Raw genomic sequence first — 57671 nt, 5'->3', positions numbered from 1 at the left:
ATTTTCAAATAAATCTACATAATGTTTCCAAGAAAAACCTTCGAAATCAATCATTGTCTTACCTGAGTTAAACGAGTAGTATGCTAGGTAAATTAGAGGTATATATAATATTGCAAAGATAACCCCTAAATATATTTTTGAAGTTAATTTCATTATTTTCTACCTCCAAAATTAGTTTTGTCTTTAGTATTTGTAAGAACCATTATGACTCCCATTACTACTATTAAGAATACTGCGATTGTTGAACCAATCCCCCAGTTTTGAGTAACTAAGAAATGCTCTTCAATAGCTGTACCTAAGTTTATAATTTTGTTTCCAGCAACAAGTCGTGTAATCATGAATAATGATAGAGCTGGAATAAATGTTACCTGAATACCAGTTTTAACACCATTAATACTTAATGGTAAAATAATTTTTAAGAACGTAGTTTTAAAGTCAGCACCTAAATCATATGATGCTTCAATTAAGTTTTTATTCATACCAGAAACTGAGTTATAAATAGGTAATAACATAAATGGTAAGAATATGTAACTTGATACAAAAATAAAACTAAATGAATTAAATAGTAAACTTTGAGAACCTATGCCAATGTATTCTAGAAAACTATTAATTGTTCCATATTCACCAAATAATCCTAAAAACGCATAAGTTTTTAATAAGATATTAATCCATGTTGGTAAAATAATTAATAGAAGCAACAGTTCTTTATACTTACTTTTATTAATAGCAAATGCTAATGGATAGCTAATTACCAAACATATAAGTGTAATTAGAAATGCATACCAGAAACTATATAATGTCATTAATACATATGTGCTACTAAAGAATATCTTATAGTTTTCGAATGTGAAGTTTCCATCGATATCTCTAAAAGAATAATATACTATTAGTAATATTGGAAATACTACGAAAAGTAACATCCACATTACATACGGAATCATAAAAAATGAGCGTGTTTTTTTATTGAACATTCTTTATTCCTCCTCTTCATATGATTCAAGACGAGCATCAAATTCTTCTTCAGTTTCTCCAGGCACCATGATATGTATTGCTTCAGGATCAAAGTTTAAACTTACAGCTGCTCCTGGTTTTGCTTGTTTTGTTGAATGAACAATCCATTCATTATATTGATCATCTAAACAACAGATTTCATAGTGAACTCCTCTAAATAACTGAGTATCTACTACTACACTGATTTTACCTTTATCTGCACTTGTAATCTCTAAGTCCTCTGGACGAATAACTACTTCTACACGTTTATTTTTATCTAAACCAGCATCAACACATTCATATTGTTTACCGTAGATTTCTACTAAATAGTCATCTAACATAACAGCATTAACAATATTAGATTCACCAATGAAATCAGCAACAAAACGGTTTACCGGCTCATCATAAATATCAGTTGGTGTACCACTTTGTTCAATTTTCCCATGATTCATTACGAAGATATAATCACTCATCGCTAGCGCTTCCTCTTGGTCGTGAGTTACATAGATAAATGTAATTCCTGTTTGTTGTTGAAGTTCACGAAGTTCATATTGCATCTCTTGACGAAGTTTTAAATCAAGTGCTGATAGTGATTCATCTAGTAGGATAATTTCAGGTTCATTAACAATTGCACGAGCTATAGCAACACGTTGTTTTTGTCCACCACTCATCTCGCTTATATCACGATTTTCAAAACCAGCTAAGTTAACTTGTTTAAGAGCTTTTTTTACTTTCTTATTAATTACTTCTTTCTTTTCATTTTTAATTTTCAATCCAAAAGCAACATTTTCAAATACATTCATATGCGGGAATAATGCATAGTCCTGGAACACAGTATTTACATGTCTCTTATTCGCAGGTAGATCATTAACTACTTTGTCATCAAGTAGTACATCACCTGATGTTGGACTTAAAAATCCACCAATTAATTTTAAAATTGTACTTTTACCACATCCACTTGGTCCTAGTAATGTATAGAATTTTCCTTTTTCTATTTCTAAATCAATATTCTTTAATACATGTGTATTACCAAAAGACATTGATACATTTTTAAATTCAACAATATTTGCCATTATTTTCTCCTTATAAATACGAATTAGTCGCTACAATTAACACTTCACATTCTTCATCAAATGGATTTGATATTCTATGTTCTGACGTAGCTAAAAAATAAAAACTTTCATTAGTAGAAGCAATAAACTCCTCATCACCTAATCTCAATTTGCATTTCCCCTTCAGCACATAACATAATGTTTCTGATTCAGAAGGATCAAATGTTTTATAATTACAATTTTTATCTAGTTTTAATATAAGAGATTCCATCTCTTTCTCATTTGATTCTGGAACCAACCATGTAAGTTTATATCCTTCATCAGTTTCTTCATAACTAGTCTGATCTTCTAATGAATAATATACTTTCTGACTAGTACTCTCCTTATCAAAGAAATCTTTAGGAGCACATCCAAGAACTTGGAGTATATTAAAAAAAGTTTCCATTGATGGTGACGCTAAATCACGCTCAACTTGAGATATATACCCTTTACTAAGGTCTGTACGTTCCCCTAACTCTTCTTGGGTGAGGTTTTTTTGAATTCGTAATCTCTTTAATCTTTCACCTATAGAATACATAACTTCTCCTTTCTATAGTTAATAAGTTAATTTGTTTAACAATACATAACTTTTAGTTAATTTTGTTTATTATTATCTAACTTAACGTTATTATTGTTTACCATTAGTAAACTTATCGTCATTTAAGTTTAACATTAGTAAACTATATGTTTAGTCTTGTTAAATCACAAATTATATGATACTATATTTTTAAGTTAAAATCAAGTTAAAATTACATTATTTTTCAACTTTTTAATAATTATAATTTTTTTAAATAAAGCCTAATATTCTTTATTATCTTAATGTTTTAGTATATAATGGTAATATTAATATAAGAAAGAAATCAAGGTACCATAATGAAATTTAAAATACTACAACCCTTTCAATCAGTTGAGGTTTATTTAAGTCAATTTTTAAAAGTGTCAAAAAAAAATATACATACTATTAGAATGCAAAGTCATCATGATAAACAAACAATTAAAATTAATGGGAAAGAAGCAGATTTAACATCAAGTTTATCTACAAATGATTCACTAGAATTAAATATAGTTCTAGCAACATCTAAGTACTTATCAAATACAGCCGCTAGAATAAAAAAAGAATACGAGGATGATTATATTCTTGTCGTATCAAAACCATTCGGTATAAAAACTCATCCTAATGACATAGAAACTGAAAATGATACGCTAGTTAACTATTTAATAGCGGACTATAGCTATCTTGAACCTATTCACAGACTTGATATAGATACTTGCGGTCTAGTGATTCTAGCAAAAACTCCTTTAATCAAAGCTAAGCTAGATCAAATGCTTGAACAAAGAGCAATTAAACGTTACTATACAGCATTAATAAAAAACAATATTAAACCACAAACTATTAATACTAATATAGGAAGAGATAGTAAAGAAAAAAACAAAATGGCAGTGACAAGAAACGGGAAGAATGCTATTACTAATATACTTGAGTGCAGTAAGTTAGATCAAAATAGATTTTCAGTTCTTATCTCACTTGAAACAGGTAGAACCCATCAAATAAGAGTACATTTAGCTTCTATAGGAGTCTCAATAATTGGGGATAAATTATATTCAAAAGATGGCTATAAATACGATAAAATGTATTTAGGAGCACTTAAAGTAAATTTCCAACACCCTGTTACAGGAAATACTTTAGAAATTAAATCGTCAATTGAAAAAGATTTTATATAATAAATTTTATACAATAAATAATGACCACCCCTGAAAAGGGGTGGTTTTCTCTTCGGGTATAACCCTTTGTTACTAACACGCACCTCAAGGCGCTGGCTTTCACATTCGTTCAAGCCCTATTGTATTTTAACGCCCGATACCCGTTAAACGGGTTTATCTATTTTTTCTTATTTCCAAATGGATTTGTATATTCTTTTGTTGTCAGTTTGTCTATCGCAATGTCATGCGATTCTTGTTCTCTGATATATTTTCTTATTGTACTTTCATTCAATCCTACAGTACTTACATAGTATCCTTCTGCCCAAAACTTTCTATTTCCGTATCTGTATTTCAAGTTTGAATGCATATCAAATATCATTAATGAACTTTTCCCTTTCAGATATCCCATAAAACTTGATACACTATATTTTGGTGGTATTGATAATAGCAAATGTATATGATCTGGCATTATATGTCCTTCTATTATTTCTACTCCTTTATACTTACATAACCTTTTTATTATATCTACTATATCTCGTTTGTATTGATTAAATTCTATTTTTCGTCTATACTTAGGTGTAAATACAATATGGTATTTACATAACCACTTTGTATGCGATAAACTATTATGTTTATTTGCCATAATTAAAATCATCCTTTCTTTATTTTAGAGCTTGAACTACTCTTATTTTATCAAGAAAGGATGATTTTTCAATTGTTTAACTCTTATCTCGCACCCGCATAGCGGGTGGTTTTTTGTTTCGGAGACTTTGCCTCCTCAACTGGCTAAAGCCTTTAAAAAAAACAGATGTGCAAAATTATTACACATCTGTTTCTTATTATTATTTTTTCATTTGTTTTTGAGCTTGTTTTTGCGCTTTTTGCATGTTGCTCATAACTTGATTGATTTTTTTACGAGATGGCTTTTGTCCCATTTGACTCATCATACTCATAACCATATCTTCGTTAATTTGAGGATTTTTTTCCATGTAGTTCATGAAATTACGTCTTGCTAGATAGAAACCTCCAACAACACCGATAAGTAAACAAATTGCTCCAACTAAAATTGTAACTGCAGTTTCACTCATTGTTAATTTCCTTTCTTCTTAGGAGTTATATCTTCTCCATTTTCATTAATTACTTTAGTATTATCTAATATGTTTCTCATATTAGCTTTAAAATTTTGTAAATATAATTGTCTATATTTAGCTAATTCTTCTGATTCCTCAGTAGTTAATTCACGCTCTCTTTTTGTAGCATTAAGTGAATTAATTTTAGCAATAACTTCATTCATTTCCATATTATTATACACTCATTAACTCTTCTTGTTTTTCTTTAGTAACTTTGTCGATTTCAGCAACAAATTTATCAGTTACTTTTTGAATATCATCAGAATATCCTTTTAAATCGTCTTCAGTAATTTGAGAAGATTTTTCTAATTTTTTCATAGCATCCATTGCATCACGACGAACATTACGTACAGCAACTTTAGCACCTTCAGATTCTTTACCTACTAATTTAGCAAGTTCTTTACGACGTTCCTCAGTTAAAGCTGGGAATACGATACGAATCACTGTTCCATCATTAGCTGGATTTAATCCTAAATCTGATGCTTGAATAGCTTTTTCAATATCTCCTAATAAAGTTTTTTCGTATGGAGAAATTACAAGCATTTTAGGTTCTGGTACAGAAACCCCTGCAACTTGATTAATCGGAGTTGGTACACCATAGTAATCAACTGTTAATCTATCTAAAACAGCTGCACTAGCCTTACCAGCTCTAATAGATGCTAATTCACGACGTAAACTAGCAATCGCTTTTTCCATTCTTTCGTTTAAATTATTCATTATTTGTTCAGGCATAATTGTAAACTCCTAATATAAATTTTATTCAATTGTTGTTCCTAGATTAGAATCAGAAACAACTTTAACAATATTTTCTGCATCATCTATTGAAAAGACAATAATTGGCAGGTGATTATCCATACAGAATGTAATTGCTGTAGAATCCATTATTGTTAACCCTTTGTTCATAATATCCATGTATGATAACTTATCATATTTAGTTGCTGTACTGTCAAGTTTTGGATCAGCAGAGTAAACTCCATCAACACCATTTTTTCCCATTAAGATAGCTTCAGCACCGATTTCTTTAGCACGTAATGCTGCTGTTGTATCTGTTGAGAAATATGGATTTCCAATTCCAGCTGCAAATATAGCAACACGACCTTTTTCTAAGTGTCTTATTGCACGTCTTCTAATGTATGGCTCAGCCATTTCTTTCATTTCAACTGATGTTAATACACGTGTATCCACACCTTTTTGTTCTAAAGCATCTTGTAATGCTAATGAGTTCATAACTGTAGCTAACATACCCATTGAGTCAGCCGTAGCACGTTCCATTCCTAGTTCTTCACCAGTTTTTCCACGCCAGATATTTCCTCCACCAACAACGATAGCAACTTCTACCCCTTGTTTTACTACCTCTACGATTTGAGAAGTTATTTTTGTAACAACTTCAGAATCAATACCGAATCCTTTTCCACCTGCTAGTGCTTCACCACTTAACTTATATAAAACTCTTTTATATTTAGTAGCCATTTCTATCCTCCTAATAAATTACAGACATTATTGTTTCTACTATACTAATTTTTTAAAAAAGCACACACAAGAAGTGTGTGCTTAACCTCTTTTAATAAAATATATTAAATAGAGAATTATTATTTGCTAGCGTTAACTTGGCTCATTACTTCTTCAGCAAAGTTATCTTCTTTTTTCTCGATACCTTCACCAACTTCGTAACGTACGAATTTAGCAAGTTTTCCACCTTTTGATGCTAAGAATTTTTCAACAGTGAAACTATCGTCTTTAACGAATTTTTGATTAACAACTGTGATTTCTTCTAAGAATTTGTTAATTCTACCAACGATCATTTTTTCAACGATGTTAGCAGGTTTTCCTTCGTTTAATGCTTGCTCAGTTAATACTTTTTTCTCGTGCTCAAGTACATCAGCTGGTACTTCGCTTTCGTCTAAGTATTTAGGAGCTAAAGCAGCGATGTGCATTGCAACATCTTTAGCTGCTTCTTCGTCAGTGCTTCCTTCAACAAGAGTAAGAACACCAATTCTTCCTCCCATGTGAGAGTATGCACCGAATGCATCAGCGTCAGATTTAGTTACAACTTCAAATCTTCTTAGTGAAAGTTTTTCACCAATTGTAGCAATACCTTCGTTAATTACTGCTTCAACAGTTCCACCTTGAGCTTCTACTTGAAGAGCTTCTTCTAAAGTTGCTGGTTCAGCTGCTAAGATAGCTTCTGCAACATTTTTTACTAAAGCAACGAATTTTTCGTTTTTAGCAACGAAGTCAGTTTCTGAGTTGATTTCTAAGATAACAGCTTTGTTACCTTTAACCTCGATGTAAGAAAGACCTTCTGCAGCGATTCTGTCAGCTTTTTTAGCTGCTTTAGCGATACCATTTTCTCTTAGGTAGTCGATTGCTGCATCGATATCTCCATCAGTTTGAGTTAGTGCTTTTTTACAGTCCATCATACCAGCACCAGTACGTTCTCTTAATTCTTTTACCAAACTAGCTGTAATTTGTGCCATTTTGATTTGCCTCCGTTATTTTATTATTAATTTTTTTATTTGTTTTATAATCTAAAATTATTCTTCAGTTGCTTCTACTTCTTCAGAAACTTCTTCAGTTTCTTCGATGTTACCTTCATTGTAAGCTACAAAAGCGTCTGCCATTTTAGCTGTTAATAATTTAACTGCACGGATAGCATCATCGTTTGCAGGGATTACGTAATCAACATCATCTGGATCACAGTTTGTATCTACGATACCTACTACAGGGATTCCTAATTTTTTAGCTTCAGCAATTGCGTTGTGCTCTTTCTTAGGATCTACTACGAAGATTGCATCTGGCATACCTTTCATTTCACGAATTCCACCTAAGAATTTAACTAATTTATCGTATTCTTTTCTTAATTCGATAACTTCTTTTTTAGGTAGTACTTCGAATACTCCATCAGCTTCCATTTTTTCGATTTCAGTGATTCTGTCAATACGCCCTTTAATAGTTTTGTAGTTAGTTAAAGTTCCACCTAACCAACGGTGATTGATGTAGTATTGACCACTTCTTTCAGCTTCTTCTTTAATTGCATCTTGTGCTTGTTTTTTAGTACCTACGAATAACATTTTTCCGCCTTGATCAGCAACTGATTTTACGAATTCGTATGCTTCATCAACTTTCTTAACTGTTTTTTGTAAGTCGATAATGTAGATACCGTTTCTTTCTGTGAAGATGTATTTATCCATTTTAGGGTTCCATCTTCTTGTTTGGTGACCGAAGTGTACACCAGCTTCTAATAATTGTTTCATTGAAATAACTGCCATAGTTATTTTCCTCCTTGGTTTTTTCCTCCGACATTCTCTAAGCTTACTGCAAACATAAATGCACCGAGCAGCTACTCAAATGTCGTGTGTTATATTTTTGTTGATTTTTACTCAACTTTATTAATTATATAGCATTACCAACTAAAAATCAAGTATTTTAATAAATTTTACAGCAATAATTATCTTCTATATTAATAACTATTTTATTTATTTTTTATTACTTTTTATTTTTATGTATTATGAAAACAAATGTAAATTTTTTACATTAATCAAAATTATTTCGTTTAAGAACTTGATTTTTTTATAAAGTAGTATTATAATTTATTAGAACGTAATTATTACGAATAACGGAGGAGTATTACAAATGAATAAATTTTTAAAAATAATTTCAATTGTTGCTGCATTCGCCCTACTTTTAGTCGGATGTTCAAGCAAAACTAATTCTGGAGCTTCAAACTCTGGAAGTAAAACAAAAATCGTTACTTCTGTAAACTTTTATGCAGAAGTTGCTAAGAGTATAGCAGGAGATAAAGCAGACGTTTCTTCTATTATAACTTCTACTTCAGTAGATCCACATGATTTTGAACCAACTGCTCAAGATGCTAAAACTGTTGCTGATTCTAACATCGCAATTCTTAACGGTGGTGGATACGATTCTTGGTTCGAAAAACTTACTGCTAATAGTAAAGATATCAAAAAAATTGACGGCGCTAAACTACTAGGACTTAAAGATGGAGATAACGAACACATTTGGTACAACCCAGAAGTAATGAGTAAAGTTGCAGACGAACTTACTAAAGTCTTATCTGAAAAAGATTCTGTCAATAAAGTTTTCTATGAAAAAAATAGAGATAACTACAAAAAAGAACTTTCAAAAATTACTGATAAAATTAATTCACTAAAAGATAAAGCAAATGGTAAATCAGTACTTACAACAGAACCTGTTTTCGAATATGCAGTTGAATCTCTTGGACTAAAAACAACAGATCAAGTTAAAAAACTAGCTCAAGCAACTGAAGAAGGAAATGATCCTGCACCACAAGATTTAAAAGCTATTCAAGAGCAAATCAAATCTAAACAGATTTCATTAATCATCAACAACGTTCAAACAACTAACAAAACTATCGAAGGTTTAATTACTCTAGCTGAACAAAACAAAGTACCTGTTCTTAATGTAACAGAAACACAACCAGAAGGAAAAACTTACATCGAATGGATGTTAGATCAATATAATAAATTAGAAGAAATTCTAAATGGTGGTTCTGGTGAAAAAGCTTATCACGTAGAAGGCGCTTCTGAAGGTCATTCACATGATCACGAACACGAAGGGCACTCTCACAGTCATTCTCATGATGACAAAGATCATGATCACGATCACGAAAAAGAACATAAACATTAATACGAAGATTAAAAAATAGTCTTCACATATTATAAATATGTAGTATAATATAAAGAAGAGATTCTAAATCGTATCTCTTCTTTTTTATATTAAAAATAAAAATTTTAAATTTACTTAGGAGATTTTATGGCTGAACTTAAAATAAAAAATCTCACTTATTCAATAGGAGATAAAACAATATTAGATAATATTACGTTTTCTGTTACTTCAGGAGATGTTGTTGCTGTTGTTGGAAAAAATGGTGTTGGTAAAACAACATTATTAAACAATATTCTAGAAAAATTAAATAAAACTAGCCAGATAACACTTGTTGGAGAAAATCCAACTCTTGGATATGTACCTCAGTTCAGACAGATAGATGAAGAACTTCCCTTATCTGCTGCTGACTTTGTATCACTTCCTATTCAAAAAGGACTTTTACCATGGCTTAGTAAAAAAGAAAAATCAAGTATTAAAGAAGCACTAGAATTAACAAATTCACTAAAACTTCAAAATAAATCTATAGGTACTCTCTCAGGTGGTGAAAAACAACGTGTATTTTTAGCACAAGCACTAGTAAATAAACCAAACCTACTACTTCTTGATGAGTTTACATCAAATCTAGATAAGACTAGTGAAATTGAATGTATGACTCTGGTTAAAGAAATTACAAAGAAAGAAAATATCATAACTCTTTGTATAACACATGAACTATCACTTATCGATGAAAAATACGTTGATAAAATACTTTATCTCGAGGAAGGTTGTTTCAAATTTATTAGTATAGAAGATTACAATATAGAAAAAAATAATCTAAAGCTATGCAAACATTATGTAGGAGATAACAATTATGCTTAATTATGATTTTATGCAGAATGCCTTTATAGCTGGAACTATTGTAGCTATAATGGCAGGCTATATAGGTGTGTTTGTAATGGCTAGAAATATGTCATTTATCTCACACACACTTTCACATGTTGGGTTCGCTGGTGCAGCCTTCGCTGTTTTCTTAGGTATTAACCCAATTTACGGACTATTAATATTCACTATTACTATGTCTTATCTAGTAGGTCATCTAAGTGTAAAAGCATTTAGACGTGAAGCTACAGTAAGCGTAATGTTAGGAATATTCTTAGGTTTAGGATTATTATTCTTATCACTAACACCTAAAAGTACAAGTTATGTTAACAACATACTATTCGGTAGTGTAGTTTCAATAACTCGAGACGATGTTAAATTAATTTTCACATTAGCAGTAGCAGTTATTCTATTACTTTCAATTTTTTATAGAAAAATCAAATTCGATTCTTTCGATGCGATTGGTGCTCGTGCATTAGGATTAAATGGAAAATTTATTTCTATCTTTTTCCTAGTTTTACTATCAGTGGCAACTAGTATTACAGTTCCAGTAGTTGGTGCATTATTAATGTTCGTCCTTCTAACAGTTCCAGCTAGTGCAGCAAGATATCTTACTAATAAAGTGGGACTAATGATAGCTATATCAATATCGTTTGCACTTATTGGTACATGGGCAGGAATCACTCTTTCATATTATACTTCCCTACCTACTACTTTCTTTATAGCAACTATTGAAGCACTATTCTACTTTTCTAGTCTAGGTTACTATAATCTAAAGAGAAAATAATAAAATATAAAATCAACTACTGTTACTATAACATTTTATAGTAACAGTGCAGGCTGTTGACAAATGCAGAAAATGCATGAGTTAACAGCCTGTTTTTTATTCCCCCAAAAAAAATTTTATAACTAAAAAAACACCCTAGTTTTATTTCTAAAACTAGGGCTTCTTTATTATCTAGGTTTTACTGAATTTCTAATTCTTTCGTATGCACCTGGTTCAACTTTATCTAGTGAATTTCTAATAATTTCTAAAGTTTTGTTATAACGATACTCTCTATAATATTGTTCAGCAACTGTTAATTGTTGGTGGAATTCAACATTATCTTTTCTGTATCTGTTCGCATAACGAATAAGTTTTTCAATTAATTCAATATCAGTAAGAATGTTATTTACTTCAGATGCATAAATATCAAGTGATTCTTCAGCTTCAGCAACTGCACGTTTTAGTAAATCGATATTGATAGGTTCTTTTTTAAGTTCCTCAAGCGCATATCTATAACTATCAGTTACATCTTTATATAATACGATAAATCTATCACTGAATCCTGGAACACGTGAGTTATCTAATTTACGTTTAATAACTTCTTTTTCTTGATTAATGAAGATAAGTTTTTCACGAGCGTGACCTTCTTCTTCACGAAGACTTGTTAAGTATCTAGAATAATTTGTTTGGTCTTCTTCGATTTTTTCTAATCCTTGACCTAATAATTCTACTTTTTCTTTTAAGTCTTTGTAGTTTAGTTTTGGTTGATTATTAATATAAACATCAATATCATGTTTAACATCAAGTAAATCACTTAACTCATCATAGTAGTTAGCAACCATTTCTTCATCTTTTTGATAAATTTGGTATCTATTTTTGATTTCTTGAATATTATTATATAGAGCTTCGTTTAATTTATCTTGTAATTCAAGTTTATTAGTAATCTCTCTATAGTTTTCTTCAATGTATTTTTTATAATCAAGTTCTTTCTTAAGATCATTAGAAACTTCATCGATAACATCATAAATACCATCAAGGATGTTTTCAATTAGATCAATATCTCCAGATTTAACTTTTTCACGAGCATCGCTTAATTGCCAAACAATACTTTCAATTTTACTTGAAATTTCTAAGTGAGTAAGTTTAAATCCTTTTTTCTCCATTTCCTCAACTTTAAGTCTTAATGACTGAATTTGAGCTGGACAAGTTTTTTCAATTTCTTTTAACAGATCAGGCAGTACTTCCATTCTTTCTTTAAGATTATCAATTAATCCCTTAACAGTATTAATTTTGTCTTGTGCTTCGATGTACTTACCAGTAGATGTTAGAAGTTTGAAATCATCAAGTTGTGGAGCTATTTCTTTGATATTTTGTTCAAATTGTTCTGCGGCTGCTCCATATTGATGACGCTTAGCTAATAGTTCTCTATTAAGCTCTTTATACTCAACTACGATTTCTTCATATAGTTCTCTATTTCTAGGTTCAACTTCTGTTAATTCTTTAATTTCTCTTCTTATTCCAGCGATTCTATCTTTAATATTTGCTATTAATTCACCACTGTTCATAATTACTTCATCAGCACGTTTGAAATTAAATTTATCAATATAAGTTTCTGCACTATAAAGATCTCTGTCAAGTTCTTCAATATCGATACTTTGAATTTCGTACCATTCGCTTTCCCATTGAGCATAAAGTTTTTCAGCTTTACCAGCAATTTCCAGCGCTTTTACTTTTTTCAAATCATCAGATAGTGTTTCTCTCTCTAGCTCATCTTTCATAACTAAAAGAGGGTATAAATCTTGTTTTTTCCTATTTCTAAAGACGAATAGTGCAACTACTCCTCCAAGAACAAGGATACACACAAATAAAAATATATATGTCATATATCTTCCCCCTGAAATTTTATATTTAATTTTTTACGTTTATTTATACAATAACCTAACAAAATTATACCATTTTTATCACAAAAAACAAAGTGTTTCAATCACTTTTTTAATTTTTTTTCAAATTTTTTTTATCTAGCAAATAGTTAAATATTTTTTATTTATTATAAGTTTTCAAAGTCAATATCCAAATAATTATAAATAATAAAAGAAGTTGATCTAAAAGTCCTAAATTTTCTAAAATATATTCTTTTATATCTATAACTCTTATCACTTTATTTTTTGTTACTATTATGCGAAAATATAGTAAAGTCTTTTAAAAAAAGAGGTATTTTAATGAACATAGTAGAAAATAAAGAATTATTTATAAGTCAAGCGACTGCTTTAGTATCAGGAGAAGAAAATTTAGTTACTAATTTATCAAACCTATCAGCCTTATACAAAGAATACTTACCAAATACAAACTGGGTTGGTTTCTATTTATTAGATGAAAAAAACAACAACTTAGTTTTAGGCCCATTCCAAGGAAAAGTAGCTTGTACTCGCATACCATTTAATAAAGGTGTATGTGGACATTGCTATACAACCAGGGAAACTATTTATGTTGAAGATGTACATAAGTTTCCAGGACACATTGCATGTGATAGTGCCACTAATAGTGAATTAGTAGTTCCTATTATCCAAAACGACAAAGTAGTAGCATTACTAGATATAGATTCAATAGAATTCGATAGATTTTCCAAAGAAGAAGTAGAAGCTTTCAGCGAAGTAACTAAACAAGTTTTTGAGAAAGTAATTTTTTAATAACAATACTAAAAGGAGATATACCAAAAAGTATATCTCCTTCTTTTTATTAATCTATGATACCTTTGAATCTAAGGTAGTTTTCGTAATCCATCTCTTTGTTGATTGCACCTTCTGGTGTTAATTCAACTACTCTATTTGCTATTGTTTGAATAAATTCATAGTCATGAGATGTGAAGAATACAGAACCTTTGAAAGCAATAATACCTTCATTGACCGCTGTAATAGATTCTAAGTCAAGGTGGTTTGTAGGCTCATCTAAAAGAATAACGTTAGCTTTAGATAACATCATCTTAGATAACATACAACGCATTTTTTCTCCCCCTGATAATACGTGGGCACGTTTAAGCGCTTCTTCACCAGAGAATAACATTCTTCCTAAGAATGAACGTAAGTAAGCTTCACTTTCCTCTTCAGGAGAAGCATATTGACGAAGCCATTCAACTAATGAAAGTTTTAATCCTTCAAAGTATTCAGAGTTATCTTTTGGCATATAACTTCTAGAAGTTGTAATACCCCATTTAACTGTACCACTATCTGGTTCCATTTCACCAGCAAGAATTTTTAATAATGTAGTTTTAGCTACTTCATCCCCTAATAAAATAACTTTATCATTAGGGTTCACAGTGAAGCTAACATTACTTAATACTTCTTTTCCTTCTACAGTTTTGCTTACACCTTCAACGATAAGTAAGTCATTTCCAATTTCACGATCTGGCGTGAAACGAACGTATGGATAACGACGGCTACTTGGTTTAATATCGTCAAGAGTAATTTTATCAAGCATTTTCTTTCTACTTGTTGCTTGTTTAGATTTAGACGCATTCGCTGAGAAACGCGCGATAAACTCTTGTAATTCTTTAATTTTTTCTTCTTTTTTCTTGTTGTTGTCTTCTGCCATTCTTCTAGCAAGTTGACTAGATTGATACCAGAAGTCATAGTTACCAACGTAAAGTTGGATTTTTCCAAAGTCTAAGTCACAAATGTGAGTACAAATGTTATTTAAGAAGTGACGGTCATGGCTGACTACGATAACTGTGTTCTCAAAGTTAATTAAGAATTCTTCTAACCACTTGATCGCACTAATATCAAGACCGTTGGTAGGCTCATCCAGAAGAAGTACATCTGGGTTACCAAATAATGCTTGAGCTAAAAGAACTTTAACCTTAATAGCATTATCAAGTTCTCCCATAAGCATTTCATGAAATTCTACAGGAATACCTAGACCCTCAAGAAGTTGTGCTGCATCACTTTCTGCAGTCCAACCATCCATCTCCGCAAACTCACCTTCAAGTTCAGCAGCAATGATTCCATCTTCTTCAGTAAATGGATCTTTCATATAAATTTCATTTTTACGGTTCATAACATCCCAAAGACGTTCGTGACCCATCATTACAACATCGATAACTCTGTTTTCTTCATATGCGAAGTGGTTCTGACGAAGTACAGCAAGACGCTCACCTTTACCTAAAGAAACGTGCCCTTGTTGTGAATCTAATTCACCAGATAATAATTTTAAGAATGTTGTTTTACCTGCTCCATTAGCCCCGATTAAACCGTAGCAGTTACCATTTGTAAATTTTATATTTACATCTTCAAATAACTTTCTATCTGCAAAACGTAAACCTAAATTTGTTACTTGTAACATTGTTTTCTCCTTTAATTCTTTAATTCTATAAAACTCTGTATATTACTTTATACTTAAAAGCTTTAAACTTAAACAATCAGATAATATAGTTAATGATTAGGGATAATTCAATATGGTGATTTCGAAAAAAAAACAATTTTATCGAATCAACACATCAAATTCATTTTAAAATGCAAATAACCATATTGAGGCGACTTAATCAGAGGACATTAAGACATCACCGTAATTAAGTCGCTCTTTTATTCTAATTATTCTTCGTTATTTTCCTTTTTACTAACACTAGCTATTAGGCTTTCAATGTGTAAGGCATATTCAGCTGTAGTGTCATATTGGAAAATAAGTTCTGGAAATTTTCTAATTTTAATTTTCTTAGCAACTTCACTTTTTACGAAACCTTTAATTTTCTTAAACGCTTCTTTTGTTTTTTCTTTTTCACGTTCTCCACCTAAAACAGTGTAGAAAACTTTTGCTTGAGAATAATCTCCTGTCAAAGCAACTTCTGTTACAGTAACAAATCCTAAATCATGATTCTTAACTTTGGTAGCTAATACATATGTAATTTCTTTTTTAATTTGTTCTGCAAGTCTGTTAACTCTAAGTTCTGACATAAAGTTTGCCTCCTATTTTTTTACTTCTTCCATGATGTATACTTCGAAGACATCTCCTTCTTTAATATCATTGAAGTTTTCAACAGTCATACCACATTCATAACCGCTTTGTACTTCTTTAACATCATCTTTAAATCTTCTTAATGTATCAATTTCACCTTCGTAAATTACTACACTATCACGAATTACACGTACTTTACCGTCACGTGATACTTTACCTTCAGTTACATAAGCACCAGCAATTGTACCAATTTTAGATACTTTATACACTTGACGTACTTCTGCAAGACCTATAACTTTTTCAACGAATTCTGGATCTAATAATCCTGTCATCGCAGCTTCAATTTCTTCAATAACTTTATAAATAATGCTGTGTAGACGAATATCTACTTGCTCAGTTTGAGCCATTTGTTTTGCATTATTATCAGGACGTACGTTAAATCCAATAACTACAGCATTAGATGCTACTGCTAATGTAATATCAGATTCGTTAATCGCACCTACACCAGTATGGATAATACGTACATTAACACCTTCAACATCGATTTTAGCTAATGACATTGCTAAAGCTTCAACAGAACCTTGAACGTCTGCTTTAATAATAATATTAAGGTCTTTCATCTCACCTTGTTTCATTTGTTCGAATAATGTATCTAATGATACAGCTGAATTTGCTTGACGAGTAGTTTCAATATATTGTTGTTGACGTTTTTCCCCGATTTGACGAGCTGTTTTTTCATCACCGAATACTACGAAACGATCTCCAGCGTTAGGAACATCTTGCAAACCTGTAATCTCAACTGGTGTAGATGGTTTAGCAGTTTGAATATTTTTACTACGATCGTTAATCATAGCACGAACACGACCAAATGTATTACCTACTACAAGTGGATCTCCAACATTTAAGCTACCATTTTGTACTAATAGTGTTGCCACTGCTCCACGACCTTTATCAAGTTTGGCCTCGATAACTGTACCTAAAGCAAGACGATTTGGATTAGCTTTTAATTCTTGCATTTCAGTTACTAACAAGATATTTTCTAATAACTCATCAATACCTTCACCTTTAAGAGCTGAGATTGGTACAAAGATTGTATCTCCCCCCCACTCTTCTGAGATTAGTCCGTATTCTACTAACTCATTCATAACTCTGTCAGGGTTAGCTTGTGGTTTATCCATTTTGTTAACCGCAACGATAATTGGTACTTCAGCCGCTTTAGCGTGGTTAATAGCTTCGATTGTTTGAGGCATTACTCCATCATCTGCTGCAACTACTAAGATAGTTACGTCAGTAATTTTAGCTCCACGTGCACGCATTGTAGTGAAGGCTGCGTGCCCTGGTGTATCTAAGAATGTAATCTTTTTATCTTTAGCACGAACTTGGTAAGCACCAATGTGTTGTGTAATTCCACCTGCTTCTCCAGCAGTTACTCTTGAATTTCTGATTGTATCTAGTAATGTAGTTTTACCGTGGTCAACGTGTCCCATGATAGTTACGATTGGCGCACGCTCTTTAAGATCTTTTTCAGCATCTTCAACTTCGAAGTAAAGATCTAAGTCTTCTTTATTGATTTCAACTTCTTCTTGGATTTCTTTACCGTAATCCATAGCGATTAACTCGATTTGCTCTAAAGTAAGAGACTGGTTAATATTCGCCATAATTTTAAGTTCCATAAATAATTTTTTAATAAGTTCAGTTGAACCTACACTTAAAACTTCAGATAACTCTCCAACAGTCATTCCATCTTTAACTAAAATAGTATCTTCTGAAATTGTTTCTTCTGATGGAGCTTCAATAATTGCTGGTTGTTGTTTTTGAGTTTTTCTGTTTTTATCTTTTTTAATTTTTTTCTTTTTATTTTTCTTACCTTCACTATTTGAAGATTGATCGTTTTGTACCGCTTTTTCTTGCTTTTTGAAAACACTATCTAGCTTAGCTAACCCCTCTTCTGTTAACATTGACATGTGATTAGATACTTCAATATTAGCATCTTTTAAAACTGTAATAAGGTCTTTTGATTGTTTTCCTACTTCTTTAGCGTACTCATAAATTCTGACTTTTTTCATTACTGTTTTCCTCCTTCTTCTAATAATTGTTTGAATTTTTTTATAAATCCATCATCAGTTATTCCTACAGCAACACGATTATCTCTTCCAATCGCGATACTTATATTTTCAATCGTAGAAAATTCGATACATTTTACATTATAAAAATTAGCCTTGTCTGTTAATTTTTTTTTCGTATTGATACCGCAATCTTCTGCAATAACTAACAATTTGATTTTATTATTTTTTAAATTTTTTGTGATTAAATCTTCACCTGTAATAAGTTTACCTGCTCTTTGCATTAAACCTAATAAATTATATGCTTTTATCATTATTTTTGTGGAATTGACTTTCTATAGATTAATCTAATTACCTCATTATAGATAGGCTCCATAACTTCTGGTGATGCAGAGAAAAACTTCTCTAATTGTTTCTTTTCTTGTGCAGCTTTAATAACTTCTAAATCAGCTACTACATAAGCTCCACGTCCTGCTTTTTTCCCAGTAGGATCTACAGAAATTTCTCCTTCTTTGTTCTTAACGATTCTTAATAAATCTTTTTTAGCGAACATTTCGTTTGTTAATATACATTTTCTTGTTGGTATTTTTCTTTTTTTCACAAACAACACCTCACTATTCTGCAGCTTTTATGTCGATTTTCCAACCTGTTAATTTAGCAGCTAGACGAACGTTTTGCCCTTTTTTACCAATTGCTAAAGAAAGTTGGTCATCTTTAACTTTAACATTAGCAATTTTCTCTTCTTCATCTATGTTGATTTCTTCTACTTTAGCAGGGGCTAATGCATTTGTAATAAATTTAACTGGATCAGCATCCCAAGTAATGATATCAATTTTTTCACCATTTAGTTCTTCAACGATACGGTTAACACGTTCACCTTTGTTACCAACACAAGCACCTACAGGATCAATGTTTTTATCTTCAGCATATACAGCTAATTTAGTTCTTTCACCTGCTTCACGTGATACACTCTTAATTTCTACAGTACCACTGTATATTTCTGGTACTTCAATTTCGAATAATCTTCTGATAAATTCAGGGTGTGATCTTGAAGCTAATACGTGTGGTTTACTTCCACGAGTTGGATTATCAACTTTCGCGATGTAAACTTTAATTGGAGTTTGTGGTACATAAGTTTCACCTTTAACTCTTTCATTCTCACCTAAAATCGCTTCGATCTTACCTAATTTAACATAAACATATCTAGAATCAATTCTATCTATTGTACCTGAAAGAATTTCACCTTCATGTTCGATATATTCTTTATAAAGGATTTCTTTTTCAGCTTCACGAAGTCTTTGTAATAAAGCTTGCTTAGCAGCTTGCGCTCCAACACGTCCAAAGTCACTTGGTAAATCAACTACTTCATAAATGTCTCCAACTTCATATGCTGGATTAATTTTTAATGCATCTTCAAGAGCAAATTCAATTCTATCGTCGTAAACTTCTTCAACAACATCTTTTCTAATAATAAATTTGTAATCACCAGTTGTTCTATTAAAATCTACTCTTACATTTTTTGCAACATTAAAATTCTTTTTGTAAGCTGATAGTAAAGCTAATTCAATAGCTTCTACTAGAATATCTTCTGCAATTCCTTTTTCTTGTTCAATTAATTTTATAGCTTTAAGCAAATCCTTGCTCATCTTTCTTTCTCCTTTAATAATTAAAATTTAACAGCTAATCTAATTTTAGCGATTTTACTATAGTTAATTGTTGATTTTTTAACTCTCGCTTTATCTTTGTATTCTACGGTAATTTCTTCACCTTCAACAGCTAGGATATCACCATAAAATTCTTTTTGATTATCAATTTTTTCATATGTTTTAATATAAACATGTTTCCCAACAGAATTAGTTACTTCTTCTAAGTCTCTTAAGTCTCTTTCGATTCCTGGAGAAGAAACCTCTAAATAGTATTTATCACTAATGAAATCTTCTTTGTCAAGTTCTTCTGCTAGTTTTTCACTTAATAATACACAATCATCAAGTGTAAGTCCACCATCTTTATCGAAGTAAATACGTAAGAAATACTCAGTTCCTTCTTTTACGTATTCTACATCATAAAGAGAAAATTCCGTATTTTCTGCTTGTTTTGTTGCTATTGCTTTAACTTTTTCTACAATACTCATACAGTACACCTCTTTCTTAAGTTTTTATTGCAATATAAAAGAGCGGAGAACCTTTCAAAATTCACCACCCTTTCGGTAATTTATTTCAATGTATGTACATTATATCATATGATTATAAATAAATCAAATGATAACTATATTTTAGTACGAATTACTTCAATTTTGTAACCATCTGGATCTTTAATGAAGTAGTAACCTGGCGGGAATCCTGGTAAACCTTTAAGGTCTGTTACATCATACCCTGCCGCTTTGTGTTTTTCATGTAGTGCTTCTAAATCTTCTACAGAAATAGCTATGTGTCCATATCCATCTCCAAGTTCATATGCACCGTGATCGTAGTTATAAGTTAATTCTAACTCATAGTTTGAACCTGGTAAAGTTAAGTATACTAATGTAAACTTGTACTCAGGAAAATCTCTTTCACGACTTACTACAAAGTCGAATGCTTCAGTATAAAATTTAACTGATTCTTTTAAATCTGCTACACGGTAGCAAGTATGTGCCATTGTTTGTACCATATTTCCACCTCTTAAAATTTATTTATTATAAAATTGTCCATCCAATTGCAACTGCACCTAATCCAAGGTGTGTAGAGATAACTGGACTTATTCCGTCAACATCTACAGTTACATTAGAATAATTTTCCTCAACATATTTTTTAATTTCTTCAGCCTTGTCTAATGCATCAACATGCAGAACACACACAGTGATGTGCTCTCCTTCATGTTGTTTATAATATTCATCAAACAATTCATACATTCTTGATACAACTTTTTTATATGTACGAATTTTTTGGAAAGGTACTATCACCTTATCATCAAAATGTAGTAGCGGCTTAACTTGAAGTAAGCTTCCTACTACTGCTTGTGCTCCACTTAAACGCCCACTACGTTGTAGGTGTGATAAATCATCAGCCATAAAGTATGCATCAGAAACTTTTTTCATCTCATTTAAAGCTGAAATTATTTCACTAGAAGTTTTACCTTCCTTAATTAGTTTTGCTGCCTTAATCGCATAATATCCTTCAGGTCTACAAGAGACTTCTGAGTCGAACGGATGAACATTTAATCCATCAACCATAAGACCAGCTACAGAATATGATGTATACGTACCACTAATTCCACTTGAAAGAGCAATAGCGATTACATCAGTATACCCTTCTTCTTTTAGTTTTTCTAAGCAAGATACAACCTCACCTATAGCAGGTTGAGAAGTCGTAGGGAAGGAATTGTTTGGATTTCTTAAGTATTCATGATATTTATCAAGTGGCATATCGATAACTTCTTTATATGAATTATTATCAATAATTAGATTTAAATAAACAGTACGAATATCTAATTCTTTCTTTAAATCATCTGATAAATATGCAGTTGAATCCATAATTATTGCAATCTTTTCCACATTCTATCCGACTATCATTAAGATAGCTTTTCCTTTCTTAGAATTTTTCGATATTATAAAGTTCAAGTTCTACTTTGGTTTCTCTACCCATAAGCTCAATCATAACATCGGCTTTGTAGTTATGTAAGTCTAAGTTTACAACTTTTCCTTCCATATCAACGAATGGACCAGAGATAACACGAACATAATCTCCAACTTCAATATCAATATCTACAACATTTGATAGACCCATTTGTTGTAAAATAAAGTTAATTTCTTCTGGTAATAATGGACTAGGTTTAGAACCACCACCGTGTGATCCTACAAATCCAGTTACACCAGGTGTATTTCTAACTACAAACCATGAATCATCTGTCATTACTAACTCAACAAGTACATATCCAGGGAATGTTTTTCTATTAACTTCTTTTTTCTTTCCTGTTGGAGTTAAGATTGTCTCTTTTTCTTCTGGAACAACGATTCTGAAAATTTTGTCTTCCATACCAAGAGACTCAACTCTTTTTTCAATATTATCTTTTACTTTGTTTTCATATCCAGAATACGTATGTATTACATACCACTCTTTACTTACTGTATCGCTCATAATAACCTCTCTTATCTACTGAAGTGTCTAATTCCAGCAGTTATTCCTAAATCTACTACGTAGCTAAATAACATTAATATTCCAACTACAACTATAACAATTAGTGTTTTTCTAACAAGTTCACTAAAAGTTGGCCAACTTACTTTACGCATTTCTGTGGCTACATTTTTCAAGAATCTAATCATTTATTAACAATCCTCCACATAAATTTCTTTACTCTCTACATTTTATAAATTATAACATAGTATAATTTATAAGTCTATATCTTTAAATATATTGCATTCTTGTACAATATATTATTGTATCATTAAATCAAAAACATTTCAATTAAATAAAGGCTCAAATAATATCTAGATTTTCTTTAAATTATTTTTCTAGTAAATCATAAGTAGCCGTTAATGTATTTCTCATTAACATTGTGATTGTTAAAGGCCCTACTCCTCCAGGTACAGGAGAAATATAAGCAACTTTCTCCATAAACTCATCAAGATTTACATCTCCAACTAACTTACCATCTTTGTAGTTATTACCTACATCAATAATCGTACAAGTTGGTTTTACTTTTTCTTTTCCACTTAGGAAATGTGCAACTCCTACACAGCTTACAATAATATCAGCTTGCTCTATTAGCTCTTCTAAATCTTTAGTTCTAGAATGAGCAGTAATTACAGTTGCATTATTTTGAAGTAATAAAGTCGAAATAGGTTTACCTACAATATTACTTCTTCCAATTACTAGAGCAAGTTTCCCGGAAATTTCCTCACCAGTTGATTTTATCATTTCTAAAATCCCTAATGGTGTACAAGGAATAAGTTTAGCTTCTCCAATCACTAACTTTCCAACATTTATAGGATGGAATCCATCTACATCTTTTGATGGAGTTACAGCATTCAGAACTTTTTCTGCATCTATGTGTTTTGGCAATGGTAATTGTACTAAAATTCCGTGAACCTTATAATCACTATTTAATTTTTCGATTTCATTTAATAAATCATCAGTAGAGATTTCTTCTGGTAACTCAATTTTTATAGAATTTATATTATTTTCTATACACGCTTTATGTTTAGAATTAACATAACTTCTTGATGCTTTATTATCTCCTACTAAAACAACTGCAAGTGTAGGTTCAACACCTTTTTCTCTTAAAGCAGCTGCTTCATTTTTAATTTCTTCTCTTAACTCTTTCGCAAGTTGTGTTCCACTAATGATTTTCGTCATTCTTTTTTCCCTTTCCAATTTTTAATTTCGATTGATTTTCTGTCCCACTTATTAATCTCAGTATATTCTTTTTGTGCATATAAATAACAAAAATACACATCACTATCATAATCCACTTATCAAATCCAGTTTCAAACAGGCTAAGGTACCCAATAGCAGTTAAACTAATAAGTATGCTACCTAATGAAACATATCCTGTTAAAAATAGTGTTGAGAAGAATATAGCTAAAAGTAACAAGCTTAACATAGGATATAAGAAGATAAATACTCCTGAACCCGTAGCTACGGCTTTTCCGCCTTTGAAGTTTGCGAAGATAGGAAAAACATGACCTATCATTGCAAATGCTCCAAATATTGATAAAAAGTCTACTCTTCCTAGCATCAATGTTGGAAGAAATGTAGCGATTATCCCTTTTGATACATCACATATAAATACTGTAACTCCTGCCTTTTTTCCAAGACATCTAAAAGTATTTGTTGTACCTAAATTTCCACTTCCAAGTGTTCTAATATCTGTATTGTAAAATACTTTCCCTACTATTAATGCAAAAGGTATCGAACCAATTACATATGCTAAAACGCAAAATAATATTATTTGTGTAATCATAGACTACCTACCTAATTATAGCTCCGTACTCTGTAAGCGCAGAAAGTACTTTATCATGTACCGCTGTTACTTCTTCATCTGTTAAAGTTTTTTGTTTATCACTATATGTAATAGTTAAAGCTAGTGATTTCTTACCAACTAATAACTCAGCGCCTACATATAAGTCGAATAATTCAACTTTAGTAATTAATTTACTATTTACTGATTCAATTACATTATAGATATTTTGATATTCATCTTTAACATCAACTAACATAGCGATGTCTCTTGTAATTTCAGGATATTTAGTTACCTCTTCATACTTAGGTTTAACTTTACTTTCTGAAATAACTTCATCTAAATTAATTTCAAATACATATGTAGTATTTAATCCAAGTTTATCTGCAACTTGAGGGTGAACTTCTCCAATAAATCCAATACGTTTTTCACCTAAATATACCTCAGCGAAACGTCCTGGGTGCATACCTTCAAGTTTAGATTTTTTATATGTAACTTTTTCATCTAAGCCTAAACAATTAAAAACAACTTCTAAGTATCCTTTAGCCACGAAGAAGTCTAATGAGCTACTTTCTTTAAGCCATTTAGTCGCTCTTTCTTCTCCAGTTAGCGCAGCACTTAAGTATAGTGTTTCTTTAGGTTGGATATTATCATCTCCACTACCGAAGAATACACGTCCAATTTCAAGAAGTTTTAGATCTTTTTGTTTTCTAGCTACGTTATATTGAACAGTGTTTAATAATCCTGGAACTAAACTTTGACGTAATGTCGAGTGAGTTTCAGTCATAGGCATTAATAATCTAACTTTGTGGTGATCTTCTAAAGTATACTCCGTAGCTTCTTCTTCAGATACTAATGAATAGTTAATAGTATCGTTAAATCCTAAGCTAGCGTATACTGCGCGCAGATCACGTACCATTCTTTGTGAATAAGTTAAACCACCTTTAGTAGTTTTAGAGAATTTTGGTAATGTTGAAGCTAGATTATCATATCCATAAATTCTAATAACTTCTTCAACTAAGTCTTGTTTAATTGAGATATCAGGTCTTCTAGTAGGTACTTTAACTACTAAGTTTTCTCCTGTTACTTCTACTGAAAAACTTAATCCTTCTAAAATAGCTACAATCTCTTCAGTAGATAATGTAATTCCAAGGTAGTTGTTAATATATGAAGTAGTAATTTCTACAACTTTCTCTTCTTCTTTATTAACTACTCCAACTGAACTTTCAACTACGGCATTTGGACATAATTCTAAGATTAATTCTACTGCACGAGCAAGGGCTGCTTTTTGCATATTAGGATCAATACCTTTTTCAAATCTTGCAGAAGAATCACTTCTTAACCCATGAGCAGCTGAAGTACGACGAACTGATGTCGGATTAAAATATGCAGATTCTAAAATAATATTTTTAGTTTCTTCACTTACTTCTGTGTTTTTACCACCCATTACTCCTCCAAGAGCAATAGCGCGCGTTCCATCAGTAATTACTAAATCAGTTGTTTGTAATTTTCTCTCTTCTCCATCAAGAGTTTCTAGAACTTCACCTTCTTTAGCATCACGAACTACGATTTTATCTCCAACTAAATCTTTATCGAATGCATGCATTGGTTGACCAAATTCTAACAGTACGTAGTTTGTAATATCTACAATGTTGTTAATCGGACGAATTCCAGAATTCATAAGTCTTGTTTGTAACCATAGTGGCGAAGATTTCACTTCAACATTTTTCACTATTTGACCTACATAGTTTCTACAAGAATCACTTTCGATAGCAACTTGTAATGAAGTAGCTTCGTATTTTTCTTCTTTTTCTACATCATTAAAGTTAACTTTGTTATTGTATAAAGCTCCTAATTCATAAGTAAGACCACGCATACTTAATGCATCCGCTCTGTTAGGTGTAATTGATAAATCTAAGATATAATCATTTAAACCAAGTACTTCAACAACATCAGAACCTAACTCTTGCTCAGTCTCAAATACGTAGATACCTTCTTGATAATTTTTAGACACTACACTCTTACTTAATCCTAATTCAGCTAATGAACAAATCATACCTTGTGATTCTACACCACGAAGTTTAGCTTTTTTAATTTTAATTCCTGGTAATTTTGCTCCTACTTTAGCAACAATTACATATTGTCCAGCATCAACATTTGGTGCACCACAAACAATTTGTAGATTTTCTTCTTCACCAACGTTTACTTGACATACATTTAATTTTTCAGCATCAGGGTGTTTTTCTTTAGATACTACATATCCAACTACAACGTTAGATATTTCTTCTGCTAAATATTCAACACCTTCAACTTCAATACCACCACGTGTGATTTTTTCAGCTAATGCATTTGCATTATCTTCAACATTCGTATATTGTTTTAACCAATTATAACTTACTAACATTACTACCTCCTATTAATCGTTTCTATCACTATTGAATTGTTTTAAGAATCTTACATCATTTGTGTAGAAACTTCTAATATCGCTAATTCCATATTTTAACATCGCAACACGTTCTGGCCCCATACCAAAAGCGAATCCAGAGTATACTTCTGGATCAAAACCAGCCATTTTAAGAACGTTAGGGTGAACCATACCAGCTCCTAAAATTTCAAGCCATTTAATGTTTTCTTCATCATCTTCATTACCCCAAGATACATCAACCTCTACTGAAGGCTCAGTGAACGGGAAGAAGCTTGGACGTAGACGGATTTTTTTATTTTCTCCGAATACAGCTTTAATAAAGTGCTCTAAAGTACCTTTTAAATCACTAAATGTGATGTTTTTATCTACTACTAATCCTTCAATTTGAGTAAATTGGTGAGAGTGAGTAGCATCGTCATTATCACGACGGAATACTTTACCAGGACAAATAATCTTGATAGGTCCTTCTCCATTAGCTTTTAACATTTCACGTGCTTGAACAGGTGATGTTTGTGTTCTCATTAATAATTCATTTGTAATATAAAATGAATCTTGCATATCACGAGCTGGGTGATCTTTAGGTAAGTTTAACATCTCAAAGTTAAACTTGTCAGTTTCTACTTCAGGTCCTTCAGCAACTGAATATCCCATAGAAATAAAAATTTCTTCAATCTCTTCAATAATTTTATTTAATGGGTTAATTCCACCTAATTCAACTTTTTTACTAGGTAGAGTAACATCAATGTCCTCACTAGCTAATTTCAACTCTAATGCAGCCTTAGCTAATTCAGCTTTTCTCTCTTCTAAACTATCATTAATAAAAGTTTTAACCTCGTTAACAAGTTTCCCAAAAGTTGGTCTTTCTTCTGGCGATAAATCACGTGCACCTTTCATAACTTCCGTTAGTGCACCTTTTTTCCCTAAAAATTTAACTCTTAGGTCATAAAGTTCTTTTTCATCTTTAATTGTTTTAACTAATTCTAAATATTCTTTTCTTATATTCTCTAAAGTCATAAGTTCCTCCTTAAAAATTTAATATAAAGACATTACTATAAGTTCTATTATTTATCCAAAATAAAAAGCCCCTCAAGACTTAGTCTCAAGGGACGAATATATCGTGGTACCACCCGTATTTTAAAGCATAATCGCTTCCTTAATATAGTTGATAACGGGTACCACCCGATTGTACTCATAGTCTACTTATACAATTACTCATAAGCTGAAAATATATTCTCAGTTCATACAACTCTCTCAGTCACGGAGTTGCTCCCTGTTAAAAACATTCAATATACCGTCTTAATCATCGTTTTTTGAAAAATTCATACTTAAAATGATAATACAAATGTTCCCGAATGTCAACAGATATGGCTATTTGAATAATAAATTTCTTCCTGTTTTTGTATTTTTCACTATACAAAATTATAATTATATTATTTGGAAAACTTTACTTAGTATAAAAAAGACTTCCGATTTTCATCGAAAGTCTTATAATAATTATTTAGTATATTCTGCAACTAATGCTAATACTTCTTCAGTTGTTGAACACATAATAGCTTTATCAACTAATTCTTTCATCTTATCTAATGATAAGTTTTTGATTTGGCTACGTGCTTGAAGAATTGAAGTAGCCGACATAGAGAACTCATCTAATCCCATACCTAATAGTAATGGAATAGCTAAGCTGTCTCCAGCCATTTCTCCACACATTCCAGTCCATTTACCTTCTTTGTGAGATGCTTCAATAACATTTTTCACAAGACGTAAGATTGCTGGGTTATATGGTTGGTATAAGTATGATACTTTTTCACTCATACGGTCTGCTGCCATAGTGTATTGAACTAAGTCGTTAGTACCGATTGAGAAGAAGTCCACTTCTTTAGCAAAGATATCAGCGATAACAGCAGTTGATGGAATCTCAACCATGATACCTAATTCGATATCGTTACTTACTGAAACACCTTCCGCTACTAATTTTTCTTTTTCTTCTAAGAATAGTGCTTTAGCAGCTCTAAATTCTTGAACTGTAGCGATCATTGGGAACATTACACATAGTTTACCATAAACTGATGCACGTAATAATGCTCTAAGTTGAGTTCTGAATAAGTCTTTTTCTTCTAGGCAAAGACGAATTGCTCTAAATCCTAAGAATGGATTCATTTCTTTTGGTAAATCTAAGTATGGTAATTCTTTATCTCCACCGATGTCTAAAGTACGAACTACAACAGGTTTGTCACCCATTCCTTCTAATACAGCTTTGTAAGCTTCGAATTGTTCTTCTTCAGTTGGTAGTTGATCACGTCCCATGTACAAGAATTCTGTACGGTATAAACCTACAGCTTCTCCACCGTTGTTATTAACACCTTCTAAGTCAGCTGGTGTACCGATGTTAGCAGCTAAAATTACTTCATGACCATCTTTAGTAACAGATTTTTCTGAAACTAATTTAGCCCATTCAGCTTTTTGCTCTTCGAATTTAACGTGTTTTTCTTTTAATTCAGCTGTAGTAGCTTCATCTGGATTTACATATACAACACCATCTAATCCATCAAGAATAAGAATATCTCCATTCTTAACTTCTTCAGTAATTGTACTAGTTCCTACTACTGCAGGAATTTCTAATGATCTAGCCATGATAGCTGAGTGAGAAGTACGTCCCCCAATATTTGTAGCAAAACCTTTAACATATTGTTTGTTAAGTTGTGCAGTATCAGATGGAGTTAAGTCTTCTGCAATAACGATAACTTCTTCATCGATTAAGCTTGGGTTTGGTAAGTCTACACCTAGTAAGTGAGCTAAAATACGTTTAGAAACGTCACGAATATCAGCAGCACGTTCTTTCATGTAGTCATTATCCATTGATTCAAACATTGAAACAAACATATCTGAAGTTTCTTTTAATGCATATTCAGCGTTAATTTCTTTTGATTGAATGTCAGTTTTAACAGTTCCCATAAATTCTGGGTCTTCTAAAATTAATAAGTGAGCTTCGAAAATAGCTGCTTTATCAGCACCTAAATTTTCATGAGCTTTATCTTTAATAATTGTTAATTCTTTTTTAGAAATTTCAATCGCATCTTCAAAACGTTTAACCTCAGCAACAACATCTTGAACTTTAACTTCTTTAACTGTTAAGTTTGGTTCAACAAAAATGTATGCTTTAGCAAAAGATATCCCTTGAGAGGCTGCAATACCTTTTAGTTGTAACATTTTATGCTAATCCTTCTTTCTTCATTGTTTCTTCTAATGCTGCTAATGCTTCTGCTTCGTCAGCTCCATCAGCGTAAATTACGATATCAGCGTCTTTTCCAACTCCAAGACTCATAACACCCATAATTGATTTTAAGTTAACTTTACGTCCGTTGAATTCTAATTCAATGTTTGATTGGAATTTTGATGCAGCTTGTACTAATAAAGTAGCTGGTCTAGCGTGGATTCCTGTTTCATCGATAACTTTAAATTCTTTTTGTAACATAGTCATGTCTCCTTTTATTTAAAAAAATATTTACATTCAAATAATAACACATGAAAGCAATATTTACAAGTATTTTATACTTATTCCATAATAAGAATAGTGCTTATTCTACAACAAAGAAAACCGTTTCTTATCTATACAGTAAGCATTTACTACTCAAATTCTGAAAAAATCATGAAAACATTTTTTTCAGTAATAATTAACTTCAAAACATAAAAATAAAAAAAGTATCGATCACAAGGAAAAATAACGATACTTTTTTATATTATTTACATTAATTAATTTTAAAATTATTATGTTTTAATTTCTATATTGTAAACCTATTTATGAAAATTAAATCAATTCTCCACCAAGTTTAATTAATGATTTAAATTTCTCATAATCCTCATGATTTCTATTGAAGTCTCGAGCTTTTTTATTTACTTCTTTAAAATCAATACCTTGATCTTTAGCTGCAAATACACATCCACAGTAACATTGTCTATATATATTATAGTCATTACACATTTCTACAGATCTTTTATAACCATTATTCTTTTTAAAATCAGATGGTAGATAATATATTGAAACTTGTTCCTGAAGAACATATCCAGCTTCATTTATTACAGTAGCATTTTTTTTAGGACTAAGTGTCAAAGCAGAGGCAAAATAGTCATAACCTAGTTCCTCAGCCTTTTGGGCAGAAGAGTCTAAACGCATTTCATAACAAATATGACATCTATCTCCTCCTTCTCTATCCTCTTCATGTCCTTTTACAGCACTGATAAATTTGCTTGGTGCGTACTCATCAGCTAAGAATTTAATCTTTTTATCATTTCTTTTATTAAACTCTTCTACAAAATCTTTTTGCACTAACATACGTTTAATATATTCTTCTTTCGGATGTATGTTAGAATTTGAGAAAAATATTGTAATATCACTAATCTCAGATAAATATTCTAATACATATGTACTACAAGGAGCACAACAAGAGTGAATAAGAATTTTTGGACGAAAATTAGTCTTCTCCCATTCTTTTATAAGTTCTTTTAGTACGTTATCATAATTAATTTTTTGATTTTTGTGTCTTGTATTTATAAATTGTTTACTATCAATCATACAAATTTAATCCTTCTAATATTTCTAATATTTACTACACAAGTTTAATATACTTTAATTTATTTTACAATTAATATCATTTCTAATTAAAAGACATTATCAATAACTACTAAAAATAGGTTCCGAAATATGAAATTTTGACATTTCAAACTTAACGAAACCCATTATTTATTAATTATTCAACTTTATACGCTATTCCTAAATGCTGATATGCTTTAGATGTAGCACGACGTCCTCTAGGCGTACGTTCTATAAATCCTTCTTTTACAAGATATGGCTCATATACATCTTCTATAGTGATACTTTCTTCACCTATAGTCACAGCAATTGTTTCAAGACCTACAGCACGACCTTCATAACGCTTAATCAAACATTCAAGTATTTTATAGTCGATATTATCAAGACCTTTCGCATCTACTTGTAGTAGATCCAACGATTCAACAGCTAATTCCTTAGCTATAACACCATCATTTTTTACTTGAGCGAAGTCTCTTACACGTTTAAGAAGCCTATTCGCTATTCGAGGTGTTCCACGAGATCTCATCGCAATTTCATACGAACTCTGTTCATCAATATCACATTCAAAAATATCAGATGTTCTTTCTATAATGTTTTGCAATTCAGAAATAGTATAAAATTCCAGACGACAATGTACACCAAACCTATCTCGAAGTGGTGCAGTTAAAGCTCCAGCTCTCGTAGTTGCACCAACCAATGTGAATGGTGGTAGTTCAATCCTAATACTACGCGATTCTTCACCTTTACCAATTACAATATCAAGATAAAAATCTTCCATCGCAGAATATAGTATCTCTTCAATAGATCTACTTATTCTGTGAATTTCATCGATAAAAAGAACATCACCTGGTTCAAGACTAGTTAATATAGCAGCTAAATCTCCAGATTTTTCTATCGCAGGCCCCGAAGTATATTTTATTCCCACTTCCATCTCATTGGCAATAATTGTCGCGAGTGTTGTCTTACCTAATCCAGGAGGACCATATAGTAAGCAATGATCTAGAACCTCGCCACGAAGTTTTGCAGCCTCTATAAATATTTTCAAATTACTTTTTATCTGTTCTTGTCCTATATATTGACTAAGAAACTTCGGTCTTAAAGACTGTTCTTCTCGCTCTTCACCAAAATTTTGACTTGCAGATACCATTCTATCTTCCATAATTTCTTCCTTTCATCAATTATGCACTCATTAATAATTTTAATCCTTGTTTTACATATTCATCAACACCAGAGAAGTCGAATGCTGATAATTTTTTCTCGATTTTTGCAAGTTCTTTTTTGCTATATCCTAGAGCTTCCAATGCTAATATTGCATCACTTAGATAATTATTTACAGCAGTTGGAGCACTACTAATATTAGTCATACTAAAATCAACTTTACCTTGTAAATCAAGGATAATCTGTTGAGCAGATTTTTTCCCAATTCCCGGAAACTTCGTTAAATATGTCACATCTTGATTCTCGATAGCTCCAATAATTTCTTCACTAGTACCTCCAGCTAGTATAGCTAAAGCACTCTTAGGTCCTACACCTTTTACTTTTAATAATAGTAAAAATACTTTTTTCTGATCTTTATTAGAAAATCCATAAAGTATATTAGAATCTTCCCTTACTTGTTGGCTAATAAAAACAGTTTTTTCTTCATTCAATTGATATTCGTACGGATTAGCAACAACTATTTCATAGCCTATTCCATTGTTATCAACAACGATATTTGTCGGATTAATTTCCGAAATTTTTCCTTTAATATATGCGTACATTACATTCACACTCCTGATTGATTATTTAATTATAAAATTAATCGTAAAAAATCTCAAGTGTTTTATTTAATCAAAATATTTACTTGCTTCATAGATAAAAAAACTTGGTACATTATGTACCAAGTTCATATTTCTATTTTACTTTATCTAAATCAACATTCATAACTTTTGCAGTTGCTTCTACTTTTTTATAAGCATCTTGATCCACATCAGTAAATCCAGTGATACTAAACATCTTTGTGAATAATTCTTTCATTTTTGGATCATTTTCAACATCACGAAGAGCTTTTTCTAATTTATCCTGTAACTCTTTATCCATTTTGCTAGAAGTTGTAACCATAATACCAGGAATCATATCACTAGTTGCTAATTTTTGAATATCAGTTTTTGCCTGTGGGAAGTCTTTAGCATATCTATCTTCTACTCCATCGAATGTCGCAATTACATCAACATCTTTGTTAAGAAGTAATTGTAAACTCTTATCATGTCCACCACTAAATTGATAACTGATATCTTTATCTAAATTAAGACCAGCTTCAACTAACATAGCACCTGGATAAATATACCCTGATGAAGATGATGGATCTACAAATGCTACTTTTTTACCTTTAACATCTTGAAGTGATTTAATACCTGAATCTTTTCTTACATATAATTCAGCAGTGTATCCAGGTTTACCTGTTTTACCTTTAGAAGTTAGTATAGGTTTTGCACTACTTTGTTTTTGAGCAAGTAAAGATGAAAATGGTGGAATGATACCAAAATCAACACTTCCACTACCTAATCCCTCAACTACACCAATATAGTTACTAGCTGTAAAAGCTTCTACTTTTACCCCTAATCTTTCAGAAAGATAATCAGAGATTGGTTTAAGATCTTCAACAAGTTTTTCACTATTTTTCAGAGGAACAAATCCCATTTTAATAACTTTTTCTTCTTTTTTCGTTTCAGTCTTTGTAGTACATCCTACGATAGAGAAGACAAAAATAAAACTAAATAACGCCAATAATATTTTCTTCATATTATTTCCTCCTCGATTTTTTTTAAATAAATTTTATATAATTTTAACACAAAAAAAAAATATATCTAGCTTTTAAAAAGAAATAATAACAATTTTTAACGAGAAATTTTCACATTACTAAAATAATGTTCGGTTATTACTAATAAATGTTTGAACATTTTCATAATAATGGAAGAATAACAAAATATAAACCGTAACTTAGGTATAAAAAAAACACCTTATAAAAAGATGAGTAAAATTTGGAGGCGGCTACCGGATTTGAACCGGTGATCAAGGTTTTGCAGACCCGTGCCTTACCACTTGGCTAAGCCGCCTAAAGATATTAAATTTTTAATGGGGCGGCTGAGGGGAATCGAACCCCCGAATGTCGGAACCACAATCCGATGCGTTAACCACTTCGCCACAGCCGCCATATCAAGAACAATATTTATTATACATTTTTCATCAAATTATGTCAAGAACTTTTTTAATAATTTTCAAACAAAGAAATAATTCCCTTTAACACAATTGTTAAAGAGAATTATTTTGTAATATATTATTTAGTATTTTTTCTTTTTCTTAGTACGTATACTAAACAAATTAATGCAAGTCCTACAAAAGTTGTAGGTAAAGCTAATGTTCCTGTCTTAGCTAATAGAGAATTTGATTTTCCTACAGTTCCAAGATTTACTTGAGAATTGTTTGCTACCATTCCTTGATCTTTGGCTACATCTGCTAATCCAACACTTGCTTTATCTTTATCCTTATCTTTTTTAAATACATCGCCAAGTAATGTTGATAATTTAGATTTTCCTTTACTTACTTTTTCTGATGCTTTTTTAAGATTTTCTAATGCATTGTTTACTTCATCTTGTTTTGCATTTGCATTAGATAGTACTAAATTAGCCACTTTAAGAGCTTCTTTATATTCTTTCTTAACTACTTCATCTGCATCTTTAAAGCTATCTTGTGATGTTAGGTCTCCATTTTTCTCAACCTCAGACGCAAGTTCTTTTTTATCTACACTTGATGCTTCTGCTTTTGGTTGCTCAACTTTACCAGTATATTTTTTTGGAGCTTCTACTTTCTCTGGCCCTACCACTGCTCCAGCTTGTACTCCTGTATACTCTTTAGGACCTTCCGCTTTCTCTGGCTCTACCACTGTTCCAGCTTGCACTCCTGTGTATTCTTTAGGACCTTCCGCTTTTTCTGGTTCTACCACTGCTCCAGCTTGTACTCCTGTGTATTCTTTAGGTGCTTCTGCCTTCTCTGGTTCTACTACTGCACCAGCTTGCACTCCTGTGTATTCTTTAGGTGCATCAGCTTGCTCAGGTTCACCTTTTGCATCTTTTGGTTTAACACCAGTAAGTTTAGATATAGCTACATTTAACTCCTCAACAGCTTTATTTACTTCTTCTTGTGTTACGTGTTCATCTTCTAACAGTTGTTTAGCTTTATTAATTGCTTTGTTGTATGCCTCTTTAGCATCTAATGACGCATATTCATACTTATCACTATCAGTTGTAACTTTGAAATTATCAGAAGCTAATTTTAATTGACTCTTATCTACCTTAACCTCTTCTTTAGGTGCATTTTTCTCTATAAGAGCCACAAAATTACTAAATCCATCTACTGTGAAGACAAATTTACCGTCAACTACTGCACCGTTTACTGGCTCAATTGTTCCATCTTTTTTCTCATGACCAAATTTCGCTGGCATTTTATCTAATGATAGAGTAACTTTTCTAGTTCCATCAACTTCTACTGTTTTATTATTTCTATCTTCTAAATGGATATCATAAAATACAACATCATATTTAGTTAAATCAATCTTACTGTCAGTTAACTGTTTAATTATTTTTTCTTTACTAGTTTTTTCAACATCACTAACTACAAGTTTATAATCATTATAAAGTTTAGCTTCTCCAAACTCAACAGTTGCTGGAGTAGTTACACCTTCTGCAGTTGTAACGCTAGCTACTTTTTGAGCTACACTCAATTGTAGTTCTTTTATATTACGTCCGTTCCCTACTACAAGTTCAAAGTTATTTTCAGAAGATCTATATCCTTCAGGTAATACTACTTCAACAATATATTTACCATTGTTTAAGCGTTTTTGGAATTCTTTTTCACTATATAAACTTCTTGATAATTCTGTTTTTTCACCTTGTTCATTTGTAACAAATACTTTTGCTCCAGCAGGTATAACTTTATCAAATTTAATTATTGTCGTGTTTCTCTTTTGCTCTTCAAATGTAAATTCTACTGTTTTAGTTGAATCATCTTTAGTAATCTCAAAAGCTACTTCTTTAGGACTAGTTAATTTAAGAGCTTCATCAGTAAGAACTACTTGTACAGTATATTTACCATATGGTAGAGCTGTTAGGTTCTTCCCATTCTTCGTGAAGTCTTCTCCAACTAACTCACCTTTTTCATTTTTTATAGCATATCTTACGTTAGTAGAATAATCTCCTGTTCCATCTTTAGCTGTAGTCTTAACCTCTACAGTACCTTTTTCAGTATTTTGAACTTTTGAAATTCCAACACTATCTTTATTTCCTGCAAAGTCACCTACTTCATAAGTAAATTTATCAAGAGATACTTTTTCTGGAAGAGTAAATGTACCATCTATATTTGGTTCAACAACAACTTCATTTTCTACTGTTTTTCCATCTTTACCTTTTTTAGTGACTTTATAACTTAATTTCTTATAAAGTACTCCACTTCCGTTTTCTTTAACTGCATACGGTTTAAATGTTCTAGTTTTTTCGTCATAAACTCCGCCTGTACCAACAATTTGCGGTGCAACTCTATCAAGTGTAATGTTAAATGCTGTTTCTTGCATCTTCGCACCTGTTGCTACAGGGCTATAACTAACTACATATTGATATTCACCATCTGGCAATGGATTTCCATTTTTATCTTGTCCCTTCCAGTTTGTTTCAGTAACTAACACGGCTTTTTTATTAGTAGACTTGTTATGGAAGAAGTTCTTTTTACCAGAAACATTACCATTTTCATATAATGGATTTTTACGTTCAACATCGTCTTTGGCATAAACTGATAATTTAAGATTCTCATAGTTTCTTAAGAATGTTGCTTTAAATCCAACCTCATCATGTTGTCTATCACCATTTGGAGAAAATGCCAATTTACCAAAATAATTAGACTTAGTCTTAGGATCATTGTACTCTCCTAAAACTTTAATGTTCTTTTCTTCACCATTTACATCAACAGTAACTAATGAAGTAAAGTTATTTTTATCATCGCGCTCTGTTGTATTAGGTTTATAGTAATAGAATGGTTTTTCATTTCCTTTAAATTCATATATTGGTTTTTCAACTACTGGAAGATTTTGGAACTCACCTTTAAAACCAACGTATGGAATTCCAGCAACTGCTGTATTCGTATCTTTAGGATCAAAGAATCTTACAAATCCTTCAAGATAATAACCATTTGGCATTTGTCCTTCTAATTCATTTCTAAATTGTGTAGCATCAACAGTAATCGTAACAGATTTTTCACCTTTAGCAGGAACTACTACAGTCTCTCCTCCATTACTTTCTGATAATTGTCTTGGTTTTAGTGTTATTTGTCCATTTTCTACACCATCAGTATTTAAATAAGACTTGTAAACAAGTTCTTTAGGTTGATCTGATAAGTTATGTAATACTACATTAAACTTAAATGTATCTTGGACATTACCTAAAGAGATACTTCCATAATCATTGTCACCAGTCACATATAAATCACCAAATGCCGCTTTAGAGACATCAATAACTCCAGCTCCTTGTTGTCTAGGTGACGTAAATGCTTTTGTTTCATTATTATAGTTTGGAACCGCAGTACTCATTAATAGATGTTTTATTAATTTCTGTAATTCTTCACCTTGAAGGTCAGGATACCTTTCCTGGAATACTTGTTTCATTAATGATACAGCTCCTGCTACGTGTGGTGAAGCCATACTTGTACCACTATCTAATCCATACGTTCCATTATTGAATGATGAATAAACATCACCACCTGGTGCTGTAACATCAGGCTTGAATAGTCCGTCTCCAGTTACTCCCCAACTCGTAAAATCAGCAAGTTGATTTGCTTGTGGGTGAGGTCTCTTACTGAAATGTCCAGTAAATTTTAATTTATAATAATCTGGATAAGTTGCTAATAAATTACCGAATTTATATCCAACGAACACTACAGGAAAATCACTGTCATAATTATTTAATGCAACATTAAGTAACTCTTCTCCACCTTCTTTTGTATTATATAAAACAGCACCAGCAGCTCCTGCTTTTTTAGCAGCTGCTACTTTATCCGCGAAAGTATTTCCACCTCCACGCATCATTACTGCAATTTTACCTTTTACATCTTGGTTTTTAAAATCATTTTCTAAACCATAGCCAGCATTAAAGTATGAGTACTCAGTTTTCGGATTAAATCTTTTAGCAAATGGTCTGATTGTAGCTTCACCATTATCCCATTCTTCATTTCCTTCTAATCCAACAACAGTCATTACTTCAGTATTCATGACACTATTGTTTATAGCCGCTACAGCTATTGAATCAGGAGTTACAGATGGTGTTCCGATTAATCCGTAGTCTGGATTAGATGCATTTGGTTTACTTTGACCATTTCCAAATACATTGTCATTACCTGCTGCGACTACAACATTGACCCCAGCCTTTTTAGCAAGCGCAATCGCATCGATAGTACCTTGACCAACTTCTGTTACTGCACCTGCAGTAGCACCTAAACTCATATTAATAGAATCAGCCCCTAATTTAACAGCATCTTCTATAGCTTTAACATATAAAAATGTACTAGTTTTCGCTCCACCTTGTTTATCCGAGAAAACTCGCATAAAGATTAATTGTGATTCTGGAGCAACACCCGCAACATACTCATTATTCGGTGCTTTTTTCGTTGGATTACCAACTGAAGTTCCGACAACGTGCATACCGTGTGATTTATCTTTTTTCTCTTTTAAGTTATTATCCCAGTCGTAGTAGTTAAATGCATAAATCAGTTTATCACTATACCATTTTCCATAATCAATTCCAGCTTTTTCTCTTACAGATTCTAGTTCAGCTTTATTTTTATATTTAGCTTTACTAGCATCAGTTAGATGTAATATATCATGATTAGGATCTAAACCTGAATCAATAACTGCTACTACTCTTCCTTGTCCTTTATACCCTTTATCCCAAAGACCTTGAACACCAATAATTCTATTACTATCGATAACTGTATTTTTTAAAGCAGTATCATCTTCATCATTCTTTGTAGTAGTTTCAGGAACTTCATAATCAACACTCACTTCAACACTGTTTACAAAGTCCATCGCCTGAATTTTTTTAGCATCAGCATAAGAAGTTTCTAAAGAAAATCCATTTAAAAGTGTGTCATATTCAAATAATACTTTGTAATCAACACCTTTATCTTTAATTTCTTTTAGTGCTCTTTCACGTGGTTCTTTAGTACTTTTTTCACGTTCTTTTCTTCCTTCTTCAGTTTTCAATGAATTAGGATCTACTTTGTCCTCTTTTAAAGAAACAATAATTTTAACTTTATCCTCATCTTTAAAAGTATGTGCAGAAGTATTAGATACAGCATCAGCCTTTCCATTTTCTTCAGCATATACCCAATTCTTCTCTAAATTATTAAAATTCATTACATGTAGATTAGTTAGTAGTAATGTAGCTGTTACAAATGATACAGCGGCTTTTTTTCCAAATTGCATTATTTCTCTCCTTTTTTTAAGTATATTTTAATTATATTTCTCTATTTAAACATATATTATCTGTAAAATCAATAGATTTTTCTGTTTAATTATAAAAAAATAAAGAAGAAACTTAGTACCCTAAGTTTCTTCTTTATTTTTATTCATGTATTTCTAAAGGTAATCCATCTGGATCAAAGAAAAATGCCATTTTCCTATTATCGAAATCATCGTATCTTAATTCTCCATGAGGAATATCTAATTCATCAAATTTTTTCAGAACCGCTTCTACATCATCTACTTTAAAAGCTAAATGTCTTAATCCACTGTATTCTGGGCTTGGCATCTTAGGTCTCAATGGAGCATCTTTTTTAATAAAAATTTCTAATACTAGATTTCCTTGTTTTACATTTATAATAATATCATTCTTCTCTGGTCGATTATGTTCACTAATAATACTAAAACCCAACTTATCTACGTAAAACTCCTTTGTTTTAATATAATCTGTTCCTATAATCGCTATGTGATGTACATTTTTAAACATTTTAATACATTTCCTTATTTAATTTTTTTACTATGTTTATCGCCAAAGCTAACTCCTTAGGATTCACTTCTTCATAGTCTCCTTTGTCTGTATATCTATAAGTCACATCCACTCCAGTTGTCGTTGGATCAACTCCGTATTTTTTAAATGTTCCATGAACTTGAGTAACTCCGGTTTCTTTAATAATATATTCAATATTCTCTGTAGTTACACCCGCACCAGCAAGAATCTCAATTTTATCCCCAAACTTTTCTTGAAGCTGTTTCAAAAGTTCTACACCTTTATTAACATTTGCACCCAGTCCACTAGTTAATACTCTTGTACAACCTAATTCAATCAAGCGTTGAATATTATATTCTGGTTCATCTGAGCAATCAAACGCTCTATGAAAGACACTTTCCGCTTCAAAACTTTTACATAAGTTTATCATTTTCTCAGTATCTTCCCAGTTAATTCTTCTACTTTCATTCAAAAATCCAAATACTATTCCTTTTGCGCCGTGTTCTAGCAGTTCCCTAGCTTCTCTAAACATCTGTTCTTTTTCTAATTCCGAATAGCAAAAACCACCTCCCCTAGGTCTTACCATCGTCATTATAGGTATCTCGACTCCACTTTCAATTGCCATATCTAACACTGTCAATGTCGGTGTTAAACCACCTAGATAACTAGCACTAATTAATTCTATTCTATCTGCACCTTCATTTTGTGCTACTAAACAATCTTGTACACTATTAGCACATACTTCTATTTTAATCATCTCAAAATCTCCTTTAATATCTATAGCTTAATTATAACATAGTTCAGAATAACTCATATAACTTATACTCTAGTAAAAATTTATTTTCATCAATAATTTATAGTAAATAAGGATATGCGAACTATACTCACATATCCTTATTTATGTCTACATTGTAGATTATATTATTTTCCACCAAATATAGATGTTCTAAAATCTTTAGTTTGATCTAGATAAGCTTTAAATATTGCTTTTTTCAGTTTAAGAACTCTACTATTTGTATCAGGGTATACTTGTGCTGTGAAATCTTCAGCATCTTCTCTAACTGCTGTTTCAATCATTTTCTCAAGTACACTTATATTATTAACTGTTACATTTTTTTGTCGTCCCCATGGGCCATTAGGATCAAAGAAGCTAACTCTATTTAATTTACTGAATTGTTCTACTCTTTCTTTATACATATCCTTCTTGAATTCAACCCAAGAACCATATTTTTTATTAAATACTTTCTCAAGCACTAAGTCATCAGTAACTAAGCCTATTTCTTTACCATAAGATCTTATCTTACTTCCTCTATCTTTTGCTTCTTTTTCATATTGATTAGAAATGTAAGGTACCATACCTTCTTTATAACCTTTAGCTGCTAATAGTTCAAATGCCATACGGCGTCCCATTAAGTCACCCGGAGTTCCTATTTTACTACTTAAAGCAGAATAAATTGGTGAGAATAGATTAATTGTGTGGTATCCATTTCTTTCATACTCACCTTGGTCTATATATCCTCTTCTTGTAATAACATCATTTTCAATTAATTTATCGAATGAAGTTAAATTTTTAATTTCATCAGAAGTTAATCTACGAACAGCATTTGTTGCATAAACAGAATTACCATCTGGATCTTTCTTATATATATTCTCAATTTTTCTTAATAGATCATTTTTCTCATTATAATCTAATTTAGCTACAGCACGACCTTCTAATATTTCAAGCGTATATATTAAATCAAACATATTATGCATATAATTATGTAAGTCTTCTACATTAGTAAATCTTTGAGTTGGATCCGCTATTTGAAGTCTTGTTGAATTTTCTGAATCATCATATTTCAACACAGAGTTAATTGTTATTGTTGGATCATATGAATGGTCAGGAGCTTGTAGTAATCCTTTTGCATAAAACTCAGGCCCTAATCCGCTTCTTCTTCCATATCCTCCAAGATAGATTTCTCTATCAGAGTTATGTGTCATTTCATGAGTATATGTTACTGCACCAGATTTATCCAGCATACGATAAGCCATATAGTAGAATGCATCACCTGTTGCATATGCACCATGTTTATTATGAACAACATTATTTCCAGCAGGTCCAAAGAAGTTTTTTATAACCGGATTATTAGTTTCAAAATTCGCTTCTTGTGTCTCTTTATTTGTATCATTACCAAATCTGAATGCATCATAAACTAGGACACTTCTAAATAATTTTTCTTTATTTTCTTTATCTAGAATTTTATACCAATAATCATAATGATCTCTAAAGCGTTTAGCCGCTGCTTGTGCATTCTCTTCAACAAATCTATTTAATTTGTCTCCCTTAGGATATTCAGAACTTCTATATCTATCATAAGCACCAAATCCTATAGTTGAAATATTCGCAATCATAAATATCATTTTTTCTTCTGGTAAAGTTAATAACGGTAAGACCATACTTTGATATTTCCATGAAGGACTAGTTAATCTATCATAAACACCTATCGAATGTTCTGTTCCTTGTTTTGATTGTTTAGAACTAACTTCAGGAATTGTAGATTTTTCCTCAACAATATATGCTTTAGATTGTGTTTTAAACCAGTCGTTATTAGAAACATTTGGTAGGAATACTTTCCTATAACCTTCTAATGCTTTAAATAAACCTTCAGTTCCATAATTTTTAGATAATAATACATTATATGTAATTACATTATTTTTAGCTAATAAATTGTTAAATCCAGATTTACCTAGCTCAATAACATTATCTAATGCAGAGCTATTAGATTTACCAAAGAAATCTAAATGATATAATACTAAATCTTTTGCACTCGTATTATCATATTTAAAATTATACCAACGTTCTAGATATGTTAAACCTAGAAGTAGCGCTTCTTTATTATTCTTAATTTTTTCTATTACATAATTATCTATTATTGAATTACTATTTTCAGCTATTACCGCATCTGCCGATAGAAGTTTTGATAAACTATCTTCAATGTTTGCTTTTGTTTTCGTAAATTGTTCATCTAAATATAATTCTGTTAATTTTATATTACTAGAAATATCTAATACTTTTCTAACAGCATCTGAATCATATTGAACAGATTTCAAATCATTTAAAACAGCTTTTACAATATTATTATAACTATGTAATAATGTATTAGGTGTGTATATTAGTTTTGTATTAGCTATTTCATATTCTGCTACTTTAGAGAAATCTTGTAGATATTTTATATCTAATGTTTGAGAAGTATTATCTGAATAGTGAAGTAACAACTTATTAATGCTAGTTTTATTTTTATTAATATCAGAAATTACTTCTTTGTCTTTCATCGGAACTACAGACACAAGATCCTTAGTATATAAAGTATTATTAGCATCTACTAAATTACCATATTTAACAATTGTTTCTCTATTATAGAATGGTAACAATTTTTCAATATTTTTATATACTCTTAATCTAGAAACATCAGCATCTTTTAAGTTTTTATAATCTGTTTCATATCTAGAAGAGAAATTAAAGTCTTCTATCTTAGTATTTTTCTTAGGAACAAGTTCAATTTTCTTCTCAAGAACTATATTATTTTCTAATACCGTTCCTCTTTGTTCTTCTGAATCTTTACTAAGTACTTCGTCATCTACTTGAACTACTTTTACCACCTTATTATTTTTATTACTATAAGTGTTAGTTGCTTTTATACCATTAAAATCATAACCAGCAATAGCATTACCATTCGTTACATTAACATCACTTAAGACGTTTGTAAGGTTACCCGAGTTACTTACCTCTGAAGTTTCCCTATCCCAAAGATTACCTACAACTCCACCAACTTTACCAAAAGGCTTAACATTATTAAGATTTCCTTCAACATAACTATTTCTGATTGTTGCTTTTTTATCAACAACCCCTGCTACACCACCAACAACCTGATCTCCTGTATTAGCATTCGTAGCCATATCGATAGATGAAATTGATTTTTCTATTAAAGCACCAACACCTGAAAGTTTACCAACTAAACCACCTATTTGATAAGTAGCCGTTGTATCATAAGTATTAGTTATTCTTCCAGTAAAACTACTATTAGATATTGTAGAGTCAGTTACTTGTGAAATTAAACCACCTATGCTACGTTCACCAGCAATTACACCAGATGAATGAACATTAGCAATTGTAGTATCATTTTTCGCTTCTTTCGCAATTGTTGCAGCATCTTCTTTCGAAGAAACATTTGCTTCTTTTATTGAAAGATCTTGAATAGTAGCATGACTTAAAGCTTTAAACAATGGTTTTTTCAAGTTATATATAGCATAATACTTACCTTTGTTTTCACCTATTAATTTACCACTAAACTCTTTATTAATATAGCTTTCTTGACCATCTGAAAGTTCTACTTCACGAGCATCCATAGTCGCCCCTAAACGGAACGTACCATATGGATTAATATTCATAGCATCTACTAGATTTTTAAATGATGTATAAACTCCATTTTCACTATTTACTGTCTTAGGTAGGTAGTAAGTATAATTTTCTAAAGTAATATTGTTTTCATGTTGAATCAAATCATTAGCTTGTCCTACAATTTTGTATACATCTTGATTATCTTTTCTAGCACTCTCAATACTCTTAACTGGTAACATAACATCTTTAAAATTCTCCGATTTTACTTTCATAAAGTAAGCTTCTGGATTAGTTGGAACACTCGAAAGTGAAGATACATGTCGATACTTATTATTTTCTAAAGTATACAATTCTACATTAGAAATATTTCTAAGTTCTAGTTTTTTATCAACTTGCTTTTCTTCTTTAATATCGTCTTTTTTCTCATCTTTATGACGTTCTAAAGCATCATAGTTAGGTGTAATCTCTTTACCTTTTATAATACTTCTAATCCAATCTAATTGTGTTGGAGATAGTATTAATCCCCCTGATCGGTTCTCAGCTCCATTTTGGTGTAGTCCAATCACTTCTCCTTTAGAGTTAAAGATTCCTCCACCACTCATACCAGCTTTTCCACCTTGGTACTGAACACCATAAGTATTATTCGCGTATTTTTGTTCTATTTCAACAGTTGTATCTTTTAAGTGCGCATACTCTCCTCTAGGATAACCATAAACATTTAACTTATCATTAACATTTACTTTCGAGTAATTTTCTACTAAGTTCGCATGTTGTCTTCTTGTAGATTGAGGTAAGGTAATAACAGCCAAATCATAGATAAATCCTTTTGGATAGTCTTTTTTATTATAAAAGTGAATATCCTCTGAAGTAAATGAACCTTTTTGTCCATCAGGTGTTTGCCATTCATATGTATTTTTAGACTTATCTCCTATAAATTCACCCGTACTGTTGTCTGCAGAATTATTAATGAAATTGTGCGCTACTGTCAACAATACATTAGGCGCTATAAATGTAGCTGAACCCGTTCCAGACAATACTTGATTACCTTTAACAAAATTCATTCTAAGTAGGGCACTGGCATTTTTTGGAACATTATTTATTTCTGCTGTATTGTTATTTTCTACAGTAGGTTTTGGATTTTCTGTTTTCAGTGGCTCAATTTTTCCAGTATACTCCTTCGGTGCTTCTACTTTTTCTGGTTCTACTATCGCTCCGGCTTGCACTCCTGTGTACTCCTTAGGCGGTTCTACTTTTTCTGGTTCTACTATTGCACCGGCTTGTACTCCAGTATATTCCTTAGGTGCTTCTACCTTCTCTGGCTCGACTAGTGCCCCTGCTTGTATTCCTGTGTATTCCTTAGTTGTTTCTACCTTCTCTGGTTCCACTATCGCTCCAGATTGTTCTCCTGTGTACTCTTTTGGTGACTCGATTTTTTCCGGTTCGACAATCGCTCCAGCCTGTACTCCTCTGTATTCCTTCGGTACTTCTGCTTTTGCTGGTTCTACTACTGCACCAGCTTGCACTCCTGTGTACTCTTTTGGTGACTCGATTTTTTCCGGTTCGACAATCGCTCCTGCCTGTACTCCTCTGTATTCCTTCGGTGCTTCTGCTTTTGCTGGTTCTACTACTGCACCAGCTTGCACTCCTGTGTACTCCTTCGGTGCTTCTATCTTTTCTGGTTTTACCAACGCTCCAGAAGTAACTCCACCATATTGAGGCTCCACTTTTTCTGGTTCTACTATTGCCCCAGCCTGTACTCCTGTGTACTCCTTCGGTACTTCTGCTTTTGCTGGTTCTACTATCGTACCAGCTTGCACTCCTGTGTATTCCTTCGATACTTCTGCTTTTGCTGGTTCTACTATCGCCCCAGCTTGTACTCCTGTGTACTCCTTCGGTGTTTCTACTTTTGCTGGTTCTACTATCGCTCCGGCTTGTACTCCTGTGTACTCCTTCGGTACTTCTGCTTTTACTGGTTCTACTATCGCTCCGGCTTGTACTCCTGTATACTCTGGTTTAACTTCTACTGCAGGTTTTACAAGTTTTTGACCCTTAGTAATAACATTACTTACAGCTTTTTTTGTTCCTTTTTCAATTATTTCTGAAACAGGTTCCTCTGTTTTTGTAGAAATTAACTCTCTAGAAACTTCTTTCCCCTCTACGGTAAACATCCTTATAACTTCAGTTTTCTTACCTTCTTTTCCTTGTTGTTTAATTCTTGTTGTTCCTTCAGGCAACTGATCGTTACTTTCTATAATCTGATTATATTTTAATGGTGTTTCTATGATTTTATCTGAGTATAGTAATTCAGGTTTAGTAAGTTTTCCTGCTAACACCTCATCTTGTGGATTTACAGTATTCACACCCTGTACTTTTTTCTCATCTTTTTTATTAATATTTTCTATTACTTTCTTATCTTCTTTTTTATCTGAAATTTTTAGTGTTGTTTTATTTTCTTGTTTATTTTCTATTACATTTTCATCTGTATTTTCTTTTAATTCCGGTTGTTTTTTATTATGTTGTTGTGAAGTTATTTGTTCTTTAACTTCTTCATTTTCTTTTTTAGTTTCAGCTTCATTTTTAATAAATCCAACAAAACTATATCCAGGAATTGAAGAAATTTCTGGCAACTTATCTCCAACTTTTAAGTTATAATCCATATTGTAGACTGATAACTGTAAGTCCTCCATTGCTCTCGCAGGTAACTCTAGAGTAGTTGCACCTAGACTCGTTACTAAAAGGATTGATAGTATTTTACGTGATTTATTTTTACCTTTTGCTACAACGACTACTACTAGACCAAGCATACCGCCTAGAAGCATACTTCCTACTCCATAATTTAAACCGGTATTTGGTAATTTGTTTAGTTGTGTTGTTTTTGTCGGTTTGAATACTAAGTAATAAGTCTCTTCTTTGCTACTTACAACACTTGGTACTTCTTTTTTTATTAATTCCTTTTCTTTATCAGTAAGATTGTCTTCTCCTACATATTTATAGTGAACAATAGCATTATCTGCTGCCTTCACTACATAATCTTCAGGTTGAACAGTCGACACTAAGAAAAAAGATCCTATCGTCATCGAGCAAACTCCAACAGTCAATTTTCTTAACGAAAACTTATTATATTTTTCCTCTAAATATTTTCTCAACTTTATATCCTTCTTTCATATATGATACTAAGATTAATTTTATTTATAATTAATACATTAATTGTAAACTTTTTCTATACTAAATGCAAGAAAACAGATATAAGTTTTATACTTTGATTTATTAGTATTTATTTTTAATATAAAAAATTACACACAATGATTAATACTTTAAATTTATGTTAACTAACACTATATATAAATTTATTTTTTCTGTAAAAAAACTAGAAGCTACTTTATTCACTTCTAGTTTAAATTCTATTTATTTAACATACCTGCTTGAAGTTGGTACATTTTGTAATAATTACCTTTTAACGCTATTAACTCATCGTGTGTTCCAGATTCAATAATTTCACCTTTATCTAACACGTAAATACAGTTAGAATCTTGAATCGTAGATAACCTATGAGCAATTGCTATTGTCGTTCTACCTTTTCTCATTTTTTCAAGAGAATGTTGAATCAACTCTTCCGTTTCAGAGTCGATATTTGCAGTAGCTTCATCAAGAATAAGAATCTTCGGTTTACTTGCTATAGTTCTTGCAAATGTAAGAAGTTGTCTTTCTCCAGATGAGAAAGTTGAACCTCTTTCTGTAACTAAGCTATAATACTTATCTTCTAATTTATCGATAAAGTTATGTGCATCAACAAACTTCGCCGCTTCAATAACATCTTCTCTTGTTAAACTTTCATTATACATTTTAATATTAGACTCTACTGTTCCGTGATATAAGAATGGATCTTGAAGTACTAATCCAACACTGTTTCTTAATTCTTTAGAACTATAATCTTTAATATTAACTCCATCAATTAAGATTTCTCCTCTATCATAATCATAAAATCTTAAGAATAGGTTCATTATAGAAGATTTACCAGATCCAGTAGCTCCTACAAACGCTATACTCTCTCCATTTTTAACACTAAACGATATATTTTTAAGAACATCGCGTTTACCATCATAAGAGAAACTAACATTTTTGAACTCGATATCTCCACGTGAAATTTTATGATCACTATCTTTTTGCTCTGGCTCATATTCTTCATTGTCTATTAGTGTGAAAACACGTCCTGCAGAAATTATCGAAGTTTGAAGAATTGAGAAGTTTTGCATAAGTTCAATTAATGGATTAAACAGCTGATTCGTATATTGAATAAACGCATAGATTATCCCAGCTGTAAAACCAGCACTTTCAAAACTTAAACCAAAATACATTACGATAACACCATATGCTAATACTTTAAATAAAGCCATAGCTGGTCTTAATAATAAACTATCAACCTTTAATGATTTAGTGTAATAACGAAGATGTTCATTATTAACCTCTCCAAATTCATCAATTAGGCGCTGTTCCTGATTAAACGCTTGGATAATCTTCATACCCTCTATAGATTCAGATAATTTAGTATTCATTTCACTAATTTTAGCACGAGAAATTTCTACTAATCTACTAGAAAGTTTCTGGTATAAGTATACCGAACCAACCATTACAGGAATAAATAGTATCATGTAGATTGTTAACTGCCAACTTAAAGCAATCATCGCAGAAAGTGTTACTACAAACATAAGAATCGTATTTAGGAAACTTGAAAAAATTGTTCCAAACATATCCGCAACAGCCTGTGTATCATTAGTTAATCTTGATACAACAGAACCTACAGGAGTCTTATCGAAGTACGACATCCCTAATTTTTGTAAGTTAGCAAAACTATCATTACGTAGATCTCTAACTATACTGTGAGCCACCTTTGCGAAGTAATACTCTCCTAAAAATGTAAACACAACTCTTAGGATAAACAATCCAAAATAAATTATTAAAATATATAATCCAGCTTTAGCAATATTTTTTGTAATATAATGATCAATATAGTATTGAGCTAAAAGAGGAATTGCTGTTGCGACTATCGAAGTCATTAATATAAATAATAGTGCCAATATCGATAATCCTTTATAGCGCAACATATAGCGCATTAATCTAAAAAACGTCTTACTTTTCGACATCTTCATTTCCTCCTTTCAAGCTTTCTTCCATTTGTTGACTTTCATATGTCTCTTTATACCAACCATTATTGGCGATAAGTTCGTCATGAGTTCCTTTTTCAATAATCGTGTTATCACCTAAAACAATTATTAAATCAGCTTCTACTACTGCAGAAAGTCTATGTGCAGTAATGATATTAGTTTGACCACTACGTTGTTCTTTTAAGTTCTCTAAAATAATATGTTCAGTCTTAGCATCAACTGCAGATAAAGAATCATCAAGAATTAAAATTTCAGGATTAATAATCAAAGCACGACTCATTGCTAAACGTTGTTTTTGACCACCTGAAAGACTAACACCTTTTTCACCAACAATCGTATCAAACTTCTCAGGCATAGCCATAATATCATCATATAGACCACAAATTTTTGTAATTTCTTCTACTTGTTTATCATCAATTAAAGGATTTGCAAAACGAATATTCTCTTTAATCGACATAGCAAATAGTACTTGATCTTGTGGTACATATCCGATAAGTTTTCTAAGGTCGTTAATACTATATTCAGCAATGTCTCTATTGTTAAGCATGATATTACCAGATTTAATATTAAACTCTCTTAATAATAACCTTAATAATGTAGTTTTACCAGCTCCAGTAACACCTACAATACCCAGTGTTTGACCTTTTTCAATAGCGAACTTAATATCTCTTAGAACACTCTTACCTTCTTCAAATTCGAAGTTGTTGATATTATATTCAAGTCTACCATTTTCAGCTTTAATATTACTATCTAAGTTAGTATTTACCTCATTAGCTTCCGCTAATAAACTCTCAATACGTTTATAAGATACTTCACCACGTTGCGATATATTGTATAACCAACCAATGGCTTGAAGCGGCCATACTAACATATCAAGATAAGTCACAAAAGTAACTAACTCTCCAACAGTTAAATCACCATTTGAGATAAAAATACCACCAAAGACAAGAGTAAGTGTATAAGATAACCCAACGAAGATAAGAACCATTGGATTAAATAATGAGTTATACTTAGCAGCTATAACATTCTTACCAAATACTTTGTTATTAACTTCTCTAAAACTCTTAATTTCATCATTACCATAACCAAATGATTTTGTAACCTTTATCCCAGAGGCACTTTCTTGAACCTTGTTATTTAAATCTGAAAAAGATTCTTGAGCTGCTTCAAAACTCTCATAGTTTTTATCCCCAATATAATTAGTAGCATATGCTAAAAATGGTAAAGGAATAATTGCTATTAGAGTTAACTTGAAATCAATTAAAAATATCATCGTAAATAATGTCACTAAAGCTGTAATACTCGCATCAACAGCTGACATTACTCCTCCACCAGCAACCATTGCTACTGAGTTTATATCATTCGTTGCATGAGCCATTAAGTCACCTGTACGGTATTTTTGGAAGAACGATGGAGACATCTTAGTAAAGTGTTCAAATAATCTTGACCTTAAGATTCTTCCTAAGTTATATGCCGCTCCAAAAATATACACACGCCAGACATAACGAAGTGCGTACATCGCAAGGGCAGCTAATACAAGATAACCAACATTTAAGAATAACTCTCCATTAGTTAAATTTCCAGCCTCAATTTTATCAATAACAGTTCCGATAACTTTCGGTGGGATTAAGTTGAAAATACTTACTAAGATAAGGGCAATTATTCCAATAATATAACGCTTTTTTTCTAGCTTCATAAACCAAGCTAATTTTCTAAATAAATACATCTACACATCACCTAACCTTTCTCCTAATTTTGAAAATACTTCTCCGATTTTACCATTAATTACTAAGTCAGCTGTACTATCCTGCGGAGTAGACGATTTATTAATAACGACTAAATACTTTCCTCTAAAATAATGTAAGAGATTTGCTGCTGGATAAACACTTAATGAAGTTCCACCGATAATCAGCACATCTGCTCTTTCAATAAAGTTAATCGCAGCGTTAAATACCGTCATATCTAATTCTTCTTCATATAAAGTAACATACGGTTTTATTACCCCACTACATTTATCACAACTCGGTATTTCTTCAGTTTTAGCTAAGAAATCTTCTAAATTGTAAAAACTTTTACACTTAGTACAATAATTTGCATCTATACTTCCATGAAGTTTAAGAACATTTTTACTACCCGCTTGTTCATGTAAAGTGTCAATATTTTGTGTGATTACCGCTTTAAGTTTCCCTTGTTTTTCCAAGTCAGCTAAATAAAAATGAGCTCTATTTGGTTTAGCATCAGGATAAACCAAATGCTTCTTATAAAAATCAAAGAAATCTACAGGATACTTCACAAACATAGTTCTAGAGACGAGTTGTTCAGGTGTAAAATGGCGATTTAGTTTTACACTAAACACTCCATTTGCACTTCTAAAATCTGGTATATCAGATTCAGTAGAAACACCCGCTCCACCAAAAAAGACAATATTATCATTTAATTCTATTATTTCTTTTAGTTTATCTATATTATTCATAATACTTGCCTCCTTATAAAATATTATAAAGCTATGAAAAGAAGGAAACCTTTATATAAGTCTCCTTCTTTCAATTAACTTCTAATTAGTTTCTTTTTCTTTTTGAGCTTTTAACTCTTTAATACGTTGTTTACGCTCTTCGATTCGAGCTTTTTTCTCTTCACGAGATGCACTCTTAATTGGACCACGAGCGATATGTTCTTTACTATCGTTAGTTACAAGGTTAGTTGGTTCTTGTTTCATTTCGATTTCTTCATGACGTTCTACTCTAATACGCATTAAGTTAGTAACAACTTCTACTTGAATATCATCAATCATGTCCTCGAACATTTGGTAACCTTCTGTTTTGTACTCACGAAGAGGATCAATTTGTCCATAAGAACGAAGGAAAATCCCTTTTCTAAGTTGATCCATTTGGTCGATGTGATCAGTCCATCTATCATCGATAGCATTAAGAAGAATGTATTTCTCGAATGAATTCATAGTTTCATCACCAAGTAACTCACGTTTCTCAGCTAACTCAAGATTAATTCTGTGTAATACAAGCTCACGAATTTCATCATCAGACATAACATCTGAGTACTCACTCTCAGTAATAGGTTTTTGACCTAAGAACTTCTCATTAAGTGATTTAATGATTTCTTCAGTTTCTTCTTTTTCACTGTGTGCCTCTAAGTTTTCAGTGATAAATGCCATAGTTTTATCTACTGCTTCACCAATCATCTCTTGGATAATTTCAGTAACAACATCATTTTCTAACACTTCATTTCTTTCAGCGTACATGATTTCACGTTGTTTACGTAATACATCATCATATTGAAGTACTTGTTTACGTGAGTCATAGTTATTACCTTCAACACGTTTTTGAGCACTTTCAACAGATCTACTAACCATTCTACTTTCAAGTGGTGTATCTACATCTTTACCCATGATTTTTTGTAATCTATCAGCTCCGAAACGAACCATAAGTTCATCTTCTAGTGATAGATAGAATCTACTGTAACCTGGATCCCCTTGACGTCCTGAACGACCACGTAATTGGTTGTCGATACGACGAGATTCATGACGTTCTGTACCGATAACGGCAAGACCACCTAATTCACGAACACCTTCTCCAAGTTTAATATCCGTACCACGACCAGCCATGTTAGTCGCAATAGTTACTGAACCACGTTGCCCAGCTTGTTTAATAATTTCAGCTTCACTTTCATTTTGCTTAGCATTAAGTACTTTATGTGGAACACCGTATTTGTATAGTAATTTAGATACTAATTCACTCGTTTCAATAGAGACAGTACCTAAAAGAACTGGTTGTCCTTTGTCATAACGCTCTTTAACTTCTTGTGCTACCGCATTGAACTTAGCTTCCATATTTGAGTATATGAAGTCTGGTGCATCAATCCTTTGGATTGGTCTGTTCGTAGGAATTGTTGTAACAAACATGTTATAAATGTTTCTAAATTCTTCTTCCTCTGTTTTACCAGTACCTGTCATACCACTAAGTTTTTTATACATTCTGAAGAAGTTTTGGAACGTAATAGTCGCCATTGTTTTACTTTCTTTTTGAATTGGCACACCTTCTTTAGCTTCGATAGCTTGGTGTAAACCTTCAGAGAAACGACGACCTGGCATTGTACGACCTGTAAATTGGTCAACGATTAAGATTTCTCCATCTTCAGCAACCACATAGTCAACATCTAGCGCCATTGTATAGTTAGCTTTTAACGCTTGGTTAATGTGGTGAGTTAAATCAACATTTTTTAATTCATAAAGATTTTTTAATCCGAAGTAACTTTCTGCTTTATCAATACCATTTTCAGAAAGTTGGATAGATTTAGTTTTAATATCTAAAGTATAATCTCCATCACTTCCATCTTCTTCCTCTGCTTTTTTCAGAGTTTTAACGAAGGCATTTGCAACTTGATATAATGAAGTTGATTCTTGACCTTCACCAGAGATAATAAGTGGTGTACGTGCTTCATCGATAAGTACTGAGTCAACCTCATCGATTACAGCATAGTTTAATGGACGTTGAACACGAGCTTCAACTGTTTTAACCATGTTATCTCTTAAGTAGTCAAACCCTAACTCATTGTTCGTTGAGTATGTGATATCAGCATTGTATGCTGCTCTTTTCTCTTCAGAGTTAAGAGAGTTTAAGTTAAGACCTACAGAAAGTCCCATGTAGTTATAGAAAACTCCCATCTCTTGAGCGTCACGTTGTGATAAGTATTCGTTAACTGTAACAACGTGTACACCTTCTCCCGCTAATGCGTTTAAGTATACCGGCATTGTGGCAGTAAGAGTTTTACCTTCCCCTGTTCTCATCTCCGCGATATCACCACGGTGAAGTGCGATACCACCCATGATTTGAACTTTATATGGTTTCATTCCTAGAGAACGTAATGCACCCTCACGAGCTGCTGCGAACGCATCTACTAAAATTTTATCTAATATATCCGGTGTATCTTTACCTTTTTCTTTTTGTTCTTGAATATAAGCTTTAAATTCTTCTGTTTTATTTACTAATTCTTCATCGCTAAGATTTGAATATTCTTCATCTTTAGCTAATACTTTATCAGCTAATTTCGATAAGCTTTTTACTTCTCTTCTGTTAGCATCAAATATTTTTCCTAAAATAGCCATTGACATTTTCCTTCCGACATATTTTTCTATTAAATGATTTTATAATCATATTATAATTCATCATTTAATTATAACATTCATTTTCTATTAAAGCAACCACATTAGCATGATTTTAAGTTGATATTAACTATGTATTACATTTAACAAATAAAGCTAAATAAATTTATATATTTTTTGATTTTAAACAAGTAAAAATTCTAGTAAAATTCCCTCTTAAAATCCTACTAGAATATTTTTATTTATATTTTATTAGTAAACTCTCCACTTTCTCCACATATAATTCTCGTACATTTTGAGGTGCTAGTATTTCAATATCACTACCTAGAGAGAAAATCCAACCTAAGAAATGACTACTACACATAACTTCTACAGAAGTTTGATAAGAATCATCTTTTTTATGAATCATAATATCTTTACCGAATCTATCGACGATCGCTCCAATTAACGATTCTTTAAACTCCAAAGTCACCCTTTCTAAAGTTCCACCATACATACCGAAGATTTTCTTCGAATAACTCGATATATCTTCTTTTTGGAACTTATCATGACCTAATCTATCATTCTCAGCAATAGCAACATTTCTCATCTTATCAACACGATAATTCTTGATTAAATCTGTCTTAGCATCGTAAGCAACCATGTAATAATTCTCATCATTCCATACTAGAGCAAATGGACTTACATTATAAACTTCACCGTTTTTCCTATCAATCATCTGTTTCTTATAATTCCATTGCCAATAATTAAAATTAATTTGCTTATTTTCTGCAATTGCATTATGAATAGCATCGACATTATAATAAATATTTTCGTTTATATATTTATTCTCTTCGAAAGAATATACCTGTCTTTGTATTTTTTGTGCTTGTTTTTTGCTCGCTAATTTCTTAAGTTTTAAGATTAGATCTCGTGATTTTTTCGCTGTCAAAAACTTACTAGCCTGTATAACATCGATTAACATTTTCACCTCTGCAAGCTCAAATTCTCTTTCTACTAAAGCATAGGTATTTTCACGACCACTTTTTCCAACTATGATATTAAATCCATAATCTTGTAGTAATTCTATATCTTTATATAGAGTTTTTCTCTCAACAACTATTTCTTTTTTTAAGAGTAAAGAAGTTAATTCTTTTACACTTAAATAAGTATTTTCATCACTATAGTCTCTCATTATTTCTAATAAGTACAATAGCTTTAATTTTTGATATCTTCCTTTTTCCATAAATTTTGCTCCTTATATACACTTATGTATATAATAACAACTATTTACGAATTTTTCTATTACTTTTATGTATTTTTACATCTTTGTTAACAACTTCTGCAATTACAGAACCATCAGTAACAAAACATACTCTTACAAAGAACTTATCTCCTACTTTATCATAAATTCTTCCTGCACTTTTCGTACCTTTTGCGACAGTTCTGCAAGAATTCCCTACATAACCAACTTTACCGAAAGTCTTCATCATAACTTTAATTGCTTCTTCGTCATAATCGTTATCAAACTCTTTCTCACAACTTATAACATCTCCTACTTTAAAAACTGTTGTTCCGAAATAATGTTGCATTCCTGTAATTGTAATATAATTTTTTTCCATTTTAAATCACCTCTTCGTTTTGTTATTTAATTATAACAAGCTATCTGTCCATTTTTTTGGACTCATAATATAAAATTATAAAAATAATATAAAATTATAAAAAAATAGAACTTAGATTAAATTTAACCTAAGTTCTATGTGTAAGTTATTCTTTTATTTGTTTAAGATGCTAGCACAACGTGGACATAAACCTTCTTCGTTTACTTCGTCAACGATGTTCCAACAACGTTCACAACGGTGTCCTTCAGCTTTTGTTACTTTAACAGTAGCAAGATCATAAGCTACACCATCATTTTCTTTAACCTCTACTTTACTTACGATGAAGAATTGGTTTAAGTTAGCAACAGAGTTTAATAACTCAACCACTTCTGCATCATTGCTGTATACTTCAACAGCAGCTTCTAGAGATTTACCGATAACTTTCTCATTACGGCTTTCTTCTAATGCTTTATTCACGTCATCACGAACTTCTAGAAGTTTATCCCATTTAGCTTCTAAAGCAGCGTCTTCAATTACGTTTTTAGCTGGGAAGTCAGTTAAGTGTACAGACTCAGCATCTTCGTATGGCATATTGTCATATACTTCTTCAGCTGTGAATGAAAGAATTGGAGCAAGTAATCTAACAGATTTACTTAATACTGTGTAAAGAACTGTTAACATACTTTGACGTTTGTGAGAATCTTCACCTTCGATGTAAAGGATATCTTTACCGTAGTCAAGGTAGAATGAAGATAATTCAACGTTAAAGAAGTTAATTAGTTCAGTAGTAATACTGTTGAATTGGTAGTTTTCGTAGTAGTCTAATACTTTTGCTACAACTTTTTCGAATTTAAGAACCATGTATTTGTCTAGTTCTTCAAGGTTTTCGTACGCAACTAAATCAGTTTTGTTGTTGAAGCTTCCGTTGTATAAGTTTCCTAGTAAGAAACGGAAAGTATTTCTGATTTTTCTGTATGTTTCAGATACTTGTTTTAAGATATCTTTAGAGATACGAACATCTTGAGTGTAGTCTACACTTGCAGACCATAAACGGATAATCTCAGCACCTAATTCTTTACCTACATCGTTAGGAGAAATAACGTTACCTAATGATTTACTCATCTTGTTACCATTACCATCCATAACGAATCCAGCAGATACTAACTCTTTATATGGAGCTACTCCAGATACCGCTACAGAAGTGATAAGTGAAGAGTTGAACCATCCACGGTATTGGTCACTTCCTTCTAGATATAAGTCAGCTGG

General features: G+C 31.6%; 49 protein-coding genes and 2 tRNA genes (2 of these 51 cut by a window edge). 5 read left to right on the top strand and 46 right to left on the bottom strand.

The features are described from left to right. The 4 genes in view from GEMHA0001_RS07770 to GEMHA0001_RS07755 are tightly spaced (at most 10 nt apart) and all read right to left on the bottom strand, a layout consistent with a single transcriptional unit that may run on beyond the window. On the bottom strand, positions 1-153 hold the start of the coding sequence (locus GEMHA0001_RS07770; protein WP_003145718.1) for an ABC transporter permease. It extends 648 nt beyond the left edge of the window; the window shows 153 of its 801 coding nt (coding positions 1-153); its start codon is at positions 151-153; its stop codon lies beyond the left edge, outside the window. Beyond that, on the bottom strand, positions 153-971 hold the full coding sequence (locus GEMHA0001_RS07765) for an ABC transporter permease (RefSeq protein ID WP_003145632.1): 819 nt from the start codon (positions 969-971) through the stop codon (positions 153-155). The genes GEMHA0001_RS07770 and GEMHA0001_RS07765 overlap by 1 nt, the downstream gene beginning before the upstream one ends. 3 nt (positions 972-974) lie before the next feature. Continuing rightward, positions 975-2063: an ABC transporter ATP-binding protein gene (locus tag GEMHA0001_RS07760; RefSeq protein WP_003144999.1), complete on the bottom strand. Its 1089-nt coding sequence runs from the start codon at positions 2061-2063 to the stop codon at positions 975-977. Between the two features lie 10 nt (positions 2064-2073). After that, entirely contained in the window at positions 2074-2619 is a 546-nt protein-coding gene (locus GEMHA0001_RS07755) for a helix-turn-helix domain-containing protein (protein WP_003144877.1), read from the bottom strand. A 398-nt stretch (positions 2620-3017) separates the two neighbouring features. On the opposite strand from GEMHA0001_RS07755, the gene GEMHA0001_RS07750 reads away from it, so the two are divergent. Beyond that, positions 3018-3803, top strand: coding sequence for an RluA family pseudouridine synthase (locus tag GEMHA0001_RS07750; RefSeq protein WP_233445902.1), 786 nt, complete (start codon positions 3018-3020; stop codon positions 3801-3803). Positions 3804-3960: 157 nt separating this feature from the next. Here GEMHA0001_RS07750 and tnpA read toward each other — a convergent pair whose 3' ends face one another. The 7 genes from tnpA to rpsB form a co-directional block, all read right to left on the bottom strand. Continuing rightward, the gene (gene tnpA, locus GEMHA0001_RS07745; RefSeq protein ID WP_003145084.1) at positions 3961-4425 is read right to left on the bottom strand and encodes an IS200/IS605 family transposase; all 465 of its coding nucleotides are present in this window, start codon (positions 4423-4425) and stop codon (positions 3961-3963) included. A 199-nt stretch (positions 4426-4624) separates the two neighbouring features. Then, on the bottom strand, positions 4625-4870 hold the full coding sequence (locus tag GEMHA0001_RS07740) for a YneF family protein (protein ID WP_003145224.1): 246 nt from the start codon (positions 4868-4870) through the stop codon (positions 4625-4627). Between the two features lie 2 nt (positions 4871-4872). Further along, the gene (locus tag GEMHA0001_RS07735) at positions 4873-5082 is read right to left on the bottom strand and encodes a DUF896 domain-containing protein (protein WP_003145137.1); all 210 of its coding nucleotides are present in this window, start codon (positions 5080-5082) and stop codon (positions 4873-4875) included. A gap of 4 nt (positions 5083-5086) precedes the next feature. Beyond that, positions 5087-5644, bottom strand: coding sequence for a ribosome recycling factor (gene frr / locus GEMHA0001_RS07730; protein WP_003145637.1), 558 nt, complete (start codon positions 5642-5644; stop codon positions 5087-5089). A 24-nt stretch (positions 5645-5668) separates the two neighbouring features. After that, positions 5669-6382, bottom strand: a complete 714-nt coding sequence (pyrH, locus tag GEMHA0001_RS07725) for a UMP kinase (protein ID WP_003145677.1) — start codon at positions 6380-6382, stop codon at positions 5669-5671. Positions 6383-6501: 119 nt separating this feature from the next. Beyond that, a complete protein-coding gene (gene tsf / locus GEMHA0001_RS07720) occupies positions 6502-7389 on the bottom strand; it encodes a translation elongation factor Ts (protein WP_003144954.1) in 888 nt (295 codons plus the stop codon). Between the two features lie 57 nt (positions 7390-7446). Next, positions 7447-8181, bottom strand: a complete 735-nt coding sequence (gene rpsB, locus GEMHA0001_RS07715) for a 30S ribosomal protein S2 (RefSeq protein ID WP_003144977.1) — start codon at positions 8179-8181, stop codon at positions 7447-7449. Between the two features lie 364 nt (positions 8182-8545). On the opposite strand from rpsB, the gene GEMHA0001_RS07710 reads away from it, so the two are divergent. The 3 genes from GEMHA0001_RS07710 (at position 8546) to GEMHA0001_RS07700 (ending at position 11204) form a co-directional block, all read left to right on the top strand. Further along, the gene (locus GEMHA0001_RS07710) at positions 8546-9580 is read left to right on the top strand and encodes a metal ABC transporter solute-binding protein, Zn/Mn family (protein WP_003145302.1); all 1035 of its coding nucleotides are present in this window, start codon (positions 8546-8548) and stop codon (positions 9578-9580) included. Between the two features lie 126 nt (positions 9581-9706). Then, complete coding sequence (locus tag GEMHA0001_RS07705) at positions 9707-10417, top strand: metal ABC transporter ATP-binding protein (protein WP_003144925.1); 711 nt, start codon at positions 9707-9709, stop codon at positions 10415-10417. Further along, entirely contained in the window at positions 10410-11204 is a 795-nt protein-coding gene (locus tag GEMHA0001_RS07700; protein ID WP_003145469.1) for a metal ABC transporter permease, read from the top strand. Before GEMHA0001_RS07705 ends, GEMHA0001_RS07700 begins: the two co-directional genes overlap by 8 nt. 167 nt (positions 11205-11371) lie before the next feature. Here the strand turns inward: GEMHA0001_RS07700 and GEMHA0001_RS07695 are convergent, their stop codons facing one another. Then, complete coding sequence (locus GEMHA0001_RS07695; RefSeq protein WP_003145160.1) at positions 11372-13066, bottom strand: septation ring formation regulator EzrA; 1695 nt, start codon at positions 13064-13066, stop codon at positions 11372-11374. 336 nt (positions 13067-13402) lie between these two features. Here GEMHA0001_RS07695 and GEMHA0001_RS07690 point away from each other — a divergent pair, with 336 nt between their 5' ends. Then, on the top strand, positions 13403-13870 hold the full coding sequence (locus tag GEMHA0001_RS07690; RefSeq protein ID WP_003144960.1) for a GAF domain-containing protein: 468 nt from the start codon (positions 13403-13405) through the stop codon (positions 13868-13870). 49 nt (positions 13871-13919) lie between these two features. Here the strand turns inward: GEMHA0001_RS07690 and GEMHA0001_RS07685 are convergent, their stop codons facing one another. From GEMHA0001_RS07685 to ileS, 34 genes are all read right to left on the bottom strand, one after another. Beyond that, a complete protein-coding gene (locus tag GEMHA0001_RS07685; RefSeq protein ID WP_003144861.1) occupies positions 13920-15518 on the bottom strand; it encodes an ABC-F family ATP-binding cassette domain-containing protein in 1599 nt (532 codons plus the stop codon). Between the two features lie 248 nt (positions 15519-15766). After that, positions 15767-16126, bottom strand: coding sequence for a 30S ribosome-binding factor RbfA (gene rbfA / locus GEMHA0001_RS07680; protein WP_003144962.1), 360 nt, complete (start codon positions 16124-16126; stop codon positions 15767-15769). A 12-nt stretch (positions 16127-16138) separates the two neighbouring features. Next, the gene (infB, locus tag GEMHA0001_RS07675) at positions 16139-18193 is read right to left on the bottom strand and encodes a translation initiation factor IF-2 (RefSeq protein ID WP_003145728.1); all 2055 of its coding nucleotides are present in this window, start codon (positions 18191-18193) and stop codon (positions 16139-16141) included. Further along, on the bottom strand, positions 18193-18504 hold the full coding sequence (locus GEMHA0001_RS07670) for a L7Ae/L30e/S12e/Gadd45 family ribosomal protein (RefSeq protein ID WP_003145420.1): 312 nt from the start codon (positions 18502-18504) through the stop codon (positions 18193-18195). Before GEMHA0001_RS07670 ends, infB begins: the two co-directional genes overlap by 1 nt. Beyond that, positions 18504-18791 (bottom strand): RNase P modulator RnpM, encoded by a 288-nt coding sequence (gene rnpM / locus GEMHA0001_RS07665; protein ID WP_003145486.1) that lies wholly within the window; start codon positions 18789-18791, stop codon positions 18504-18506. Before rnpM ends, GEMHA0001_RS07670 begins: the two co-directional genes overlap by 1 nt. Before the next feature lie 13 nt (positions 18792-18804). Further along, positions 18805-19836, bottom strand: a complete 1032-nt coding sequence (gene nusA / locus GEMHA0001_RS07660; RefSeq protein WP_003145171.1) for a transcription termination factor NusA — start codon at positions 19834-19836, stop codon at positions 18805-18807. A gap of 20 nt (positions 19837-19856) precedes the next feature. Beyond that, positions 19857-20321, bottom strand: a complete 465-nt coding sequence (rimP, locus tag GEMHA0001_RS07655; protein WP_003145277.1) for a ribosome maturation factor RimP — start codon at positions 20319-20321, stop codon at positions 19857-19859. A gap of 134 nt (positions 20322-20455) precedes the next feature. After that, positions 20456-20839: a lactoylglutathione lyase gene (gloA, locus tag GEMHA0001_RS07650; protein ID WP_003144934.1), complete on the bottom strand. Its 384-nt coding sequence runs from the start codon at positions 20837-20839 to the stop codon at positions 20456-20458. Between the two features lie 25 nt (positions 20840-20864). Beyond that, positions 20865-21722 carry a DegV family protein gene (locus tag GEMHA0001_RS07645; protein ID WP_003145279.1) on the bottom strand — a complete coding sequence of 286 codons (858 nt, stop codon included), beginning with the start codon at positions 21720-21722 and terminating at the stop codon, positions 20865-20867. A 37-nt stretch (positions 21723-21759) separates the two neighbouring features. Then, positions 21760-22305, bottom strand: a complete 546-nt coding sequence (nusG, locus tag GEMHA0001_RS07640) for a transcription termination/antitermination protein NusG (protein ID WP_003144927.1) — start codon at positions 22303-22305, stop codon at positions 21760-21762. 11 nt (positions 22306-22316) lie between these two features. Further along, entirely contained in the window at positions 22317-22490 is a 174-nt protein-coding gene (gene secE, locus GEMHA0001_RS07635) for a preprotein translocase subunit SecE (protein WP_003145602.1), read from the bottom strand. A 181-nt stretch (positions 22491-22671) separates the two neighbouring features. Beyond that, on the bottom strand, positions 22672-23523 hold the full coding sequence (locus GEMHA0001_RS07630) for a bifunctional methylenetetrahydrofolate dehydrogenase/methenyltetrahydrofolate cyclohydrolase (RefSeq protein ID WP_003145716.1): 852 nt from the start codon (positions 23521-23523) through the stop codon (positions 22672-22674). Continuing rightward, complete coding sequence (plsY, locus tag GEMHA0001_RS07625) at positions 23507-24130, bottom strand: glycerol-3-phosphate 1-O-acyltransferase PlsY (protein WP_003145369.1); 624 nt, start codon at positions 24128-24130, stop codon at positions 23507-23509. Before plsY ends, GEMHA0001_RS07630 begins: the two co-directional genes overlap by 17 nt. A 7-nt stretch (positions 24131-24137) precedes the next feature. Then, positions 24138-26531, bottom strand: coding sequence for a phenylalanine--tRNA ligase subunit beta (gene pheT / locus GEMHA0001_RS07620; RefSeq protein ID WP_003145463.1), 2394 nt, complete (start codon positions 26529-26531; stop codon positions 24138-24140). A 12-nt stretch (positions 26532-26543) separates the two neighbouring features. Continuing rightward, positions 26544-27566 carry a phenylalanine--tRNA ligase subunit alpha gene (gene pheS / locus GEMHA0001_RS07615; RefSeq protein ID WP_003145108.1) on the bottom strand — a complete coding sequence of 341 codons (1023 nt, stop codon included), beginning with the start codon at positions 27564-27566 and terminating at the stop codon, positions 26544-26546. A gap of 480 nt (positions 27567-28046) precedes the next feature. Further along, entirely contained in the window at positions 28047-29759 is a 1713-nt protein-coding gene (gene ptsP, locus GEMHA0001_RS07610) for a phosphoenolpyruvate--protein phosphotransferase (protein ID WP_003145081.1), read from the bottom strand. A gap of 1 nt (position 29760) precedes the next feature. Beyond that, complete coding sequence (locus tag GEMHA0001_RS07605) at positions 29761-30024, bottom strand: phosphocarrier protein HPr (protein ID WP_003145399.1); 264 nt, start codon at positions 30022-30024, stop codon at positions 29761-29763. A gap of 333 nt (positions 30025-30357) precedes the next feature. Then, positions 30358-31122, bottom strand: coding sequence for an epoxyqueuosine reductase QueH (locus tag GEMHA0001_RS07600; RefSeq protein WP_003145678.1), 765 nt, complete (start codon positions 31120-31122; stop codon positions 30358-30360). A gap of 175 nt (positions 31123-31297) precedes the next feature. Next, the gene (gene ruvB / locus GEMHA0001_RS07595) at positions 31298-32299 is read right to left on the bottom strand and encodes a Holliday junction branch migration DNA helicase RuvB (RefSeq protein WP_003145378.1); all 1002 of its coding nucleotides are present in this window, start codon (positions 32297-32299) and stop codon (positions 31298-31300) included. Positions 32300-32318: 19 nt separating this feature from the next. After that, positions 32319-32900 (bottom strand): Holliday junction branch migration protein RuvA, encoded by a 582-nt coding sequence (gene ruvA, locus GEMHA0001_RS07590; RefSeq protein ID WP_003145153.1) that lies wholly within the window; start codon positions 32898-32900, stop codon positions 32319-32321. A 133-nt stretch (positions 32901-33033) separates the two neighbouring features. Next, the gene (locus tag GEMHA0001_RS07585; RefSeq protein WP_003144878.1) at positions 33034-33921 is read right to left on the bottom strand and encodes a phosphate/phosphite/phosphonate ABC transporter substrate-binding protein; all 888 of its coding nucleotides are present in this window, start codon (positions 33919-33921) and stop codon (positions 33034-33036) included. 240 nt (positions 33922-34161) lie between these two features. Further along, positions 34162-34235 (bottom strand) — tRNA-Cys (locus GEMHA0001_RS07580). A 20-nt stretch (positions 34236-34255) separates the two neighbouring features. Beyond that, positions 34256-34331 (bottom strand) — tRNA-His (locus GEMHA0001_RS07575). Positions 34332-34456: 125 nt separating this feature from the next. Then, positions 34457-39643 (bottom strand): S8 family serine peptidase, encoded by a 5187-nt coding sequence (locus tag GEMHA0001_RS07570; protein ID WP_003144908.1) that lies wholly within the window; start codon positions 39641-39643, stop codon positions 34457-34459. Positions 39644-39782: 139 nt separating this feature from the next. Continuing rightward, positions 39783-40166 carry an SMU1112c/YaeR family gloxylase I-like metalloprotein gene (gene gloA2, locus GEMHA0001_RS07565; protein ID WP_003145263.1) on the bottom strand — a complete coding sequence of 128 codons (384 nt, stop codon included), beginning with the start codon at positions 40164-40166 and terminating at the stop codon, positions 39783-39785. 1 nt (position 40167) lies between these two features. Beyond that, positions 40168-40923 carry a copper homeostasis protein CutC gene (locus GEMHA0001_RS07560; RefSeq protein WP_003145139.1) on the bottom strand — a complete coding sequence of 252 codons (756 nt, stop codon included), beginning with the start codon at positions 40921-40923 and terminating at the stop codon, positions 40168-40170. A 164-nt stretch (positions 40924-41087) separates the two neighbouring features. After that, positions 41088-47693 carry a ZmpA/ZmpB/ZmpC family metallo-endopeptidase gene (locus GEMHA0001_RS07555; protein WP_040464465.1) on the bottom strand — a complete coding sequence of 2202 codons (6606 nt, stop codon included), beginning with the start codon at positions 47691-47693 and terminating at the stop codon, positions 41088-41090. Between the two features lie 255 nt (positions 47694-47948). After that, positions 47949-49688, bottom strand: coding sequence for an ABC transporter ATP-binding protein (locus tag GEMHA0001_RS07550; RefSeq protein ID WP_003145094.1), 1740 nt, complete (start codon positions 49686-49688; stop codon positions 47949-47951). Beyond that, positions 49675-51435, bottom strand: a complete 1761-nt coding sequence (locus tag GEMHA0001_RS07545; RefSeq protein ID WP_003145241.1) for an ABC transporter ATP-binding protein — start codon at positions 51433-51435, stop codon at positions 49675-49677. Before GEMHA0001_RS07545 ends, GEMHA0001_RS07550 begins: the two co-directional genes overlap by 14 nt. After that, positions 51436-52182 carry an NAD-dependent protein deacylase gene (locus GEMHA0001_RS07540; protein WP_003145343.1) on the bottom strand — a complete coding sequence of 249 codons (747 nt, stop codon included), beginning with the start codon at positions 52180-52182 and terminating at the stop codon, positions 51436-51438. An 81-nt stretch (positions 52183-52263) separates the two neighbouring features. Next, positions 52264-54828 (bottom strand): preprotein translocase subunit SecA, encoded by a 2565-nt coding sequence (gene secA, locus GEMHA0001_RS07535; RefSeq protein ID WP_003145588.1) that lies wholly within the window; start codon positions 54826-54828, stop codon positions 52264-52266. 235 nt (positions 54829-55063) lie between these two features. Beyond that, entirely contained in the window at positions 55064-56050 is a 987-nt protein-coding gene (locus tag GEMHA0001_RS07530; RefSeq protein WP_003145526.1) for a helix-turn-helix transcriptional regulator, read from the bottom strand. A gap of 40 nt (positions 56051-56090) precedes the next feature. Further along, a complete protein-coding gene (locus GEMHA0001_RS07525) occupies positions 56091-56426 on the bottom strand; it encodes an HIRAN domain-containing protein (RefSeq protein ID WP_003145736.1) in 336 nt (111 codons plus the stop codon). A 153-nt stretch (positions 56427-56579) separates the two neighbouring features. Next, positions 56580-57671: the 3' end of an isoleucine--tRNA ligase gene (gene ileS, locus GEMHA0001_RS07520; RefSeq protein WP_003145026.1), read on the bottom strand. It continues 1641 nt past the right edge of the window; the window shows 1092 of its 2733 coding nt (coding positions 1642-2733); the start codon falls outside the window, past its right edge; the stop codon is at positions 56580-56582.

Source organism: Gemella haemolysans ATCC 10379 (assembly GCF_000173915.1).
Taxonomy (GTDB): Bacteria; Bacillota; Bacilli; order Staphylococcales; family Gemellaceae; genus Gemella; species Gemella haemolysans.
Note: the sequence above shows the minus strand (reverse complement) of the source record. Positions and strands in the feature narration are given on the sequence as shown.

Coding starts and splice junctions, on each gene's coding strand:
- GEMHA0001_RS07630 (WP_003145716.1), bottom strand. CDS start 23,523: ATGACGAAAATCATTAGTGGAACACAACTTGCGAAAGAGTTAAGAGAA.
- GEMHA0001_RS07735 (WP_003145137.1), bottom strand. CDS start 5,082: ATGGAAATGAATGAAGTTATTGCTAAAATTAATTCACTTAATGCTACA.
- rpsB (WP_003144977.1), bottom strand. CDS start 8,181: ATGGCAGTTATTTCAATGAAACAATTATTAGAAGCTGGTGTACACTTC.
- pheS (WP_003145108.1), bottom strand. CDS start 27,566: ATGACTTTAGAGAATATAAGAAAAGAATATTTAGAATTAGTTAAAACA.
- GEMHA0001_RS07545 (WP_003145241.1), bottom strand. CDS start 51,435: ATGTATTTATTTAGAAAATTAGCTTGGTTTATGAAGCTAGAAAAAAAG.
- GEMHA0001_RS07765 (WP_003145632.1), bottom strand. CDS start 971: ATGTTCAATAAAAAAACACGCTCATTTTTTATGATTCCGTATGTAATG.
- GEMHA0001_RS07755 (WP_003144877.1), bottom strand. CDS start 2,619: ATGTATTCTATAGGTGAAAGATTAAAGAGATTACGAATTCAAAAAAAC.
- ruvA (WP_003145153.1), bottom strand. CDS start 32,900: ATGTACGCATATATTAAAGGAAAAATTTCGGAAATTAATCCGACAAAT.
- ptsP (WP_003145081.1), bottom strand. CDS start 29,759: ATGTTACAACTAAAAGGTATTGCAGCCTCTCAAGGGATATCTTTTGCT.
- GEMHA0001_RS07670 (WP_003145420.1), bottom strand. CDS start 18,504: ATGATAAAAGCATATAATTTATTAGGTTTAATGCAAAGAGCAGGTAAA.
- frr (WP_003145637.1), bottom strand. CDS start 5,644: ATGCCTGAACAAATAATGAATAATTTAAACGAAAGAATGGAAAAAGCG.
- GEMHA0001_RS07690 (WP_003144960.1), top strand. CDS start 13,403: ATGAACATAGTAGAAAATAAAGAATTATTTATAAGTCAAGCGACTGCT.
- GEMHA0001_RS07540 (WP_003145343.1), bottom strand. CDS start 52,182: ATGAATAATATAGATAAACTAAAAGAAATAATAGAATTAAATGATAAT.
- gloA (WP_003144934.1), bottom strand. CDS start 20,839: ATGGTACAAACAATGGCACATACTTGCTACCGTGTAGCAGATTTAAAA.
- GEMHA0001_RS07710 (WP_003145302.1), top strand. CDS start 8,546: ATGAATAAATTTTTAAAAATAATTTCAATTGTTGCTGCATTCGCCCTA.
- tnpA (WP_003145084.1), bottom strand. CDS start 4,425: ATGGCAAATAAACATAATAGTTTATCGCATACAAAGTGGTTATGTAAA.
- GEMHA0001_RS07740 (WP_003145224.1), bottom strand. CDS start 4,870: ATGAGTGAAACTGCAGTTACAATTTTAGTTGGAGCAATTTGTTTACTT.
- nusA (WP_003145171.1), bottom strand. CDS start 19,836: ATGAGCAAGGATTTGCTTAAAGCTATAAAATTAATTGAACAAGAAAAA.
- GEMHA0001_RS07705 (WP_003144925.1), top strand. CDS start 9,707: ATGGCTGAACTTAAAATAAAAAATCTCACTTATTCAATAGGAGATAAA.
- GEMHA0001_RS07550 (WP_003145094.1), bottom strand. CDS start 49,688: ATGTCGAAAAGTAAGACGTTTTTTAGATTAATGCGCTATATGTTGCGC.
- infB (WP_003145728.1), bottom strand. CDS start 18,193: ATGAAAAAAGTCAGAATTTATGAGTACGCTAAAGAAGTAGGAAAACAA.
- gloA2 (WP_003145263.1), bottom strand. CDS start 40,166: ATGTTTAAAAATGTACATCACATAGCGATTATAGGAACAGATTATATT.
- GEMHA0001_RS07570 (WP_003144908.1), bottom strand. CDS start 39,643: ATGCAATTTGGAAAAAAAGCCGCTGTATCATTTGTAACAGCTACATTA.
- GEMHA0001_RS07585 (WP_003144878.1), bottom strand. CDS start 33,921: ATGAAGAAAATATTATTGGCGTTATTTAGTTTTATTTTTGTCTTCTCT.
- tsf (WP_003144954.1), bottom strand. CDS start 7,389: ATGGCACAAATTACAGCTAGTTTGGTAAAAGAATTAAGAGAACGTACT.
- GEMHA0001_RS07605 (WP_003145399.1), bottom strand. CDS start 30,024: ATGTTACAAAAAGAATTTAAAGTTATCGATGAAACAGGAATCCACGCT.
- pyrH (WP_003145677.1), bottom strand. CDS start 6,382: ATGGCTACTAAATATAAAAGAGTTTTATATAAGTTAAGTGGTGAAGCA.
- GEMHA0001_RS07600 (WP_003145678.1), bottom strand. CDS start 31,122: ATGATTGATAGTAAACAATTTATAAATACAAGACACAAAAATCAAAAA.
- GEMHA0001_RS07685 (WP_003144861.1), bottom strand. CDS start 15,518: ATGTTACAAGTAACAAATTTAGGTTTACGTTTTGCAGATAGAAAGTTA.
- ruvB (WP_003145378.1), bottom strand. CDS start 32,299: ATGGAAGATAGAATGGTATCTGCAAGTCAAAATTTTGGTGAAGAGCGA.
- GEMHA0001_RS07525 (WP_003145736.1), bottom strand. CDS start 56,426: ATGGAAAAAAATTATATTACAATTACAGGAATGCAACATTATTTCGGA.
- nusG (WP_003144927.1), bottom strand. CDS start 22,305: ATGAGCGATACAGTAAGTAAAGAGTGGTATGTAATACATACGTATTCT.
- GEMHA0001_RS07700 (WP_003145469.1), top strand. CDS start 10,410: ATGCTTAATTATGATTTTATGCAGAATGCCTTTATAGCTGGAACTATT.
- rbfA (WP_003144962.1), bottom strand. CDS start 16,126: ATGTCAGAACTTAGAGTTAACAGACTTGCAGAACAAATTAAAAAAGAA.
- rimP (WP_003145277.1), bottom strand. CDS start 20,321: ATGAGTATTGTAGAAAAAGTTAAAGCAATAGCAACAAAACAAGCAGAA.
- secA (WP_003145588.1), bottom strand. CDS start 54,828: ATGGCTATTTTAGGAAAAATATTTGATGCTAACAGAAGAGAAGTAAAA.
- pheT (WP_003145463.1), bottom strand. CDS start 26,531: ATGTTAGTAAGTTATAATTGGTTAAAACAATATACGAATGTTGAAGAT.
- GEMHA0001_RS07760 (WP_003144999.1), bottom strand. CDS start 2,063: ATGGCAAATATTGTTGAATTTAAAAATGTATCAATGTCTTTTGGTAAT.
- GEMHA0001_RS07530 (WP_003145526.1), bottom strand. CDS start 56,050: ATGGAAAAAGGAAGATATCAAAAATTAAAGCTATTGTACTTATTAGAA.
- GEMHA0001_RS07695 (WP_003145160.1), bottom strand. CDS start 13,066: ATGACATATATATTTTTATTTGTGTGTATCCTTGTTCTTGGAGGAGTA.
- plsY (WP_003145369.1), bottom strand. CDS start 24,130: ATGATTACACAAATAATATTATTTTGCGTTTTAGCATATGTAATTGGT.
- secE (WP_003145602.1), bottom strand. CDS start 22,490: ATGATTAGATTCTTGAAAAATGTAGCCACAGAAATGCGTAAAGTAAGT.
- GEMHA0001_RS07560 (WP_003145139.1), bottom strand. CDS start 40,923: ATGATTAAAATAGAAGTATGTGCTAATAGTGTACAAGATTGTTTAGTA.